The following is a 57,671-nucleotide window of genomic DNA, read 5'->3' as shown; positions in this document are numbered from 1 at the left end:
TCATAGACACCGCCGCCAGGAGAGTTAACGCGCAGCAGTACGCCTTTTACAGAAGCATCCTCTTTCGCTTTATCTAGTTCCTTGAGGAATGCACGATGATCATAACCTTCTCCGCCTAATAGGCTCGATGCGCCGCCATTATCTTGAATGGTTCCATTAATCTCAAGAACAGCAATCTTGCCTGCACCGCTGCCATTCTCTAGTACCTTCTCTTCTATTTCATCCCCGAATTGATAGCTCATTTTATTGTCATTGAAGCTATCGAACAAGGCCATCGTGACACTAATCACAATTGAAAATCCGAAAACACCAAGTGCAATAATTAGCGCTACCCATCTTTTCGCATTCATCTTTTTCTCCTCCTTTTTATCTCACTTCATTCATACGAATGCCCACATGAAATGTTTCACAGGAATTGTGGTTTTTTTACATTTCATGTAGGCATATGATAGCACCTCTCTTAAATAACGATCAACTTTACGTCGTCTACATAGACAAGGGCATGACGGAAAATTGGCTTTTTTATCCTCTCCCTGCACCTAATAGGCTAGATCTTCACCGCAACGAAACACCTAAACCATTCTTTCATGAGAAAACGGCTATTCAATTATGCTCAGGATTCAGCCATTTCAAATCACTCACATCGACTCATTTCTCATAAAGCAATCCGATCATCAGAAGGTTCTTTCTAAAGTTTTTACTTTCATATGAAAAAAGTGTAAAATGTGAGCAAGGGTTTTCATGTAAGCCCTTTATCATTGAAAATTATTTTTGACAGCAAAGGGGAGAACGTCAATGACAGACAATCGTCGCAATGTATTTTTCTTTTACAAAAAAGATCATGAATTGGATGGACACATTTCTTCTCTCGAGAAGCTCGCTACCGATCAGGGCTTTCACGTCGTCAAGCGTGCAGAGGATGCCCATATTATTGCTTCAATTGGCGGGGATGGCACATTTCTTCAAGCAGTACGTAAAACAAACTTCCGGGATGACTGCTTGTATGTAGGGGTATCAAAATCAGAAAATACGCACCTATACTGCGATTTCTCGTTAGAGCATTTTGATAAAATGATTGATGCCATGAATACTGAACAGCTTGAAGTGAGAAAATATCCGATCATCGATGTAAGCGTTGACAGCACAAACCAGTTCCATTGCTTAAATGAACTGTCAATCCGCTCCAGCATTATTAAAACATTTGTGATCGATGTGTATATAGATGATTTCCACTTTGAAACTTTTAGAGGCGACGGCATGATTATTTCCACTCCGACTGGTTCAACGGCTTACAATAAATCCGTGAGTGGCGCCGTGGTTGATCCGATGCTTCCTTGTATGCAAGTCACAGAGCTTGCATCGCTGAACAACAACTCATACCGTACATTAGGCGCTCCTTTTATCTTGAGCAGTGACCGCAAGCTGACGCTGAAGGTAGTGCAAGATGGAAACGACCATCCAATTATCGGGCTTGATAACGAAGCGCTTGGCACAAAACACGTCAAACAAATTGACATTGGCCTTTCAGGAAAAGTGATTAAAACGGTGAAATTAAAAGACAACTCTTACTGGGAAAAAGTAAAACGCAGATTCCTTTGAGAATTTGTCCGCGCGCTGAAAGCTCCTTTACGGGGCTTTTTTTATGTCTTTTCATTCACGGTCATGGTTATGGTATGATGTCACAAGTATGAATGTACGAAAAGGAGAACACGATGACATTAGAACATTTTGATCAATATCCATTAAGTAATGAATTGAAACAAGCGTTAGAAGCGCTTCACTTCCATACACCTACACCCGTTCAGCACGAGACATTATCTGTTGCTTTTTCAAAGCAGGATTTAATCGTCAAATCTCAGACTGGGAGCGGCAAGACTGCAGCCTATGGTCTGCCGATTTGTGAAATGGTTGATTGGGCTGAAAATAAACCTCAAGCCCTTATCCTCGTTCCGACACGTGAACTCGCCATGCAGGTCAAACAAGACCTCACAAGCCTTGGGCGATTCAAACGGATCAAAGCCGCAGCCATTTATGGAAAAGCCTCTTTTCAAGCGCAAAAAGTAGAGCTTTCACAGAAAAACCATATTGTGTGCGGGACACCAGGCCGCATTTTGGATCACCTTGAGAAAGGCACCCTTTCTTTAGAAAACCTCAAATTTTTCGTGTTAGATGAAGCGGATGAAATGCTGAACATGGGATTTATCGATCAAGTCTCTTCTATTATTCAATATCTGCCGCCAAAGCGCATGTCGATGCTGTTTTCAGCGACAATGTCAGATGATATGAAGAAATTGAGCGAACAGTTTTTACAATCACCGAAAGTCATTGAGATCACACGTGAAGAAGCTTCTGTACAGCAAATCTCCCACACCGTGATTGAGACAGAAGAAGAATCGAAATTCTCCCTTCTTCAGCGTACGATCGTTATTGAAAATCCAGATAGCTGCATTATTTTCTGTAATACACAGGACCGGGTGAATGAACTCACGATGAAGCTGGATGAATGGGATGTGCCCTGTGACAAAATTCACGGCGGCATGAGACAGGAAGACCGCTTTGATGTGATGGATGAATTTAAAAAAGGTGAATTCCGTTATCTGATCGCAACAGATATAGCAGCCCGGGGAATTGATGTCAGTGATATGACACATGTCATTCATTATGATCTTCCTTATGAAAAAGAGCGCTATATTCACCGAACTGGTAGAACAGGCAGAGCGGGAAAAAGCGGAAAAACGATTGCGTTTATGACAAAGAATGCTAAGCCGCTTATTGATGAATTAAAGCAGGATGCCGGCATAGATTTTCAAACTCAGCCTTATCCAACGAAGGAAGAAGCAGAAAAGCATGTAGAAAGCTTTGAAGAGAAAATTGAAACGCCTATTCAAAAGGAAAATAAACAGGCAGGCGTTGAGAAGGATATTATGAAGCTTTATTTTAACGGCGGAAAGAAAAAGAAGCTGCGAGCTGTTGATTTCGTTGGGACCATTGCCAAAATAGATGGCGTTGCATTCGATGACATTGGGATTATTACAATTCAAGACACGAAAACATATGTAGATATTTTAAACGGCAAAGGTCCTCTTGTGCTGAATGCCATGCGACACACAACCATTAAAGGCAAGCAGTTAAAAGTACATGAAGCACGTTCATAAAAAGTAAAGGCCCAGCGCCTTTACTTTTTTATTGATGATGAAATAAACGCACAAACCGTGATCCAATCAGTCTTTTTGATGACAAACATGACAAATGTCATATTGAATACATGATGGGTGCTACTATGAGCATGACACCTTTCCTTCTATACTTGGAAGTAGAAAGAAACGGAAAGGACTTGAACGTTCATGACGACTTCAACAAACACAAAGCAGCAAGCCACTTTAAGAAAACAAGTGGGTCAATTCTCTGGTGCTGATTCGAAAAAAAGTATCATTCAACTCTTTAATACATTCATTCCATTTTTAGGGCTTTGGTTTCTTGCCTATTATAGCCTGAATATCTCCTACCTTTTAACCCTCTTCTTTGCGGTTATTGCAGCTGGGTTTTTAGTACGTGTCTTTATTATTTTTCACGACTGCTGCCATCAATCCTTTTTTAAACAGAAGCCGCTAAATCACCTGTTCGGCTTTTTAACGGGCGTACTCACCCTTTTCCCTTATCTTCAATGGCAACGAGATCATTCAATTCACCATGCCACAAGCAGTAATTTAGACAAACGAGGTACTGGCGACATTTGGCTCCTAACAGTCAAAGAATATCAAGAAGCATCAGCATGGACGAAATTTCGCTACAGATTTTATCGTAACCCTTTTGTGATGTTTATTTTAGGACCGATCTTTGTCTTTCTCTTAAAAAACCGTTTCAACGTCAAAAATGCTCGTAAAAAAGAGCGTTGGAACACGTATTTCACAAACGTGAGCATCATTGCGTTAGCTGCCGCAACATGTCTTCTTTTTGGCTGGCAGGAATTCCTGCTTGTCCAAGGTCCGATCTTCCTGATCTCAGGATCTATCGGTGTATGGTTGTTTTACGTACAGCATACGTTTGAGGATTCTTACTTTGAAGCAGATGAACATTGGAACTATGTGCAGGCAGCTGTTGAAGGAAGCTCTTTTTACAAATTACCAAAGCTTCTTCAATGGTTAACAGGTAATATTGGTTACCATCATGTCCATCATTTAAGCCCAAGAGTACCGAATTATCATTTAGAGCATGCCCATGAGCAAAGTGAACCGCTGCAAAATGTCCCAACCATTACATTGAAAACAAGTATTGAATCCATGAAATTTAGATTGTGGGATGAAGAAACGAAAGCATTCGTTACCTTCAAAGAGGCAAGGCAATCTAAGAAGATGAACGTCCCTGTTATCAAAGGAGACATTCTGAAGAAAAATGCATAATTGGTTCAAGCTCTTTCTTACACTAGAAGGAGCTTGTTATCATTTACAGGATGCAGCCGCATGTTGAATTTGATAAAGTAAGGAAAAAGAATGAAAAAGGTGGCACACGGATGAAAAAACAGTTTAAAATTCAAAAATTGCATGGGATTTCCCCTTATATTTGGGCCATTTTTTTCATCCTGCCCTTCTATTTTATCTTTAAGACGCCTTCGACTTTAGGCATTGTGATCGGGATTATTTTGAACGTCGTCTTTTTCGCTGTGTATCGTTTTGCCTTTGTCGCAAAAGGCTGGTCATTATATGTCTTCGGCCTTTTATTGATCGGTATTTCAACTGGTTATGTGATGCTCTACAGCTATATTTATTTCGCTTTTTGCATCGCCTATTTTAACGGACATATCAAACGAAAAGTCCCCTTTTATATCTTGTACTATATCCATCTGGCGAGTGCCGCCGTGGCAGTGAACTTTAGTTTGATCTTAAAAAAGGGCTGGTTTCTCACACAAATTCCTTTTGTTGTCATCACCCTGATTAGTGCCATTCTTCTTCCTCTCAGCATTCGGAGCAGGAAGGAACGTGAACGGCTTGAGGAGAAATTAGAATATGCCAATGAACGAATTGCTGATCTTGTGAAGCTTGAAGAAAGGCAGCGCATTGCACGCGACCTGCATGACACCCTTGGACAAAAGCTTTCTTTGATCGGTTTAAAAAGTGATCTTGCCCGTAAACTCGTGTATAAAGATCCTGAACAGGCTCGTGCCGAACTCAAAAGCGTTCAGCAGACCGCCAGAACGTCTCTCAATGAAGTGCGGAAGATTGTTTCCTCCATGAAGGGCATTCGAATCAAAGATGAAATATCAAACATTGAGCAAATTCTCGAAGCAGCTGGAATTGAATTGATCTATGATGAAAAAGAAGCACCGAAACACATCTCACTTCTGAACGAAAATATTGTGAGCATGTGCATCAAAGAGGCGGTGACGAATGTCGTCAAACATAGTGGCGCAACGGTTTGTAAAATCACCATTCACCAAAAATCAAAGGAAGCGATCATCACCGTTGAGGATGACGGAACATTTAAAGAAGACTATCCATCCTCTCAAACGAAGGGACACGGCCTTTTAGGAATAAGAGAAAGATTGGAATTTGCAAATGGCCGTCTGCGTATTGAGACAAAGGATGGGACAAAGCTCATTATGACCATTCCAAATGACTCAGCAGCAAAAGAAAAGGAGGTAATGAAATGATCAACATCTTTATCGCAGAAGATCAGCAAATGCTGCTTGGTGCACTCGGTTCACTTCTCGATTTAGAAGACGATATGACGGTTGTTGGGAAAGGGACGAATGGCCAAGATGCCATCAATTTTGCCAAAACACACCCTGTTGATATTTGCTTAATGGATATTGAAATGCCGGGAAAATCCGGACTGGATGCAGCGGAAGAGCTCAAAGGATCTGATGTGAAAATCATCATTTTGACGACCTTTGCCCGCTCTGGTTATTTCCAAAGAGCGTTAAAAGCTGGCGTCAGCGGCTATATGCTGAAAGACAGCCCCAGCGAGGAACTCGCAAGTGCGATTCGCAGTGTGATGAAAGGGAAAAAGGTGTATGCCCCTGAATTGATGGAAGACTTATATAGTGACGAAAACCCTTTAACAGAGCGAGAGAAATCGGTTCTTGAACTCGTCGCAGACGGTAAAAACACAAAAGAAATTGCAAAAGAACTCAGCATTAAAAGCGGCACTGTCCGGAACTACATTTCCATTATTTTAGATAAGCTAGAAGTGAAAAACCGCATCGAGGCCATTACCCGCTCAAAAGAAAAAGGCTGGTTTAAATAAGAAAAAAGATCAGGACACATGCTGCCTTGATCTTTTTTTTATCGAAAATCCCCCTTTATTTTTTATTACCAGCTATCAAAATGTCATTGACAACAGCCCACAGTCCTATGATATGATATCCAAGTGATAATAATTATCATTATCACTAATACAACCAATATCCGGCTTATGTGCCGATTTCAAAGGAGTCTACATTCATGAAGAAAATATTGTTTCCTCTGATGCTCATCTTCGTACTTGCATTGAGCGCATGTGGCAATAGCAGCAGCTCTTCCTCAAATAAAGGAAATCAATCAACATCATCAGACAAAATTACATATCAATCTGAAAATGGCCCTGTAAAGCTGCCAGCGCATCCAAAACGTGTTGTTGTTCTTGGTTCTTACACAGGGAATGTCATGTCACTTGGTGTGAACCTTGTCGGCGTTGACTCTTGGTCCAAAAAGAATCCGCGCTTCCAAAAGGAATTAAAAGATGTGGAAGAAGTATCGGATGCGAATGTAGAGAAAATCATGAAGCTAAAGCCTGATGTCATCATTGGCTTAAGCAATACTAAAAATGTAGAAAAACTCAAAAAAATCGCACCAACCGTTTTGTTTACGTATAACAAAGTGGATTACCTTCAGCAGCACATTGAAATTGGAAAAGTTTTAAACAAAGAAAAAGAAGCAAAAGCTTGGGTAAAAGATTTCAAAAAACGTGCAGATGAAGCTGGAAAAGAAATCAAAGCAAAAATCGGTAAAGACGCAACAGTTTCTGTCTTTGAAAGTGGCACAAAAGAGCTCTACGTCTTTGGAGATGCATGGGGCCGTGGAACAGAAATTCTCTATCAAGCAATGAAACTGAAAATGCCTGAGAAAGTGAAAGAAAAAGCATTAAAAGCCGGCTACTACGCGGTTTCGCAGGAGGTCATCCCTGAATTTGCTGGTGACTATATGATCATTAGTAAAAACAGCGAAATGGACAATTCTTATCAAAACAGTGAAATTTACAAGTCCATCCCAGCTGTCAAAAAACATCGTGTGTATGAGGCCAATGCAGAAGAATTCTATTTTAATGACCCGATCACACTTGAATACCAACTCTCATTCTTTAAAAAGCACTTTTTAGGTAAATAAGCTGAAGCAAGGGATCTCTTCCCTTGCTTTTTTCTTGTCTACTTCTAGCGGCAGCGCTTTTTTTCCGCTACAATGACATACAAGCGAATACAAAAAGTGTGGTGCTGATTTTGTTTAAAATTTTACTGATTGAAGATGATACAACCCTCTTCCAAGAAATCAAAGAACGTCTAGTCAACTGGTCCTATGATGTCTATGGGATTCACGATTTTAACCAGGTTCTGCAGGAATTTACATCTGTCCAGCCTGATCTCGTCATTATTGATATACAGCTGCCAAAATACGATGGCTTTCACTGGTGTCGGATGATTCGGCATCATTCAAATGTTCCAATCATCTTCCTTTCCTCAAGAGATCACCCTGCTGATATGGTCATGTCGATGCAGCTCGGAGCCGATGATTTTGTACAAAAGCCCTTCCACTTTGACGTGCTCATTGCCAAAATTAGTGCTGTTCTTCGCCGCGTGCATGATTATAATGCAGAGCCGGCCAGCCTAAAGGTGTGGTGCGGTGCTGCCATCGACCTAGAAAAAAACACCGTAACAAATGATCACGGCGAGGTTGAATTAACAAAAAATGAATTATTTATTCTCAAGGAATTGATTCAGCATAAAAATCATATCGTCAGCCGGGAATCACTCATTCAAGCATTGTGGGAGGATGAACGATTTGTCAGTGACAATACACTGACTGTAAACGTCAACCGGCTCAGAAAAAAACTAGACGAGATCTCCCTTGGCGCATTCATTGAGACAAAAGTGGGTCAAGGCTATCTTGCAAAAGAAAAGGATGATCAATGATGCTGCAAGCATTTTTAAAAGAACGAAGAAGCTGGATTCTTTTCTTTCTTAGTTTGCAGCTCCTCATTCTATTTGTTGCTTATTTGGATACGACTATTCCAATCGCTTCTCTTTTTTATATTGTGCTATTGTCTACGTTTCTCATGATTGTCTTTCTCTTTTTCCGATACCGAAAAGAAACGGCTTATTACGAGAGGCTGAAAGAATGGGATGATGACATTGAGCATCAAATGAGGCTAACCCCCTCTTCCCCATTTGAGCAGCTCATACATGATGCGACGTCAGAGCAAATTGCACGCTACCGGCAGATGGCAGCAGAGCAGAAAATCGCTCTTGAAGAAGAAAAAGATGAATTGCTCTCTTGGATACACGAGGTCAAAACACCGCTTACAGCGATGCGCTTAATGATTGACCGATTAACAGATCAGCCGCTGAAATCAAATATGACGTACGAGTGGCTCAGAATACATTTATTACTTGATGCCCAGCTGCACCAAAGCAGAGTACGTCATATCGAAAATGATTTATTTATTGAAAAGCTGGACCTGCAAAGCATCATCGCAAAGGAAATCAAAGCGCTCCAATCATGGTGCATGCAAAAAGGAATCGGCTTTGAGCTGGCGCTGGAGGAACGTACCGTATTAAGTGATATAAAATGGTTATCCTTTATGATCAGACAGGTACTCACAAATGCAGTCAAATACAGCCACTCATCTGATATTGTCATTGAAAGCATGCAAATAAATGACCAAGTCATGCTGATGATCACAGATCAAGGCAGAGGCATTGATCCAAGAGACATCTCTCGTATTTTTGAAAAGGGCTTTACCTCGACAAGACATCACAATGACACCGCCTCTACAGGAATGGGACTCTATTTAACGAAAAAAGGAGCTGACGCTCTTCATATCACGATCGAGGTCAACTCCACGATAGATCAAGGTACAACCTTCACCTTCACCTTTCCGAAAAAAAATGATTTTGTTCATATTGCGAGCATGTGACAACAATGTCACATGCTCGTCTGTTTTGTTCGCCAAATCGAAGGACGTCTGGCAGGCTTCTTTTTATACTAGAGTTATCAATTAAAAGAAAAAGGGGTTCAGCAAATGAACATTTTAGAAGCTCGTAAAATTTATAAAAGCTACGGAAATAAATTCAATAAACAAGAGGTGTTGAGCGGTATTGATTTGACCATTGAAGCCGGGGAATTTGTCAGTATCATGGGCCCATCAGGCTCGGGGAAAACAACTCTTCTGAACGTATTGTCGTCTATCGATCATGTGTCCAGCGGATCTATTCGTATTGCAGATGCTGAGATGACGCAAATGAAGGATCAGCAGCTTGCGGAATTTAGAAAAAAGCAGCTTGGCTTTGTTTTTCAAGATTATAATTTACTTGATACACTCACAGTCAAAGAAAACATCCTTTTGCCTTTATCCATCTCCAAAACGCCAAAAAAAGAAGCTTTTGAACGTTTTCAACAGCTTGCAGAAGACATGGGGATTTATGAACTAAGAGACAAATACCCGAACGAACTCTCTGGCGGACAAAAGCAGCGGACATCGGCGGTTCGTGCCTTCATTCATGAACCAAGTCTTATTTTCGCTGATGAACCTACAGGGGCACTTGATTCCAAATCGGCATCTGACCTGCTCAACAAACTGCAAGATTTCAATCGCAAACGAAAAGCGACCATTGTGATGGTGACACATGATCCTGTCGCAGCCAGCTATTCAAGCCGCGTCATTTTTATCAAGGATGGACAGATTTATACACAGTTGAATAAAGGCGCTTTAGAAAGAAAAATGTTTTTCGAGGATATTATGAAAACGCAAGGTGTCTTAGGCGGTGTGAAGCATGAACATTAATCAGCTCATCTTCCGTAACCTGAAGAAAAATTTGAAGAATTACTATTTATATGTGTTTGCTCTCGTGTTTAGTGTGGCGCTCTATTTTTCCTTTGTCACCTTGCAGTACTCACCAGCACTTGATGATGTAAAAGGCTCCATTAAAGGCGGTGCTTCGATTAAAGCCGCTTCAGTTCTGCTTATAGCCATCGTCGGTATTTTCCTGCTATATGCGAATAGCATTTTTATTAAGCGCAGAGGAAAAGAAATAGGTCTCCTGCAGCTCATTGGTATGACGAAACAAAAAATTTCCAGACTGCTCAATGCAGAGAACTTTATTCTATACATGACAGCCATGACTATCGGCATCATTGCCGGCTTTATCGGTTCAAAGCTGATGCTGATGGTGTTATTTAAAGTGACTGGTGTTAATGCCATCGCCAATCTGCATTTTTCAGGCATGGCCCTTCTGCAAACACTCATTGTCTTTTTCATCATCTATGGATTGATTATGCTGAGAAATAGACGCTTTATTAATAAACAGACGATTTTATCTTTGTTTAGAACAACGTCTTCGACAGAACAGCGTGTGAAAAAAATCTCTGTGTTTGAAATCATCATTGGAGTTTTCGGTATTGTCTTGATCAGTTCAGGCTATTATATTTCTTCTAAGCTTTTTACCGGCTCATATACATCCATGCTTGAGTTACTTTTAGCCATGATTTATATTCTAGCCTCTGTCATCATCGGTACCTTTCTTTTTTATAAGGGCTCTGTTTCTTTCATTGCCAATATCGTACGTAAAAGAAAAAATGGCTATCTCGCCATTCATGAAGTCCTGTCTCTGTCATCCATTATGTTCCGGCTAAAATCAAATGCACTGCTTTTAACGATTATTACAACCGTATCTGCACTTGCCATCGGTTTGCTGGCCCTTAGCTACATTTCCTATTACTCAGCAGAAAAAACCGCTGAACAGCAAATTCCAGCTCATTTCGTCATAGGCTCAGAAAAAGAAGCAGCAACCTTCACTCGTGCACTTTCTGACAAACATATTGCTTATGATCAAAAGCAGGTCAAAGTGATTCAAGCGAAATTTGATGCGAAAAAAATAGTGGATTCAGAGTTGAAAAATATGAAGAATGATCCAGGCGTATTGACACTGCCTGTGATCAGTGAGAAAAACGCACCAAATATTCATGTGGAGAACAACGAAGTTATTTTAAGCGGCTACAGTGATCTATTAAAAAAATTCATGCCGATTCAAAGCTCAGGCGATGTGAAGCTTCTCATTAAGAAACAGCTTGATTTGAAAGTCATAGATATGAAGAAAGATTACCTCATTTCTTACAACTTCACTTTTGGCGGTCTGCCTGTTGCCGTCGTGAGTCAAAATGTTTTTGAGCAGCTCGATCAACAGAAAGATCCAAAGCTACAGCTTGAGAATAACCAATATATCGCAGTCAATATAAAAGATGATAAAAATCTTGAACAAGCAAATAGCGTGTTTACATCTTTAAAACTAGGTGACAACAGCATGTCTCAACTAGCTTCAGCTCAGCAGCAAAAACAAACAATAGGACTAATGATGTTTGTGGTCGGGTTTTTAGGCCTTAGCTTCCTTGTCACATCTGGCTGTATTTTATACTTTAAACAAATGAATGAAAGTGAAGAGGAACAAAGCTCCTACACGATCTTGCGCAAGCTTGGTTTTACTGAGAAGGACCTATTAAAAGGTATCAGGCTTAAACAGCTGTTTAACTTTGGGATTCCGCTCATCGTCGGATTGCTGCACAGCTACTTTGCTGTACAATCAGGCTGGTTTTTATTCGGCGGAGAATTGTGGACTCCAATGCTTATCGTTATGTCGATTTACACTGCCCTCTATTCTATCTTCGGATTCCTATCTGTCCAATATTATAAAAAAGTCATTAAAGAATCCTTGTAATCAATTCCCCATAGGCATCGCCTATGGGGTTATTTTATTTACGAAGGTGTCGATTCAAACTTGTGTGATAAAATATGGTCTCTTGCCGCATAAGCTTTTCGTTTGACCTCTTCTAGGTTCACACCGACAAGCTTTCCGTTCTGTTTCACTGCTTTTCCAGCCACATAAACAGAATCAACATTTGAAGGATGTGCCGTTTGGACAATCGCTCCAGCTGGATCTGTCATCGGAAGAAGATTCATGCTTGTCCGATCGATCAGAATAAAATCAGCTTCTTTCCCAGGTGTAAGCGACCCAATTTTATGATCAAGCTGTAATGCACAAGCACCATTGATCGTCGCAGCCTCAAGCATTTGATGAGCTGACAGCCCAAGTTCAGGTCCCGGCATGATCCCATCCATTAACAACGATTGATTTTGGATCGCGCGCTCTGCCTGAAGCCCGAATTTCATTTGAGCAAACAAATCTCCACCTGTCGCTGTCACTACGTCTACACCGAGCGTTGGAAGAACACCTTGTTCAATCGCAAGTCCTGTGACAGGATAACCGTGACCCATCATCATTTCAATTTCAGGGGTAATGGAGATGGAGCTTCCGCTGTCTGCCAGCATCTTCATTTGATCCGCATCGATTGCGTTAATATGCACCATGTTCAAATCCGGTCCGAGCAGCCCTGCTTTGTGAAGCCGCTCAATCGATCGATCCTCCGCTCCCCAATTTCCAAAGCCGATGTGCATACTACATAGAGCATCTAGAGACCGGGCTGTTTCAATTTCAAATACCGACGTCTCCCATGAAGAAAACTCTGGACCACGAATCGCAAGTCCCATTGTTAAAAGCTGATCTGATGATTGAAAATGCGCTTTTTTCACACGTGCTGCGTCCTCCATATTGGTGAGCGTACTCTCTCTATCCCAATATTCAGCATCTCCAGAGGAACCAAAAGCAAAAACAGCTCGTATACCCGCATCTTTTAATCCTCCAATGAGCTCTTCTGTATGATCCATTGAATTGATCATCGTCCAATCTAAAAACGTGGTCACACCTGCATCTAAAGCCTCTAATGCCCCTAAATAATTGGCGATTCGATCGTCGGATGGGCGTCTCATTGCTCCATAGTTGCCATAATAGATTTTGCTTAAATATGTCTGCAAAGACCAATCTGTCCCTATGCCTCGGATGACAGACTGCCACACATGCCGATGTGTATCTACAAGACCTGGCATGATGACCATATCAGATGCATCCACAATGTCTGCATCACTTACTTCAATTGAAGGTCCAACTTCTAAAATGTGTTTCCCTTCAATTAATAAATCTCCCTTTTCAAGAAAACCTAAAGATGGATCCAGTGTTAAGAGTGCTGCATCTTTAAACAATGTTTTCTTCATCCATATCCCCCTTTCAAATGACGAGGATAAGTGACCCCGCCTCAATGTCATTTTAAAACAGAACAGGATCAAATTAGAAGAAAAGTGACTTATCAAAATATATTAAGAGCTGATGTTTCTGAAATAGTTGTATGTGCGCTTTAATTTGATGTCATGCTTCCCTTTTGGACTTTCCATCATCCCAAACTCAAAGAACTTCACAGGTTTGATTCCGACATATTGCAAGAGAGCTCGTTTCATTAACATCTTGTGCGCATTTTGTAAAAAGAACAAAGGGTAGTTGGTTGGTCCTTGCATTGTCGATACACAAACGGCACTTTTCCCTTTTAATAATCCTTCTGGCAGCAGACCACCTGCTTGACGATAAGCGAAATTCGCAGCAAACATGCGGTCAATAAAGCCAAGCAGCATAGCTGGCGGTCGCCCCCACCAAATGGGATAAACGAACACGATTTTATCCGCCCACTTGATCTTATCCTGATACTCGCGAATGTCAGGATCTTTATGCATATCACGTCTCTTTTTCTCTTCATTAAAAACAAGTACAGGATCAAATTTTTCTTGATATAAATCGATGATTTTCACTTCTTCAACGATTGGATTTTCTTCGCTGCGTCTAACAATTTCTTTAATAAAAGCACCATTTAAACTATTGTGATGAGGGTGAGTATAAATAATGAGTACATTCATATTTTTCTCCTTTAGTTATCATTTGATAACAAAATGATACACCGCACCCAATTGGTTGTCAAATGATAATTGTTTTTTGATAATAAATTTGATATGTTACGTAGGAGGTGATCATCATGCAACATCCACATTTCTTCAAGGAATTCGTCTCATTTGCTTCTACTTTTTCAGAGTTAAAACATAATACGATGAGCAAAGTCAAACCACCAGAATTAACACCCTTACAATATTTAATTTTAGAGCAGCTAGCGGTCAGCGAACCGCTTACCCCTAGTGACATCGCAGACTGCCAGCATATGTCTCTTCCAAATGTCAGCAGAGAACTGAAAAAGCTGCAAGAAAAACAATTCATTGCTAGAGAAGAAGACCGTAATGACAAACGAAAGCATGTCATTATACTTTCTGACAAAGGCCGGGCCTGTATGAACGAAGCCTTCCAGCATATCGAAAGGATGCTAATAGATAGCCTATCTCCCTCAGATATAGAACAAATGGATGATATCGTACAAGCTCTCCGTCTATTAAATCAAACGATTTTTAAAAAATGACCTAAAAAAAGCATGAGCACTATGCTCATGCAGGATTGGGTTATTGTACTTCCAACACACAAAAAAGCGCTGGATCATTTCGTCCAAACTCTTCTTGTACCTTTACACAATCAATTGATATGCAATGTATAACGCAACCAGCCAGATCATGACCGCCGAAGCCTTATTGATACGGTTCATCCATTTGCCGTTTGTATCTAACTTCCCTAACATCTTCCCTAAAAGGGCAAGCCCAATAAACCATAACCAGGACACGATGATACAGGCAAGTGTGAACGCCAGCTTTTCTGCGCCGCTATATTGCAGCGAATTTGTCCCAATGACACCAATCGTATCGAGAATCGCGTGGGGATTTAAAAGAGAAACGGAACAAGCAAATACAATTTGTTTTCTTGCAGGCATTAATTTCTGCTTCTCTTGATCACCTGATGATGAGCTTGTGTTCCATACGGACCATCCCATATAAACTAAAAAACAAAAACCAACGATATAAAGACCAATTTGCAGCACTGGAATGGTAAACACCACAACAGAAACACCTACGACAGCTAAAATAATTAAAAGTGTGTCACAAAGAGCAGCCGTGATGACAACAGGCATTGCTCGATATAAACGAGGCTGCAGCGCCCCTTGTTGAAATACAAATACATTTTGTGCGCCCAAAGGTAAAATGAGACCAAAGGCAAGCACAATTCCATGAATGATCGCAATGGACATCTACTAACATTCTCCTTTTTCAGAAATTCCTACATATTTTAACATAAAGCACCTTGCCTGCTTTCAACAAATTTAATTTTCCGTACAAAAAAAGCGCTGGATGCTTCCATCCAAACGCTTCTCATTTTTTCATTATTTACTTTTTCGTGCAAGCTCTCTTTCTCTCAGCTCTACACGGCGAATTTTCGCTGACGGTGTTTTTGGCAGTTCGTCAATGAATTCGATTTCTCTTGGGTATTTGTACGGTGCTGTTGTGTTTTTCACATGTGTTTGCAGCTCTTTGATCAGTTCATCACTTTGCGCAGTTCCATCACGAAGGACGACGTATGCTTTCACGATTGATCCTCTGATTTCATCTGGGCTCGCCACAACTGCACATTCCTTCACTGCTGGATGCTTGATCAGCGCATCCTCTACTTCAAACGGTCCAATCGTATAGCCTGAGCTGACAATGATGTCATCTCTGCGGCTTTCAAACCAGAAGTACCCATCTTCGTCTTTTTTCGCGCGGTCACCCGTAATAAAGTAATTGCCTCGGCGCTGCGCCTTTGTACGCTCTTCGTCTTTATAGTATTCCTTAAATAGAGCCGGTGTTTCGAGATGAACCGCAATGTCACCAATCTCTCCAGGTGGGCAGACGTTTCCGTCCTCATCAATGATATCTACTTCATTTCCAGGAGTTGGTTTCCCCATACTTCCTGGCTTGATATCCATTCCTTTTAGCACCCCTACAAGCAGTGTGCTTTCAGTTTGGCCATAGCCGTCTCGTACTTCTATATCAAAATGCTTTTTGAATGTATCAATGACTTCACGGTTCAGCGGTTCTCCCGCAGAAACAGCACTATGCAGCTTCGGCAGCGCGTACTGACTCAAATCATCTACTTTTGCCATAAAGCGATATTCTGTCGGTGTACAGCATAGGACATTGATTTCATTTTTTTGAAGCAGCTCTAAGTATGTATTTGGATTGAATTTTCCTCCATATACAAAGCCTTCTGCTCCACTTCCTAACACAGATAAGAGGGGACTCCACACCCATTTTTGCCAGCCTGGTCCTGCTGTCGCCCATACTTTATCTCCTTCATTAATGGAGAGCCATGCTTTGGCAGCTGTGCGTAAATGTGCATACGCCCATCCGTGTGTATGAACAACCCCTTTTGGGTTCCCTGTTGTACCTGATGTATAGGATAAAAACGCCATGTCTGTGCGTTTTGTATCTGCCAATTCAAGTTCGTTTGATTGCTCTTCCTTTTTCGCTAGAATGTTTGTCCAGCCATGATCGTTTTCACCGATTGAGAATGTTTTAAAATCGTTCGGCTGTTTGGTTCCGTCGAACGATTGAATGAATGAAGAATAAACGATCGCTCCCTTTGCTTCTGCGTGTTCAATTCGGTAATCTAAATCTTTCGCACGCAGCATTTCAGAACAAGGAATCACGACCATTCCTGTTTTCAAAATCGCTAAATAAATGCTGTATGCCTCGAGCATGCGCGGCACCATCACAATGATTTTATCGCCTTTTTTGAAGCCTGCATTTAATAAAACATGTCCAATTTTATTTGCCTCTTCCACTAATGCTGCATATGTCACATGCGCTTCGTAGCCATTTCCGTCCTGCCAGTGCAGGGCCATTTTCTCCTGATCATGACTGAACGCTTCAATCTCACTGACTAAGTTATATTGTTCTGGTGCAATTAAGTCTTCTCTTTTCATGGTACAGCTCCTTTTAGCCTCTTTCTTATGAAACGAAACATGTTTCAATTTACCTATTCTAACACTCATAACTGAAAAATGCTTGAATTAGGACCTACTCCTAGTATTATGCCATAATTTTTTAAATCCGTCTCCTTTTTTAAAAATATTCTAACTATTTATATGTACAAAAAGAAAAGAGCGGGAATCATCCCGCTCATAAGCCATAGCTTTTAAATTGTGTGTCTTAGAAAGAACCGCCACCCATATGTTGTTGAGCGTAAGATACAAGACGCTTAGTGATTTCTCCACCAACTGATCCGTTAGCGCGAGATGTTGTTTCTGCACCAAGGTTTACACCAAATTCAGAAGCGATTTCGTACTTCATTTGGTCGATAGCTTGTGCAGCGCCTGGTACTAGTAATTGGTTAGAACTGCTTTGTCTGTTTTGTTGAGCCATGTGTTCTCACCTCCTTGTGAATATAGAATGTGTAGAAACACATGACTTCATGCGATTGATTTTATGGTAATTATTATGAAATTTTCGTTTTAGAATAAATCAGCGAATTCATCTGCCGTTTTCTTTTCATTTGTCACAATAATCGTTTCAATTTGCTCTACTGCCTCGTCCAGCATCGGCTCGAAATCAGCAAAGCTTTCGTAGCGTTCTACCTTCTCAAGCTTTGGTTTTGTTTTAGGGGACGGCGGCGTAAAGATCGTACAGCAATCCTCGAAAGGCTGAATGCTTGTATCGTATGTGCCAATTCTTCTTGCTTCATCAATAATGTCATTTTTATCGACAGCTATGAGCGGGCGGATGATTGGTGTATTAGTCACATGATTAATGGCATACATGCTTTCAAGTGTCTGACTTGCCACTTGCCCAAGGCTTTCACCAGTAATAATCGCAAGGGCATCACGCTTTTCTCTTATTTTGTCAGCTATTTTCAGCATCATTCGTCTTGTTGATGTCATCGTATAGTTTTCAGGTACTTGTTTGTGGATCAGCTCTTGAATTTTTGTAAAAGGCACGATGTGAAGCTTCACTTCGCCTCCATATGCTGCTAGGCATTCTGCAAGATCAATGACCTTTTGTTTGGCACGTTCACTTGTATACGGCGGGCTAAAGAAATGCACAGCTTCAATTTCAATTCCGCGTTTCATTGCTTGATAGCCGGCAACTGGGCTGTCAAAGCCGCCTGAAAGCATGAGCATTGCTCTTCCGCTAGAACCAACCGGCAGGCCGCCTGCGCCTTTGACATCTTTAAATGTAATATACGTGGCTTGCTCTCTGATTTCGATGCGTAAATGCACATCCGGCTGTTTCACATTGACCGTTAAATTTTCCGTATTCCTTAGAACATGTCCGCCAATTTCGCGGTTCATTTCATTTGAATCAAGTTCAAATTGTTTATAAGAACGTTTCGTTGAGACTTTAAATGAATTCCCTTGTTCATACACTTCCTGTACCGCTGTTAGTGCCGCATCTTTAATCGCATCTAGATTCGTCTCACATTTAACCGCAAGACTAAAGCTCTGAATGCCAAATACACTTTTGAGCTGTTCAGAAATCGGTTCAGGGTCTTCTCCGTTCAGCATAATCGTGATACGGTCTCTATCAGATGCATACTTCAATGCTTCAAAATCCTTTAAGACGAACCGAATGTGCTGTCTTAGTTTTTCAATGAATTTCTTTCTATTCTTCCCTTTTGTTGAGATCTCACCAAAACGGACTAAAATATGATCATATTTCATGCTGTTATCTCATTCCTTTTAATTTTTTCACACTTTGTGTGATCGATGTGATGATTTGCGATGCAAGCTCTGGTCCTTGTCCATACGTCAAGCTGATTCTCATACTGCTTTTGGCCACTTCCTCTGGTTTTCCCATCGCCAGCAGTACACGGCTTGGCTCTTTTTTCTTTGCTGAGCAGGCAGAGGTTGTAGAAACATATATGCCTTCTTTTTCAAGCATATGGAGAAGGACTTCAATTTGAATACCCGGCACTGAAAAATTCACAATGTGCGGCGCACTTTGCACCCTCGGTGTGTTCATCACAATACCTTCTATGTCTCCAAGCTGTTTTTGCAGCTGCGTTTTTAAGTTCAGCATCTCATCATGATGCTTGTCAAGCTGTTCAAATGATTGTTTCATGGCTTTTGCCAAGCTGACAGCTCCAGCAGGGTTTTCAGTACCTGAACGAAGCCCTAATTCCTGCTCTCCGCCTGTAATGAAAGGGGTGAGAATGACATCTTTCTTTAAAAAGAGTGCTCCTGTGCCTTTTAATCCATGAATTTTATGACCTGACATCGTCAAAAGATCTACATCCAGCTGTTTATTAAGTGCTACTTTGCACATTCCCTGCACCCCGTCGACATGAAAAAGCGCGTTTTCGGCATGCTCACGAATGATGCCAGCAGCTTCTTCAATTGGCTGGATGGCACCCGTTTCGTTATTGACGTGCATCATGCTGACAAGCACTGTATCAGGGCGAAGCACTTCTTTTAAATGCGTCATATCTGCATGGCCATGCTCATTTACTTGAATATAGGAGATGTCAAAGCCAAATAACACCTTCAGCTGTTCAAACGATTCAATGACAGAAGGATGCTCAATTGCTGTCGTCACAATGTGCTTGCCACGATTCATTTTGGCAAGTGCTGCTCCTTTAATGGCAATGTTATTCGCTTCTGTAGCACCAGAAGTAAAAATAATCTCATATTGTTTTAAGCCCGTGTAGTGAAGCATTTGTTTTCTCGTTTCATTTAACAGCCGGCTTGCATCTATTCCGAGCTGATGAAGCGAAGATGGATTTCCAAAATAACGCTCACTCACTTGCTGATATACTTGTAAAACCTCAGGATAAGGCTTGGTTGTTGCACTATTATCAAGATAGATCATAAATGTAACTCCTTACAAAAAGCTTAAAAATAAATGCAATTATATGTTACCATAATAAAGTCAGACAGAGAATTTTCTGAAAATGGCAGTTGACAACTTTTCATTTTCACTATATCATCCATAGTGCAATTGTCACATAAACATTTAAATTGTCAGAATATTTTAACTTGACACACTACACTGTTGAGATTGAGGAGGGACTATTTTGAAAAATAGTTTAAGTATAAAAGAGACGATAGCCATTGGTCTAATGCTTTTTGCATTATTCTTTGGCGCAGGAAATATGATTTTCCCACCTGTTCTTGGACAATATGCAGGTGAGAATGTATGGCTCGCCATCGGTGGATTTTTACTCACAGGAGTAGGTCTTCCGCTTCTAGGGGTAATTGCAGTCGCACTGACAGGTACCGGTGCAAAAGGCCTTGCTGATAAAGCTCATCCTAAATTTGGCACCATTTTCACCGTCATTCTGTATTTGTCCATTGGACCTTTTTTCGCTATTCCGAGAACAGGTACGGTTTCGTATGAGATAGGATTAGCTCCTTTCCTGTCAAGTGCACAATCTACTTCATGGGTACCGCTATTCATCTTTACCGTTGTGTTTTTCGCCATTTCATATCTGCTCGCGTTAAATCCTTCAAAGCTGGTTGATCGAATTGGTAAAATTTTAACTCCGATCTTATTAACAGTTATTGCCATTATTGTCATTAAAGCCATTGCTACGCCAATGGGAATGATCGGTGCTCCTGATGCAACATATAAAGCAAACCCGCTCTTCACTGGCTTTTTAGAAGGCTATAAAACAATGGATGCTCTTGCTTCTATCGTTTTTGGGATCGTCGTGGTAACAGCTGTTAAAGACAGAGGCATTACGGAGCGTAAATCTCTTGCTGCAGCTTGTATTAAAGCAGGAGTCGTGGCTGCTATTGGACTGGCACTCGTGTACATTTCACTTGCCTATGTGGGTGCTTCAAGTACCGATGCAACGGGAATGGTTGGAGCAAATGACGGCGGCAAGCTTCTTTCACTTTCTGCCAACTTTTTATTCGGTTCTGCTGGTAATATTGTACTTGGCGCAGCCATTTTATTTGCTTGTTTAACGACGAGTGTTGGACTTATTTCTTCTTGTGGGGAATATTTTTCAAAGCTTTTCCCTAGCTTTTCTTATCGTACAGTCGTTCTAATTGTTTCTTTATTTAGTACACTGGTTGCAAACCTTGGATTGGCACAAATTATTTCTCTATCTGTTCCAGTACTTGTGACCATCTATCCATTGGCCATTGTCATTATTTTATTGTCATTCCTTGACCGCTGGATTAACGGTAGAAGACTCATTTATATCGTATCTCTCATCTTTACTGGTTTCTTTGCCATCATTGATGGATTATTAGCAGCCGAAGTCAATCTAGGCGGCTTACCTAAGATCTTAGGTTCAATCGTTCCGTTTTACGATTTAGGGATTGGCTGGATTGTACCAGCTATTCTCGGTGCTGTGATTGGTTTACTTATTTCGATGTTTACCAGTCCGACGAAAGAGCTCGCCTCCTAGTTATCGTGAACCAAAACATCCTCTTCTTCTGTGGAAGGGGATGTTTTTTTATTGTTCTTCATATACTAAAATAGAAAAATTCATGACTTTTGTACGAAAACACATGTTGACATCAGGCGTACATCCTTTATAATTAGTGAATGTTAATGATGAACGGTTACTTAGCAACTAATTAACAGAATATTTCAACATAACAATGGAGGCTTTAAATGCAATGAAGGCAACTTTGTCGACGAAAGATACGATTATCATAGGTTTTATGCTGTTTGCTCTATTTTTCGGCGCCGGTAATATGATTTATCCACCAGAACTTGGGCAATATGCTGGGCAAAATGTGTGGAAAGCAATGGGCGGATTTTTATTAACAGGCGTCGGTTTACCTCTTCTAGGGATTATTGCGATCGCTTTAACAGGTCGAGATGCGAAAGGATTAGCTGATAAAGCCCACCCGGCTTTTGGAACAGCGTTTACTGTCATTTTATATTTATCTATCGGGCCTCTTTTCGCTATTCCTCGTACAGGAACGGTTTCATATGAAATTGGTGCATTACCCTTTTTAGCAGGTGTACCAGCTTGGCTTTCACTTCTTGTATTCACACTTGTCTTTTTTGGTATAACTTATTATCTTGCTCTAAATCCAACGAAGATTGTGGATCGTGTAGGAAAAGTGTTAACACCGATTAAATTTACGATTATTTTTATTATTATTGTCAAAGCCATTCTAACGCCGATGGGCGTCATTGGCACACCTGATGTCTCTTACAGCAACGGGTCATTTTTCAAAGGATTTCTAGAGGGCTATAAAACAATGGACGCTCTTGCTTCTATTGTGTTTGGAGTCGTTGTCATCAACGCCATTAAAGGACGCGGTGTGACAAGTAAAAAGGCGCTGACTTCTGCTTGTATCAAAGCGGGTCTGATTGCAGCTTGCGGATTAACATTTGTTTATCTATCACTTGCTTATTTAGGCGCTTCAAGTACTCACGCCATTGGGTTTGTTGGAGATGGCAGTAAAATCTTGGCGCAGTCTTCTCAATTCTTATTTGGCAGCTTAGGAAATATCGTGTTAGGCGCTGCAATTACGGTGGCTTGTTTAACGACAAGTATCGGTCTTGTTACATCATGTGGAGAGTATTTCTCGAATTTATTACCTAAACTTTCTTATAAAATGGTCGTTACACTCGTGACATTATTCAGTTTTATCATTTCAAATTTTGGACTTGCTCATATTATCGCTTTCTCTGTACCAGTGTTAACTGCCATCTATCCGCTAGCGATTGTCATCATTGTTTTGTCGCTGGCAGATAAATGGCTTGGTCAAAGAAGACCTGTTTATGTCCTTACTTTGATTTTAACTGGTTGCGTCAGTTTGTTTGACGGCTTAGTAGCAGCGAAACTCCCGATTGGTCCAATAGAGAATCTCTTTCAAACAATCTTACCTTTATATGACCTCGGCATTGGCTGGGTTGTTCCTGCTATTTTCGGAGTAGTCATTGGGTTTGTTCTTTCTCTTTTCACTTCTTCTGCCTCCCAAAAGCGGGAGAAACAAGCATCTTAACAGAAAAAGCTGAAGTCCATTTACAGGACTTCAGCTTTTTTTATTGGTGCTGATATTGTTTGTCTTGCTGAGCTAAAAGCTTTTGGACAGATCCAGGTGATGCTTTTTCAACAGCTGCTGCTGCTACATCAAATGAACCGTTATAGTCATACGCATAAAATCTTCGCTCTGCCTCTTTTAATTGTTCTGAAAGAATATGATTTTGGCTTCTAAAACGATTACCGTATTGAATGATTCGTTCAATTTGATCCACTTTAGTGAGCATTTCTTCCGTCTCATTCACAACATGTCTCACTGTGTCAGAGGCTTCTTTTAATTGCTCATTCACGGCTGGCATGTTGAGCGGCAGGTTTTCAAGCTGCTCGTGCACTTGCTGAATCATCTCCTGCGCTTTTTCAGCCTGCTCTTTCATGTCAGCAGGTACACCTGGAATATTGCTTTTTTGCAGCTGACGCACTGTATCTGTCAGCATCGTTTTGAGCTCAGCCAGTGTTTCTCTCGCTTGCAGCTCTTCTTTTCTTAATGATTGAAGGTGATCTTTAAACGTATCATGCAATGCTTTTGCATCATCGATAAAGGTCTCAAGCTGATTGATTTCATCCATTAATAATGAATATGCGACATGGTCACGATCAAGCTTCTCTCGAATTTGTTTCATGAGCTTTTCAATTTCTTCTAAGCGTTTTTCGAACGCCTTCTGTTGATCAAGCTCTCCGGCTGTCAGTTTGTAGCTTTCTTTTACAAGAGCTGTTTCTGCCTTTGTTTGGGTATGATCCTGCTCGAGCTTTTCAAATGCTTCCGTCAGCTCAGGCATTTTGCTTTTGATTTCCTGCCCTGCTTCTACTTCCGCTTCCAGCTGATCATACAGCGTCTGAATTGCATCATCAATCATTTGGAGAATACTTGATGCTTCATCCAGATTGAGTTCATCAATCAGCAGTTTTTCCGCACGGGTCAGCTGTTTGTTTAAGCTCTCAAGCTCTTTAGTGATCTGGATGTGCTCGAGCTTGTAGCCTTTGTCTGTCATTTCTTTATATCCGTCTTTCAGCTTCGTCAGCTGGCCTGGTACGGTTTGTTTGCAGTCTGCAATGAGCTTCGGTACATCATTGATATACAGTTGAAGCTGATCGAGTCTGCGGTCTTGCTCAAGCAAAATCTTTCTTGCTTTCATGTAGTTTCCGTTTTCTGTCTCTTCCTCGTACTGCTTGATCCCTTCCCAGGCCTCATCTAAGTCCTGCTCCATTTTGTCATAAAGGGTGCCGTATAAATGGCTGTACGCAAGCAGATTTTTTCGAACTGTTTGATATTGTTCTTTGACCTTTTCAATGTCCTTGCGATTTTGCTCCTCGCTTGTGACAAGGTCTGCAATCTCTTTTAAAATGTCTTCAATGTTCGAATCAGCAGCACTCAGCAAGTCCTCAATGTGCGTAAGAACCTGCTTGGCTTTGGAGAATCGATATTTATCAGAATACTCTTCTGCATCATATAATAGCTCCTCTACCTTTGGAAGATGGGCTGTGACGATATCGTCCCACTCTGCACGCCATCTTTCAAAAAATTGCTCTGTTTCTCCGGTCATTTTTAAATGTTTGATTTTTGAAATTTCTTCTACAATTGATCTGTTTAAAATTTCAATTTTCCATGCTTCCAATCGGTCAATCTCTTTATATATATTTTTTCGCAGGAAATAACCGACTGAAAACAAAGCAAGCAAAATGACAATTAAACCGATGATTAACTCCATAATGAGCCCCCTTGTTGTGATCTAAGTGATGTCAGGGTAAAAGTGTCCCGAGTAGACCTGAGAACCCTTTCGTGTCCGCTTTGCATTTGTTTTTTATAAGCAGGATCGTAAGTTTTCCAATACCATCCATTCACGGTTTTATGTATGTTTTTTCAAGAAAGTATTTGTGCGCTTTCTATCATTTGATCACACGTATCAATGTGACCTGCTTTTATGTATGCGGAAGCTGTCGTTTTCATTGTTATTATGATACCATGTAACCAGCATTTTTGGTCATGATTTTTCATTATTTTCGCTGATAAACATCACGTTTTTCAAAATATCGACAAGAGGTGACGACATGCTGAAACAAGATGCACATCTACATACACCGTTTTGCCCGCACGGTTCGCTTGATTCTTTTCATTCTTATATTGAAAAAGCCATCAAAAAGGGATTTGATTCCATAACCTTTACCGAGCATGCCCCGCTGCCTCCATCGTTCCAAGATCCAACACCTGAGCAGGATAGTGCCATGAAGCTCCAAGACCTTGAAGCGTATATAACAAAACTGGCTCAGCTGAAACAAGAATACAAAGGGCAATTAATAGTAAAAACTGGGCTTGAGGTTGACTATATCAAAGAGTATGAAGAGGAAACAAGAACCTTTTTAGACTGCTACGGTCCAGAGCTAGACGACGCCATTTTATCTGTTCACTTTCTTCCTGCTGGCGATGATTATATTTGCCTTGATTTTGACGAGCATGCCTTTCAGCAGCTAATAAGCATCTATGGCAGCATCGAACAGGTCTACCAAAGCTACTATGACCAAATTCATTCTTCTATTCTATCATCTTTAGGCCAATATAAGCCAAAGAGAATCGGTCATATCACCCTTGTCCAGAAATTCAAACAGCTTTTTCCATATGAAATGTCACCTGAACTTTGTCAAAAGGTCACCCTTTGCCTTGAAGAAACGGCAAAAAAAGGCATGTCCTTAGATTTTAATACATCAGGACTTCGTAAAACATATGCCAGAAGTATCTATTTAGATCCATGGATGATTGACCTTGCCAAAAAGAAAAAAATTCCGCTCATATTCGGCTCTGATGCCCATCAAGCGGAAGATCTCGGATATGCGTATGATCAATTCGAGGACATCATGAGGTTCAGATGAGAATCTAATGCCGGCTCTTTTGGTTCTAACAAATAATGAAGCGAGCGGCTTAGCTCCTTAAAGTACATTTGATAGAAATACGGCTCACTTGGGTTCAAATAAAGCACCTCTGTTAAATATTGCGGCTGTAAATATGGCATCATGAGAAGTGATTTCAGCTGAATCATAAAGGATGCGAGTGAAAGCTGCTCACAAATAACATGAGTGCTTTTTCCTTTTTCAATGATAAGCTGAAACAAATACTTTTCTTTTGTTAAATATGTCGACATGATTTCTCTGATGAGTGTCGAATCAATCGTCACCTCCCGATAAACAAAACGGGTTAATTGACGGTGCTTGTGCTGATAAGATAAAATATCAAAAACCACATGTAGTAAGCATTCTTTTGCGTGACGGGTTTCCATGTGATGGAGATGTGATTCAATCATGTGAATGTAGCCTTCATAAAAATCGGATACGAGCTGCTCAAGCAGCCCTCCTTTTCCTTGAAAGTAATAAGAAATGTGGGCAACGTTGACGTTTGCTTCCTTCGCAATCTCACGGACAGAGGTTCCAGAAAATCCTTTTTGGTTAAAAAGTCTGATGGCAGCATCCATAATACGGTCTTTTGTTTGCACGGTTGTTGATGTTTTCATCCGCTCACCCCTCTTCATGTGTACATACTTCAAGATGAAGGGAGAAGTTCCTTTTACAATTGCTCGACAAATCCCACATGCGAGACGCAAGTTATGTATTTTTAAGATAGAAAGTAGGAGATTTTCATGTTTCATGTCGAAAAACAGTCTGGCGATCCTTCAAAAGACTATCAATTGCTTGTCAAACAGGTAGAAGCCATTACAGATGGTGAACCTGATTTGATCGCCAACTTGGCAAATGCAGCTGCGCTGCTCTATCACTCACTTCCTGAAGTCAATTGGGCAGGGTTTTATTTAGCAAAGGACGGCGAGCTTGTGCTTGGACCATTTAACGGACTGCCTGCATGTGTGCGCATCCCTTCTGGAAAAGGCGTTTGCGGTACAGCGTTTGCGACAGGTGAAGTGCAGCGTATCGCTGATGTCCATGCATTCCCTGGACATATTGCCTGTGACGCCGCATCGCAATCTGAAATAGTCATTCCGCTCAAGGTCAATGGACAGATCATTGGGGTGCTCGATATTGACAGTCCTGTGAAAGACCGCTTCAGTGAAATAGATGAGACGTACCTTATTCAATTTACAGACATTCTCCAACAGGCGTTATCCGTCTCTACGGATGCGTAATCATGCAGTAAAAGCAGGCACATTGTCTGCTTTTTTATGTTTCTTTATAATATGGAGAACGTCTCCTTTGCCTCTAAATAGGTTGACTTCTCATACCCAGAGTCATATAATAGAGTTTGTGTGAAATATGGCAGCCTTTTTGTTCGGCTTTTTTGTATCATTTTGTTCCTTCTATATGAAGGTGCATCTTGTAACTCCCTGCTGCTGGAGCGAGGATGCATGAAAACATAATGACGAAAAAGAGGAAGAACAGACGGTTTTTATTTTTCACAAATAAAAACAATAAGGAGGAGTCACATTATGGCTCGCTATACAGGTCCAAGTTGGAAGATTTCCCGCCGTTTAGGCATTTCATTAAGCGGAACAGGTAAGGAACTTGAAAAACGCCCTTACGCTCCAGGCCCACATGGTCCAGGACAACGCAAAAAACTTTCTGAATACGGTTTACAATTACAAGAGAAGCAAAAGCTTCGTCACATGTACGGTGTCAACGAACGTCAATTCCGTACACTATATGACAAAGCTGCTAAACTTCCTGGTAAACAAGGTGAAAACTTCATGATCCTTCTTGAAACTCGCCTTGACAACCTAGTATACCGTCTTGGCCTTGCTCGTACTCGCCGCCAAGCTCGTCAGCTAGTAAACCATGGTCACATCCTTGTTGATGGAAGCCGTGTAGACATCCCATCTTTCTCTGTGAAACCAGGTCAAACGATTGCTCTTCGTGAGAAATCTCAAAACCTTGCAGTAGTGAAAGAATCAGTTGAAGTAAACAACTTCGTTCCTGAATACCTTTCTTTCGATGCTGAAAAGCTTGAAGGAACTTTCACTCGTCTTCCAGAGCGTTCTGAATTAGCTCCTGAAATCAGCGAACAACTAATCGTTGAGTTCTACTCTCGTTAATTTCATTACTTCTCTAAGAGAGAGCAAACAAATCCTAGATCCCTTGATTGTTCAAGGTTTTCTAGGGTTTTTTGTTTCGGGTCAAACATAAGATCATTGGAAGAAACCTCCCATTTCCAATCACCTCTTTTCCTCGACCGTCCCCTCTATTCTTACTTCAATCAAACCTGTCTCATTTTTATATACAAATATAGGAAACAATTCATTGAATTGCCTTTTTTCTATTGGTACAATAATGATGGATGACATATCAGTCGTATGGTCTTCTATAGTAATGGAGGAGTTCCATGTTTAGTATCACAATCATTCTATTCTTACTTTTAATCTTATCAGTGATCGCCTATTCTCTTTTAAGAAAAAAACAAATCATAGATGAACCGCCAAATAGATTTGCTGCAAGTCTGTTTATCTTCCTGCTCTTTTTTTCTATCTGCTTTGTGATCGCGATTCCTAGTGTATTGCTATACATCACCGTTTTAGGCGTGAATTATCTTTTTGGAGAAACCATCACATATGATTCATTTTTTTCTTTAATCTCTTTCTCTTTGTTCGTGAGTGTTATCGTTGTTTTTTGGTCACCTATCCTTCTATTCATAGGAAAAGGACTATCTTATCTCCTTAAACTTCCTGTATGGCTCACTTATGTTTTGGAATGGGCAAGTTCTTGGATCGTTTTACATCTCTCCATCAAGTATGTCCTTTACTTAAATTTAATGAATGTATCGATAGGGGATTCCGGTGTATTAATTTTATCATTCTTTGTCAGTTTTTTATTTATTGAGATTGATCTCTTTTACTCACGTAAGAAACAACGAAAACAATCACTGGACACATATCATTAGCATGATAAAAGCTCCTAAATCTCTTTCTAGGAGCTTTCAAACGTTCATTCTGGACTTGTCCATTTTGCGATGAGCTGCTCTGTTGTCAGGACAGTCGCAAATTCATCATGCAGGGTTGCAAGTGAGAGCCGGTGGATCGTTTCTGGGTCAAAATATGTACCATTTTGATCTGTTAATCCAAAGGCGGCTGTTGCATCTGAGATCAAGTACGTATCAAAGCCAAGATTTCCGCTCATTCTTGTGGTCGTTGATACGCAATGAGGGGTTGTTAATCCTGCGATGACGACCGTGTCAATCTGGTTTGATCTTAGTTGTTCCTCTAAGTTAGTGCCAATAAAGCTGCTGTTGACTTTCTTTTGTATCACTGTTTCTTCCTCTAGCGGTTTAGCCATATCTTTGAAAAGGTGCCCTTCATTTGCTGGATGAAATACAGAGTCCGGATTGTCGGATGTATGCTGAATATGAATCACTTTCCAGCCTTTCTCTCTCCAAAACGTCAATAGCCGGCTAATATTTCCCTCTGCCTCTAGGTTATTGCGTTCTCCCCATTTTTCATGCTCAAACGCTTTTTGTACATCTACAATGATGAAAGCCTTTTGATTCGTTTTCACAAATGCCCACCTCCGAATATTCACATACACTACATGTAGTGTAAGGAATGGTGAACGTTTTGTACATGTTTTTATTAAATTGAAAAAAGAACCTAGAAGTCATCTGCAGACTTACCAGCTTCTTTTTCAATGAATTTAATTTATTCTATTAGCATCTTTAAATTTGGACTGAAGTAAAAAAACAAAAAACACACTGACAATTATATAATATATTCCAATGATTGATGTACTGTTAGAAAAAACATCAAATAGTTTATCTGATTTGATCATAAACATCCATATGAAATAGATGATGAAAAAAGATAAAGGGAAATAAAGGAAATAACCCAAGAAATATAACTTTAGTCTTTGCATCATTATCTTCCTCCTATTATATTAAGTCGGTTAATTATGCCCATGGGCCTCTTCCCTCCATGCATTTAGCTGAATACCAAGTAAGGAAGGCTACTAAACCGATAACATTTCCCCCAATGCCAATCTTCAATAAAAGCTTAGCAGCTTCTTTATAAGCCTTCTTTTCAAGATAGCTCCAAAGACCACCAGTTAAAGCCACTTCTATCATTGCCACCCCAAAATGATCCTTTAATGAATCAATCATACAATCGCCCCAAGTTCCTTTAGCATCCTGAGTTTTTAAATCTAAAGACTTTTCTAATTGTATTCCACTTTGTTTTATTTCATTTTCTAAAATTGTAAATTCTTTTGTATCTCCAAATCTCTCTCTTAATTTTTCAAAATTAAAGCCAACCAACTGATTATTTTGATCATATATACTAGCTGTCTCCATTAAAAATTTTAAATCTTTAGCCAGTAAATTCACACTTGCTTCATTAGAGTTTGTTTTGGCAGCTGCGATTGGTGAAGCAATAACGGAAAAGCCCAAAAATAATGCTATCATAATAAAAGTTGTTTTTTTAAAGAATAATTTGTTCCTCATTATATCCCCCTTGAAATGCAATATTTAAACTTTCATATGTAATCTAAAGAGCGAACTTCTTCGATGAAACATTCGCTTCCCCCTTAACATCTACATACTATAACATCCTTTTCCATTCATTTATTGAGATAAAAGTTTTATTCTATATTGTATTATTTTCATATTTATATGCTCATACTAAAATTAAACCAATCAGCAAGTATAGAGCACCTCGTACATATTATTTTTTAAACCTACTAGTTATTAATCAATAGTCAAAACAACTACTATTATAATGATATTGTTATTACAAAACGGGACTTTAATCTCTCTCTAGATTCATATTAAATATAAAAAACAATCTTTTCTCACCGATAACAAAAAAAAGACAGCATATGCCGCTGTCTTTTTCGTTTTTTAATTCGTATTCTGTCCTCCGCCGTTCAGTCCTTCTTTAATATAGCCTTTCACTTGGCTTGAGGTTAATAGACCGATATGGCCAACGCCGTGAATCAGGACGTTTTTTGCACCAATTAAACGAGAGAGGCTGTTGACGACGATGAGATCGGCTGAACTATAAACGGATGTGTAAAGAATTTTTTGAGTTGGATCTGTGCCTGGTAATGCTCTGCTTGAAACGAGTCCGTTTGCTCCACCAATCGTGACAACGTTTTCAATTTTATCTCCGCCATCTAGATTCTTAATATAGTATAATGTGTTCGCTCCGCCCATACTATGAGCCACAATATCTACTTTTTTGGCACCTGTTTTGTCTAACACATCTTTGACGAATCTGGATAGACGCGGACCATTGTTGCGGTTATTTCCTGTTTTGTCTATGAAATCGATAGCATATAATTGGTTTCGATCCCAGCCTTGTCCAACCAAGTAACTTTTAATCGAAGCAAAGTTATAAGAGGCACCACCAATACCATGTACCATCACAACCGGATTATGCTCAGCCGCCTTCACCTCTTTCGGCTGGATAAAAGCCATTGAACCAATCACCAATGCAATTGCAACGAGAATTTGCAAACTTCTTTTCTTAAATAGAATCACTTTCATTCCCCCTTATTCATCTTATTCCCCTCTATTTTATATAAGAAAAATATGTCAGAAAAGTGAACAAGGTAATGTTTATGAGATGATTTTACAGAAATATAAATAATCAAAAAGCACCTTGGACTTTTTTAAATTAAAACAAAAAGACTACGAGACCTTCTTTCTTTCATATATAATATCAATAGATAAAGGAGGTTCTACTAGGTGCTATTTACTCAAACCCCTGCTCCACCCTACTATGCCGTGATTTTCACATCAAAACGAACAAATGTTGAGCAGAAAGAATACGCTGCTGCTGCTCAAAAAATGGAAGAATTAGCGAAAGATCTAGATGGGTTTCTTGGAATAGAAAGTGTACGAGATGAACATGGTGTTGGGATCACTGTCTCTTACTGGGATTCATTAGCAGCCATCAAAGAATGGAAAGCAGATACAGCACATCAGCGTGTTCAAAAAAAGGGGGAAAAGGACTGGTATGAATCCTATACTACCCGAATTTGTAAGGTAGAACATGCTTATACAAACAAAGATTCACTCCTTAAACAAGAAGCTGACGAATGAGCTACTTCTACATAAAAAAGAAAAGCACCTCAATGTACACGAACATTTGAGGTGCTTTTCCATGATGTTTACTGTTTCATAAAGATTTATTTATATGTCACGAGGAAGTATTTCTTTTTCCCTCTTCTTAAAACGGTAAATTGGTTTTCAATTCGGTCGTCAGCTGAGAGAACGTAGTCTTTATCTGTTTGTCTCTCTCCGTTGATGGAGACAGCACCATTTGTGATATCTTCACGTGCTTGACGCTTTGATGGAGACAGCTTTGATTCCACAAGGATATCAACTAGTGTTAATTCTTCTGTGCTGCTTTTCTCCATTGATGGAACATCCTTAAAGCCTACTTTCACTTCTTCAGCTGTAAGAGATTTGATCTCGCCTTTAAATAGTGCATTTGAGATGTTGACTGCCTGTTCTAGTGATTCACGGCCATGTACAAGTGTTGTCACTTCCTCTGCTAGACGGCGCTGCGCTTCACGCTTTTCAGGTGCTGTTTGCACTTTTTCTTCGTACGATGCGATCTCTTCTTTTGATAAAAACGTAAAGTATTTTAAGTATTTCACGACATCACGGTCATCTGTGTTGATCCAGAATTGGTAGAACTCATAAGGAGACGTTTTTTCTTTATCTAACCAGATAGCACCGCCTTCTGTTTTACCAAACTTTGTGCCGTCTGCTTTTGTGACAAGCGGCATCGTCAGACCGAATGCTTTTGCCCCTTCTGCTTCAGACTTACGGATCAGCTCAAGTCCAGATGTGATATTTCCCCACTGGTCACTTCCGCCGATTTGCAGCTTACAATTTTCATTTCTGTAAAGGTTTAAGAAGTCTAAAGACTGCAGGATGACATAGCTGAACTCTGTGTAAGAAATCCCTGTTTCGATACGTGAGCTCACGATATCTTTTGCCAGCATAAAGTTTACACCGAAGTTCTTTCCAATATCACGAAGGAACGTGATGACATTCATTTGGCTGATCCAGTCGTAGTTATTCACGATGACGGCTGGATTCTCGCCTGCTTCAAAATCAAGAAATTGAGACAGCTGTCCTTTGATTTTTTCTGACCACTGTTCGACGATTTCTGCTGGGTTGAGTGAACGTTCTGCTTTTTTGAAGCTAGGGTCGCCAATGAGTCCAGTCGCACCGCCAACAAGAGCAATCGGGTGATGACCTGCTTCTTGGAATCTGCGTAATGTTAAAATTGGCAATAGATGACCAATGTGTAAGCTGTCAGCTGTCGGATCAAAGCCGGAGTATAGCTTGATTTTCTCTTCTGCTAATAATTTTGTTAAACCTTCTTCATCTGTTTGCTGCTGAATTAATCCTCTGAACGATAGCTCTTCCATCAATTGACTCATTTCCAAATCTCCTTTGTTTAAAATGAAACATAAAAAACGCCCCTTCGAATGAACGAAGGGACGATATATATCGCGGTACCACCCTGCTTAAAAGACAAAAAATCTTGTCTTTTCACTTACACTGATAACGGACAGATCCGTTCTTTCACTAATCAGGGCATGCTCCTTTTCGTAAAAGCGGTTCGTGAGGGTAATTCGAATATCTCTTTGTACTGACTTGCACCAGCCGTCAGCTCTCTTAAACAGGGAAAGATCATTCTACTGAATCTCAGTCAAAACCTTTTCATATTCAACTAATGTCATTTTTAACACACTTTTGATATCAAGTCAACTGATGAAAAAATTAATCTTCCATTGTCGAAAGGTCACCAGCAGGTAAATTCAGCTCCCACGCCTTTAGCACACGTCTCATAATTTTTCCGCTTCTCGTTTTTGGCAGTTTGTCTTTAAACTCAATTTCTCTCGGTGCCGCATGTGCTGCGAGTCCTTTTTTCACAAACGTACGAATCTCTTCTTTCAGCTCATCTGTCGGCTCATATCCGCTTCTGAGCGCAATAAATGCTTTAATAATTTCGCCACGGACCGGATCTGGCTTTCCAATGACACCAGCCTCCGCAATGGCTGGATGTTCGACCAGTTTACTTTCCACCTCAAATGGACCGACCCGCTCTCCTGACGTCATGATGACATCATCGACACGTCCCTGGAACCAAAAGTATCCGTCTTCGTCCATATAAGCTGAATCTCCTGAAACATACCAATCTCCCGGCATAAAGTAAGATTCATATTTTTCAGGATTGTTCCAGATCGTATGCATCATAGAAGGCCAGCCTTTTTTAATCGCAAGGTTGCCCATCCGGTATGGCGGAAGTTCATTTCCTGCATTATCCACAATCGCCGCTTCTACCCCTGGAATTGGTTTTCCCATCGAGCCTGGCTTGATGTCCATGCATGGATAATTACAAATCAGCTGTGCACCCGTTTCTGTCATCCACCAAGTGTCGTGAATTCGTTTGCCAAAAACAGCATCTCCCCAGCGGATGACTTCTGGATTAAGAGGCTCTCCCACACTTAAGACATGACGGAGCGAGCTGAGGTCATATTTTTGAATGAGGTCATCCCCTGCCCCCATGAGCATTCTAAAGGCTGTCGGGGCACTGTACCAAACGGTTACACCGAGTGATTCAATGGTTTCATACCACGTATCAGGATTAAACCGGCCGCCTAAAATCACATTCGTCGCCCCATTAAACCACGGTGAAAAAATACCGTACACTGTGCCTGTAACCCAGCCTGGATCAGCTGTACACCAGTAAACGTCATCTTCTTTCAAGTCAAGCACCCATTTACCAGTCTGACCTTGCTGCACCATTGCACCATGGACATGAAGCACACCCTTCGGCGTACCGGTAGATCCTGATGTGTAATGAAGCAGGAAGCCGTCTTTTTCATCCATCCATTCAATTTCAAGCTCCTTTGCTGCCTCCTCAAACGCCTCTTCATAGTGAATTGTCCGAACGCCATCGACGTCTTCATTTTCACCGCCGACAATGATGACAGATTCAAGCTTTGGAAGCTCTGCAAATGGAATTCGTTCAAGTAGATCAGGTGTTGTAACGATCACCTTTGCTTCACTATTTTCTAAACGGTCTTTGACGGCACCTTCCATAAATGCCTCAAATAACGGGCCAATGATCGCCCCAATTTTCACTGCACCTAGCAAAAGAAAATAGAGCTCAGGTGATCTTGGCATAAAGATAAACACGCGATCCCCTTTTTCCACATGTGCCTTTTCTTTGAATAGATTTCCCGCTTTGTTTGTGTTGATTTTCATATCCCTGAACGTATACTTTTCATCCCGCTCTGAATCTTTGTAGTGAAGCGCCACCTTGTTCTGACGAAACGAGTCCGCATGTCTGTCAATCGCTTCATAGGCTGCATTTATTTTTCCTGTTTCATACCAGGAGAAGTTTTTTCTAGCTTCCTCCCATGAAAAATCTTTGTATGCCTGCTCATAATCATTTAAATGATAATCCCCTTTTACTGATGGTAGCGTTTCCAATTTCATCAAACAGTCCCCCTTTGCATACGTTTACAATGACCATTATAGTATAGATGACTTTTTTTCTCAATTTTTAAAAAACTTCTGATGAAACCGTTTTAATTCTTACAAGATTTAAGATAGAATAGAGACGACTCACTAGAATTAGGGGCGGTGGATACGTGGAGCATCCTAAAACTTATTATTCAAAAACCATTGAGCGAGAAACAGGTTCCATCCTGATTGAAGGACCGGTACCTGCATCAGAGCTTGCGAACTATACGTTTCATGAAGGACTAACGGCATTTCGCACGCCTGAGGAACAGAAACAAGCACTTGTTGAAATAGCAGATCTTCCAGAAGGACGTATTATCATTGCAAGAGTGAATGAGCTTGTCGTAGGCTATGTCACGTATTTGTATCCTGATCCACTTGAGCGCTGGTCAGAGGGCAAAATGGAGAATTTAATTGAGCTTGGCGCAATTGAGGTGGCTCCTCCATTTAGAGGATGCTCACTTGGCAAGCATTTGCTTGATGTGAGCATGATGGATGAGCAAATGGAGAATTACATCATCATTACAACTGAATATTACTGGCATTGGGATTTAAAGGGGACAAAGAAAAACGTTTGGGAGTACCGCAAAATGATGGAGAAAATGATGAACGCAGGCGGTCTTGTCTGGTTTGCAACAGACGAGCCAGAGATTAGCTCACATCCAGCCAATTGTTTAATGGCCAGAATTGGAAAACATGTGAGTCCTGATTCGATCGAGCGTTTCGATCGTCTTCGCTTCCATCAGCGCTTTATGTATTAACGTTCAATTCGTTTTTTTGGCAAAGGGGATTGGTAAACAATGATGATTGAACAAATTATGGAGCGTGATGTGATCACGCTGCGAAAAACCGATACGATTGAAGAAGCCATTCAAAAAATGAGTGCACACCACATCCGGCATATTCCGATCGTATCTGATCAAGGATCTGTCATTGGGATGGTGACAGATCGAGATATTAAAAATGCCAGTCCAAGTATTTTTGAAACAGAGAAAAGAAAGCTCTTTATTCAGCGGCCAGTCGAAGAGATCATGGTATTAGAGACGATCACTGCTCACCCGCTTGATTTCGTTGAGGAGATATCAAGTGTCTTTTTTGAGCACGGAATTGGCTGTCTTCCAGTGGTGAGACGCGGCAAGCTTGTAGGCATTATCACAAAAACAGATCTGCTTCGTACGTTTGTAAGACTGACAGGTGCAGATCAGCCTGGATCGCACTTAGAGGTTGAAGTGGAGCAGATGACTGAAGGCCTCGCAGACATTACGTCCATTTTAAAGGAGCAGCATATTCAATTGCTAAGTGTACTTGTGTACCCTCATGCCAATGAGGCTTCTAAAGTGCTCGTATTCCGCCTTCAAACCATTCATGCAGATCATGTGACGAAGCTGATTCGCGCAAAAGGCTATAAGGTGCTCTGGCCTATGGAGCAGACGATCAAATGAAGGAAGCGACCTTTGTTTTTTCACCATCTTTTCAAACGTACCAATTTAACCAAGATCATCCCTTCAATCAGCTTCGTGTCTACTTAACTTATGATCTTCTTCAAAAAATGAAGGCTTTAACAGAGGATGAAATCGTCGCACCGCGTATGGCTACTCTGGAGGAATTAAAGCTCGTCCATACAGCAGATTATATCCAGGCTGTGCAGCGAGCAAGTGAAGGAAAGCTGTCTACAGAAGAGGGTGAACGCTACGGTCTTGGCACTGAGGATACACCGATGTTCGCAGGCATGCATGAGGCGGCATCTCTCCTTGTTGGCGGAACATTAACAGCGGTTGATCAAGTGATGCTCGGTCATTCGCAGCATGCACTCAATCTTGGCGGCGGGCTTCACCACGGATTCAAAGGGCGTGCATCTGGCTTTTGTATTTATAATGACAGCTCTGTGGCGATTCAATATATTCAAAAGACATATGGCGCTAGAATTTTATATATTGATACGGATGCTCATCACGGCGATGGTGTCCAGTTCAGCTTCTATGACGACCCAGAGGTATGTACAGTCTCCATTCATGAAACGGGACGCTACTTGTTCCCTGGAACCGGACAAGTACAGGAAAGAGGCCACGATAAAGGCTATGGCTACGCCTATAATATTCCGCTAGATGCATTTACGGAAGATGAATCCTTCCTCGAAGCATACCGAACAGCAGTGACTGAGATTGCTGCTTTTTTTAAACCAGATGTGATTTTGACGCAAAACGGGGCTGATGCACACTACTATGATCCGTTAACTCATTTATCTGCCACCATGAAAATATATGAGGAAATTCCTAGACTTGCCCATGAGCTTGCGCATCAATATTGTGATGGCAAATGGATCGCTGTTGGCGGAGGGGGATATGATATTTGGCGCGTCGTTCCAAGAGCCTGGAGCCGTATTTGGCTTGAGATGAAAGGCATTACACCGCCAGATGAGCTGCCTCAGGACTGGATTCGGGCATGGAATAAGCAATCGCCTGTTACCCTTCCACCTACATGGAAAGATCCTGACGATTTATATCCACCGATCCCAAGAAAAGCAGAAATCACAGAAAAAAATGCTCAAACAGTAGAAAAAGCACTCATGCCTGTTAGAAGAGAAAAGAAAAAGGCATAAGAAAAGCAGGCTTTCCCTCATAAGGTAAGCCTGCTTTTTTGTTTTATTTTGTTGATTGTCTTTCTTCAATTCTGTGCGGAAGCTCAACAATTTGATCGTCCACTTGTTCTTTGTTCATCAGCTTTGTGAGCAGTCTCATGGCAACAGCACCAATATCATATGTCGGCTGAACAACTGTTGTCAGCTGAGGACGCACCATGAGAGAAAGTCTTGTGTTATCGAAGCCAATCACTTCTAAATCTTCAGGAATGGATACCCCTCTGTCTTGTGCTCCATGAATGACACCTAGCGCCATTTCATCTGTAGCTGCGATAACAGCTGTCGGCTTGTCAGACTGCTCAAGCAGATGAGCAAGTGCTTCAATTCCAGAATCGTAAGAGTAATCGCCCTCAGCAACGAGTGCATCGTCAAACGCGATGCCCGCTTCTTCAAGCGCACGCTTATAACCTGCAAGTTTTCTCACGGAATTAATTGGTTCTGACATTGGACCAGAAACAAACGCAATACGTTTATGTCCTTTTTCAACTAACAGCTGAACTGAATCATAAATGGCCTGCTCATAGTTGATGTTGACAGATGGTGTTTGAGCCTGCTCTTCAACAGATGCTGCAAGAACAATCGGAACAGGAGAGCGCTTAAATTCTTCCACATGCACGTCTGTGATGTTTCCGCCCATAAAGACAATTCCGTCTACTTGTTTACCGAGCATCGTATTTAACAAATGAAGCTCTTTATCTGTATTTTGATCTGAATTGCTCAAAATGATGTTGTATTTATACATCGTGGCGATATCTTCAATACCGCGTGCTAATTCCGAATAGAAGATACTAGAAATATCAGGGATGATGACCCCAACTGTCGTTGTTTTTTTACTTGCAAGGCCTCGTGCCACTGCATTCGGACGATACCCAAGGCGATCAATCGCTTCAAGCACCTTTTTTCTTGTTGTTGGTTTTACGTTTGGATTACCATTTACTACGCGTGATACCGTTGCCATACTTACATTTGCTTCTCTTGCTACATCATATATTGTAACATTATTCACATAAATCACTCCTTCAAATACACTTCATATCTATAGCATTCACCAATTGGATAGAGACATGTCAGATACGAGGAAAATAATATCCTATTTGTCATTAAAACGATGAAAAGAGACACATAATTTTTCAATCTACATCAAAATGACATTCTTTTATGAAATTATACACGTTTTTTTGTCATATGAAAACGTTCCCTTTCTTTTTATAACTAAATTAAACAAACTTTAAACAGCTTGTTACCTGTAATTTGAATCATATTTCATAAAAAACCATCGAGAACGCCAGCTATGACAATGATCTTAACAGATTCTATCGATTTTTAAAAATGAAAACATTGTGAACAAGCTCTTTTTGAGCTTGCAATGTGCTTTCTTCCTTTCATTCCCAAACTTCATCGTATTTTCTCCAAAAAAAAACCGCCGGTCAGTCATCCGGCGGCTATTTCTATTTATGATTACGCGTGAATGTTGACAAGTGGTCTTAGCGCATCTAACCATTTTTCGAATTGTGGAATGTCCATTTGCTGCGCTGAATCAGATAGAGCAACAGATGGATCTGGATGTACTTCTGCCATAACACCGTCAGCTCCAATCGCAAGAGCTGCTTTTGCTGTTGGAAGGAGAAGATCTCTACGTCCAGTTGAATGCGTCACATCAACGAAGACTGGTAAATGTGTCTCTTGTTTCAAGATTGGCACTGCCGAGATATCTAGTGTATTTCTTGTCGCTGTTTCATATGTGCGGATACCGCGCTCGCAAAGGATGATTTGATCATTTCCTTGGGCGATGATGTATTCAGCTGCATTGATGAATTCAGAAATGGTCGCTGCAAGACCGCGTTTTAAAAGAACTGGTTTCTTCACGGAACCTGCTTCTTTTAACAGTTCGAAGTTTTGCATGTTACGCGCCCCAATTTGGATGACATCAATATGCTCAATCGCTTCTTCAATATGAGCAGGATTAACAATTTCACTAATGACAGCAAGACCGTATTCATCCGCTACACGCTTTAGAATCTTGAGACCGTCTACACCAAGTCCTTGGAAATCGTATGGACTTGTACGAGGTTTAAATGCGCCTCCACGAAGTAGTTTTAACCCTTGCTGTTTCGCTGCTGCAGCTACTTCTGCAACTTGCTCGTAGCTTTCAACGGCACATGGTCCAACGATGAAGCGCTGCTTTCCATCACCGATCGCTTCCCCATTGATGTTCACGATTGTGTTTTCTGGTTTTTTCTTACGAGAAACAAGAAGTGCTTTGCTGTGGTCATCTTCTTGAAGCTCTAGACCTGCTTTGAAAATCTCTTTGAAAATATGCTGAATCGTTGAGTTTTCAAATGGTCCATCATTTTCTTCAAGAATTTGGTTCAGCATTGTGCGCTCTCTGACAGGATCATAACGGTTGACACCTTGCGCTTCTTTCGCTTTTCCAATTTCTTTTACAATGTTTCCTCTTTCATTGATCAGTTTTAAGATTTGAAGATTTAGTTCATCTGCTTGCTGCCTCAATTTTTCTAGTTCATTGTTGCTCATTTTTGTCATCCTTTCCTCTGCCTGTTCTCGCTTTTTATTTTTTCATTCTTGCATGATAGGGTTTATTATAAACAAAGATTTCGGAATTGTCACGAAAATTTTCTTTATTACCCAAACGCTTTTAAGCGGTAAAGTATTGTATGTAAGATTATAGCATACTTTTCGTTCAAGTAAACCTTTTTTTATAAAAAAAACGTCAGCCGCTGCTGACGTTTCTTTCTTTTACAGATTATGTTCAAGCGCTTCTTTTGTAATGCTTGAGTGAGATGCATGCCATTTTACTTTTCCACCGCTAAAGATGAGTGCCTGCGGACTTTCATGCTTTACTCCAGACTTTTCCGTCACATAGGATGAAAGCTCTCTCGTATTTTGAATTTGTAAGAAATACGCTGGCACGTCTTCATGTGCAGACGCGAATGCTTCAAACTCTTGAAAAGCCGCTTGGCTGATCGGACATGTCAAACTGTGCTTAAAAAAGACAAAGGTCCCATCTTGATTCGTTAGTTGATCAAACTGTTCTTCTGTTTCAATGAGTTGTTTTGACATGATGTTCTCCTTCTTCACTTCGACAGTGAGAGTTAGCCTTTAGTCGATTGTTCTACTTTTTCTTTGACATCCTTGATGCCGTCTTCAATTTCTGATTTCGCTTCTTGTGCTCGTACTTTTGCTTCATCTGCTACATCAGATGCTTCGCTTGCCAAATCCGCTGCCGCATCTTCAGCTTCACTTTTCACTTTATTAGCTTTTCCAGCTGCACGCTCTTTTATGTCTTTCACTTTGTCTAAAATCTGGTTTGACTGCTCTGCTACAAGCTGAGACAATTCAGACGTTTTATCTTTCGCAATCGTCACATATTCAGTGCCTCTTTCTTTTGCATCCGTTGTGAGCCGGTCTGTTTTTTCTTTTAACGCATTCGCTTGGGTGTTCAAATCATCGCGAAGCTCTTTCCCTGACTTCGGTGCTAAAAATAATGCTGTTGTTGCACCAACAATTCCACCAATAAGTGTTCCGATCAAAAAGTCTTTGCTATTGATTCCGTCTTTGCTCATGATTATTCCTCCTATGCGAATATGGTTTATTTTTGTTGTTTACGCTGTTTCCATTTTTTATAAATTTCAAGTGCTGCGTTACTCCAGCTCACCACATCCGTCACTTTTTCTTGATTTCTTTCAACGGATGAAGAAACCGCACCAGCTGCCTGCTTTATGCTTGTATTAAATTGGTTGATCGAGCCGCCAATTCCCTGCACCGCATCCACAACTGTATTGAGTTTTGCTGATTTGTCTTGAATATCTTCAGCAAGCTGATTCGTCTTATGTAGCAACTGCGCTGTCTCTGTGGTGATGCCTTGCATCTGACCTTCAAGACCTTCTAAAGTTGATGCAACATTCTTTAATGTCAGCTGTAAGGATTTTAATGTTTTGGACAAATAGATGACAAGAATGAGGAAAGCAATTGCGATCAGTGCAACGCTTAGATATAGAATAATAATCATCTGATACCTCCTTTGCTGCGGGCATATTCAATTCATTACCCTCTCGTTGTATCATTCAAACATCGCCTAGAATGACCGATTGAATAATAATTCTACACTTATTCGCTAATTCCTGTCCACAGTGAACGAAAAAAAGCGGCACATGTTGACACATTTAGCTCTTTTGTCACATTTTATTCAAAATAAAAAAGTGCCGCGTGAAACGGCACTTTTTTTAAGCATTTATACAGCGACTTTTTCATAAGCACGCAAATATTTTTGAATGTCTCCTGCTCCCATAAAGATCAGAATCGCATCTTCGTGCGCTTTCAGCACAGATGTATCTTCTTCCTCAATCAATTGGGCCTGCGGGATTTTTTCTCTTAAATCTTCAATGCTCAGCTTCCCAATGTTTTCACGAGCTGAACCGAAAATATCACAAAGGTAGACATAGTCGGCTTTCTTTAGACTGTCAGCAAATTCACTTAAGAATTGCTGTGTACGTGTGAACGTATGCGGCTGGAAGACAGCTACAATATCACGGTCCGGATATTTTTGGCGAGCTGCTTCAATCGTGACCTCAATTTCAGTTGGGTGATGTGCATAATCGTCAATTAAGACCTGCTCACCGACCACTTTTTCATTAAAGCGTCGTTTTACACCGCCAAATGTCTTTAATGCGCCTTTGATAAGCTCTACATCAATGGACTCATAGTGACATAATGCGATAACAGCTAACGAGTTGAGGACATTATGATTTCCGTAGGCAGGAATGTAGAAGGTATCATAAAACGTATTGCGTACAAATACATCAAATGTAGTGCCTTCCGTATTTTTCACAACATTGCGAGCTTGGAAATCATTTTCTTCGTTGAAACCGTAGTACACAACAGGTACCTTCGCTTGAATTTTTGGCAAGTGCTCATCATCACCACAGGCAATAATCGCTTTTTTCACTTGAAGCGCCATGTTTTGAAACGCATCAAATACGTCATCAATATCTGAGAAATAATCAGGGTGATCAAAATCAATATTGGTCATGATCGCATAATCTGGATGATAGCTGAGGAAGTGTCTTCGGTATTCGCAAGCTTCAAAGACAAAATACTCACTGTTTTCTTTCCCCATTCCAGATCCATCACCGATTAAGTACGAAGTAGGTTTTGCTGCCTGCATGACATGAGCAAGCAGTCCTGTTGTCGATGTTTTGCCATGAGCACCAGTAATCGCAACGTTTGTGAATGAATCCATGTATTCTCCAAGGAATTTATGGTAACGAATGACAGGAATCCCTTCAGAAAGGGCACGTTCAATCTCAGGGTGTGTATCAGGGAATGCATTTCCTGCGATGACCGTCATCCCTGGCTGAATATTATCTGGGTCAAATGGTAGAATTTTAATATTTCGTTCTTCTAATGCTTTTTGTGTAAAGATATGTTTTTCGATATCCGATCCTTGGACAGTATACCCAGTATCATGAAGAATTTGGGCCAGTGGACTCATACCTGTCCCTTTTATTCCAACAAAATGATAAACAGTCATAATTGTACCTCCAACAAACGTCTATCTGACTTACAGTATATGACGCTCATTTCAATTTGCAACTTGTGATTTTTGCCTCTAGCTGATCACAGATCGCAGCTCCAAATAAAGATTTTTTTCCGATCTTCCTATTCTAATCAATATTAACTATGATTAGTATCCGACAACTTTCCCATTTCTAACACCTGTTTCCGCTTATTTTACATAAAAAAGCGTTCTGGCAGACATGCGAAAAGCGTCCAATTACAAAATTGCACCTATGTGCTATCATACCATGTTTATTAAAAAAATGAAGTGGTTTGTTTAGATCAACTGTTCTAAGTCACTCAGCGTCATGAGCACTTCTCTTGGCTTACTGCCTTTCGCACCAGAGATCATACCCTCGCGCTCCATCATATCAATCAGTCTGGCTGCACGATTGTAGCCAATCCTAAATCTTCGCTGCAAACTTGATGTACTAGCGCTATTCTGCTCGATGGCAAAACGGCAGGCATCCATAAACAATTCATCTTCGTCTGTAATCGCGGAGCCTTGAAGCATTAGTTCCTCTTGTTCAAAAAGGAACACTGGCTTGTGCTGCTTTCTCACATGTGCCACCACTTGATCAATCTCACGGTCTGATACAAAGTTTCCTTGCAGCCTTGTCGGCTTGCCGGAGCCATTTTCTAAGAAGAGCATGTCTCCTTTTCCGAGAAGTTTTTCTGCACCGGCCATGTCAATGATCGTTCTTGAATCAACCTGACTTGAAACAGAAAACGCAATTCTTGTTGGGATATTGGCTTTAATGAGACCTGTGATGACATCAACAGAAGGTCTTTGTGTCGCAATCAATAAGTGAATGCCGCATGCTCTTGCTTTTTGGGCAATTCGGCAGATGCTTTCTTCGACTTCATTTGGGGCGACCATCATTAAATCAGCCAGCTCATCGATCACCACGACGAGATAAGGTAGTTTTTCACCCATTTGTTTTTCTTTTACAAGCTCATTGAATCGTTTAATTTCTCTCACGCCAGAGTGTGCAAATAGTTCATAGCGTCTTTCCATTTCATCCACTACCCATTTCAGAGCAGCAGTTGCTGTCTTGGCATCGGTAATGACAGGACTCACAAGATGCGGAATGTGATTATACGGTGCTAATTCAACCATTTTAGGGTCAATTAAGAGCATTTTCACTTCATCTGGTGATGCTTTAAACATGAGGCTCACTAAAATAGTATTAATGCAGACACTTTTTCCTGAACCAGTTGCTCCAGCAATTAAGCCATGCGGCATTTTTTGCAGATCAACCACGACAGGCTGGCCTGAGATATCTAATCCGAGTGCCGCTGTTAAAGGAGATGGATTGTCTCTAAACGCACTGCTTCTGATCATTTCTCTTAAGAACACCATTTTACTGTGCAGGTTTGGCACTTCGATCCCGATTGTGTTCTTTCCTGGAATCGGTGCTTCAATTCGAATATCCTTTGCGGACAAACTAAGTTTAATATCATCTGACAGGTTCGTGATTTTGTTCACTTTGACACCTGGTTCTGGATGTACTTCAAACCTTGTCACAGAAGGGCCCTGCGTGACATGAACAACACTTGCTCTTACATTGAAATTTTTAAGCGTCGCATTAAGCAGCTCTGCCCGCTCTTTCACCCATGTCCCGTCCTCTTCTTTTTGAGCTGGCGGTACATCTAATAGGGCGAGACTTGGAAAAACATACCCTTGTGTGTCGGCTGCTTTCTTTTGCCCTTGCACGCGCTGATCGCTTTTTAACATCATGACATTAAACGGAACCGTAGAGGTTTGACCGCTTGCGCGTGGTGGCTGCGGAGATGTCTGTTTTGGTTCTTCTTTCTTGACTTCGTGCGTTTGTTCTTGCTGCTCTGTCTGTTCTATGACTGTTTCTGCCGGTTCAGATGCAGTTTGTTCCTCTCTTACTTGTTCTACTGGCATCAAGTTTTCTTCTTCAATTTCAGCTTCTTGAACCAGCTGCTCTTTCTGCAGGTTGACTGGCTCAGCTTCTTCAAATGCTGTCGCGGGCGCTTCTTCTTGTTTGTCTTCTATTGGATCAGCTTCTTCTGCTGGAATGTCTACTTCCATTTCAACCGCTGGATGCGAAGGTTCCGGTGTTTCGAAGACCAACATGTCTAGTTCCTCAGTATGATCTTCAAACTGATTAACATGCTCGTCTTTTATTTCTTCTTCATCGCTGGTGGCAGCCTGTTCCGGCTCGGACTGTACCGGCTGCTCCTGATAGACTTCGGCTTGCTGCTTATGTAAATCAGCTTCATGATGATCTTCTGGCTGGAAAGGCTCGTCTGTTAAACGTTCCATCGTCGATTGAACATGGTCTTGATAAGCGAGTTCCTCTTGCAATGTATGCGGGGTTACTTCTGGCTCCTTATCCGCTCTCTCTTTTGCTGACGCTGAAACCATTTCCTCGATACGTTTTTCTTTCTGAATAGATGGGATGTTCATTTGCTGCCTGACATTCCGTTCACGCTCTGCCTCTTCTGATAACAGTGTGACACGCTGCGCCGTTTCTTCTGCTGCTTTCCTTTGAACTGAACCTACTTCCTCTTTTGCTTCTGCCTTTTTTGGACGCATATCCTGATGATAGCCATAAATCGGTGATGGAATTTGCTCTGGCTTGAATGGCTTTTTATTCATATCAGGCTGAAGCGTTTGTTTAGGCTGATATGTTGTTTGTCTAGTCTTTGACTGTCTTGGTTTGGCGTGTTTTCTCTCCGGCTTCTCTCCATCACGCAGAGGTTCATCTGGAACGAGCGGAAACCGAAAGTTGCCTTTTGGATATTCATAATACACTTTCGTATCTTCGATTTTTTTATATTCTTTATGCTGTTCAAAAGCTGGCTGCTTCGGTGCAGCTAGACCTTCTTCAGGCCTCTCAAGCTTTTCTTCTTTCTTTTCTTCTCCTAAAAATACACTAAAAAATTTATCTAACCAACTCATCATTTATCACTCACTTTAACTCCCCTTACGTTTTCTTGGGCGATTTTTAGTATACCATTGCTTTTTCATGCAGAAAAGCGAGAAAAGTGCCGGTTTATGCTGTTCATGCTGTCTGTAGATGAAAAAAAGTCACTAAGTACGTACTTAGTGACTTTTGGTATAACACATTCTTCGCTCCTATGTGCCCGTTTATGGGAGGTTAAGCTTTAAAGGGTTCGCCAGCTTGATGGCTTCCATCTAAAACAAGAATCCCTTTTTCAGCAGGTGCATCTGGAAGATCTAACTCTTTTGCTGAACAAATCATGCCGCTTGATGGAACCCCTCTTAGCTCAGCATCTTTGATGACCATACCGCTTGGCATTACTGCGCCGACTTTCGCCACCACGACATATTGGCCTTGGTCAACGTTTGGTGCACCGCACACGATTTGTAAGGTTTCATCGCCCACATCAACTTGGCAAATGTTTAATTTATCTGCATTCGGATGCTTTTCTTTTTCCTTCACATAGCCGACAACAAATTTTGGTGATAGATCCACAGTCAACGTTTCACTGACACCGTTGCGGTTTAAAATTTCATTGATATCTTGAACAATGGTTTCAGAAAGCGGGACAGATCCGTTTTCTTCAATTTTCATGTAAGTGGATGCATTGAAGATATTAAAGCCTGTTGTTTCTTTTGTTTCTTGATTGAAGATTCGTACAACATCTCCAAACGTCTCATGACCTACTTCTTCTCTCGTCACATCTTTCAATGAAATAAGGAGTGTGTCGCCTACACCTTCTGCATTATAAAAAACATTCATTCTTCAAAATTCCCTTCTACTGCTGTTTTGGTCTGCTTTTTGCAAGTATAAAGATCGGTTCAAGCTTACCCTCGTCATATAAAAATGACAATGCGGTAATCGGAACCGTGCCGCTGGCGAAGAAGCTCATCGACATCTGTCCTAAAATATCATAGCCTGAATCATTGCGAACATCTGCAATAATGAATACATCCTGATGAGGAACAGAAATCGCCATTTGTCCTTCTATTTTTTGCGCGTATTCTTGTAATAGCGACTCATTTAAAAGTCTGCTGGCGTCATATCCGTCATTTGCGCGGAAGAAATAAAACCGGTTGCCTGCCACTTCATCCATTTTCACTACAGTTTCTAGTGAACGAACGTTGAAGCTTGCAGTTTCTCTGATTCGCTCTTTTGTCCAGTTTTCCTTTTGAAGCATCTTTTCATCAATTAATCGGTAGGTGCTTCCAAGGTCAAGTGCATAGTATATTCTCGTTTCAGCTGTATGCTCATCAAATACGAGCGGAATTCCATCACTTGATGCCTCAGGAAAGGAAGTAGAACGAATGACCGGATAGATCTGCTTTTCTTTTCCTGAAATGTGCTGCGCTTCGCCTTTCATGGCACTCAGCGCTTCTTTCACATAATAAACAATCTCATCAATTGCTTCATCAGGCTTTACTTCCCACTTTGCAATAATTGGCGGGAGCTCTAGTGTGATGCCTTTGCCTGTTTGTTTATCTTCAATACGAAGCGTATCTTTTTCACGGTCAAACTGGTGTGACCAGTTATCGTTCGTTAGACGGCTTTTGAGTTCATTCGCAAGCTGCCTTGATGTCATTTTTGCCATCGTTTTAGACTCTCCTTTCGTTATTTAGAAAGAGAATCTGTTAAAAATGCTTCAATCTCTTCCTTTGTCTTACGATCTTTGCTGACAAATCGGTTAATCTCTTGTCCGTTTTTAAAGACTAAAAAGCTTGGAATGCCGTAAATTTCCCACTCTGCACAAGTGTCAATGAACTTGTCTCTATCGACATAGAAGTACTCAAATTCTGGGTAGTTTGCTTCAAGCTCTGGCAAGAATGGTTCAATAAATGTGCAGTCCGGGCACCAGTCAGCTGAAAATAGCAATACCGTTAAGTCTTCTTGAATCACTTTTTGTAATTCTTCGTTAGATTCAATTTTTTTCATGTTTCATTCCTCCAGTTTGTATAGTTAAATCTCCGAATTGTATATAGCCTTTCTTTCTCATCCATTCTGATACTACCAAACTAATCACTGCCGGGCCAACGATATGCAAAAGAGCTATCGCCAGAAATACAGATGGATGAAACCCCATGACGGTCAGGGTCATGAGCTGTCCCACAAGGCCGCTCGTTCCCATTCCCGCTCCTGCCGCATTATTGACCATCCCAAAGCCAATAATACCAATTGGCGCGAGAATCAGACCAGCAATCGTCGGCGGAATCAGGATGAGGGGATTTTTCACAATGTTTGAAAGCTGCAATTTTGACGTCCCAATGCCGACAGCCGCAAGACCGCCAAAGCGATTTTCTCTAAAGCCTGCAGCGGCAAAGCCGACCATTTGAGCACAGCAGCCAATCGTTGCAGCACCAGCAGCGGTTCCGCTTAAGTCAAGCATAAGCGCAAGTGCAGCACTTGAGATCGGAGAACTGAGGGCAAGTCCAACAATAGTCGCTACCAGCATGCCCATAATCAGCGGGCTTTGGTCTGTCCCCCACATGATGAGCCTGCCGAGCCCTGTCATCATGGCTTCAATCCCAGGTCCGATTAGAGCAGCGGTGAAAAAGCCAGTGATAATAGTGACAAGCGGCGTTAAAATAATATCAATTCTTGTCTCACCACTGACCAGCTTTCCGAGTTCCACACCAATTAATGCTGCGGCAAAGCTTCCAGCAGGCCCCCCAAGCTCTGCTCCTGCAGCGCCTGAGACAACACTTGCAAAAATGATCAAAGGAGATGCATGTAAACGGTACGCAACCGCTACGCCGATCGCCGGTCCCATGAGCCCCATGGCGAGGGTTCCCATTTTAATGATGAGCGGAAGTGATAACAGACCGCCTGCTGTTTTTAAAATCAGACCTACCACTAATGTAGCAAATAGACCTAAAGCCATATAAGAAAGTGCATCAATGAAATACACCTTTGGCGAAAGGGAGATCCCCTTTCTTTTCAAATAAGTCATCAACGTCGTCTTCCTGCTTTCTCATAGGAAAGACGACGAGGCCTGTCTTTCCCATTATATGTAGTATTCTTACGATGAAAAATAGTCTCTACCATGAATATCATAATCATATTTTTTTTGCTTTATCAAGCACTTCTTGTGTAACATGAAAAGAAACAGGACAAACCTTTACTAAGTTTGTACAAAAGGAGGAGATCGTTATGCAATTAACTGTCTATTTAGCTGGAGAAATTCATAGCCAGTGGCGTGATGAAATCAAGGAAAAAAGCCAATCTTTGAAGCTGCCGGTGACATTTGTCGGTCCAATGGAAAATCATGACCGCTCAGATAACATCGGTGTGGATATTTTAGGTGAGCAGCCGAATGCCATTTTCAAAGATGATGCAGCTTCTGATTTGAATAATTTTCGTACTGAAATTTTGTTAAACAAAGCAGATGTCGTCATTGCGCGCTTTGGTGAGAAATATAAACAGTGGAACACAGCCATGGATGCATCTGCTGCGATTGCAAAAGGGAAACCTCTTATTTTAATCCGTCCAAAAGAACTGCACCATCCGTTAAAAGAACTCTCAAACAAAGCAAATATCACTGTGGAAACCGTGAACCAAGCGATCAAGGCGTTATCTTATGTGTTTGAACAGCAATAGAAAGAAGGCTGCTCTCATTGAAGAGGCAGCCTTTTTCTATTCTATTTATACTTGTTGATAAATAGAATCCACTGTACTTTGATCACAATTTTTCACAAGACGGACAATTAACTCTTTTGCCGCTGCGTAATCATCCACATGTAACACAGAATGACTTGTATGAATGTAGCGTGCGCAAACCCCAATTACAGCAGAAGGCACACCTTGGTTTGAAATATGAACACGTCCAGCGTCCGTCCCCCCCGGTGATACGAAATATTGATATGGAATGTTGTTTGTCTCAGCAGTGTCGAGTACAAAGTCTCTCATTCCTCGGTGCGTAATCATTGTCCGGTCGAAAATACGCAGTAGTGCACCTTTTCCAAGCTGGCCGAACTGTGTTTTGTCACCTGTCACATCGTTTGCAGGACTCGCATCTAAAGCGAAGAAAAGATCCGGCTGAATCATATTTGCAGCTACCTCAGCTCCTCTAAGCCCTACTTCTTCTTGAACAGTTGCTCCTGAATACAGCTGACATGAAAGTGATTCGTCTTTTAATTCTTTTAATAATTCGATTGCAAGGCCGCAGCCATAGCGGTTATCCCAAGCCTTCGCTAAAATCTTTTTTGGATTCGCCATTGGAGTAAATACCGTTGCAGGAACGATTTGCTGCCCTGGGCGAACGCCAAGCTCTTTAGCCTCTTCTTCACTGTCTGCACCAATATCGATGAGCATATCTGTCGGCTTCACAGGCTTGCTTTTTTGTTCTGGCGTGAGAAGGTGAGGAGGTGTACTAGAGACAACACCAGGAATTGGCCCGTGATCGGTATGGACGTCCACACGCTGCGCCAGCATGACTTGACTCCACCAGCCACCAAGTGTTTGAAAACGAATCATACCGTTTTTCGTAATCGATGAGACCATGAATCCGACTTCATCCATATGACCCGCTACCATAATTTTCGGTGCGTTTTCCGGCCCCTTGCGTACGCCAAACACTCCGCCAAGGCGGTCTTGAATGAGTTCATCAGAATATTTTTCAAGTTCCTTTTTCATAAAAGCACGCACATGGTGCTCATTACCTGGAGTTCCCTGTAATTCTGTTAAATTTCGGAAAAGCGACAATGTTTCTTCGTTCATTCTACAGCTTACCTCGTTTCTATGTAATGACCATATTTATTCCTATAAAAATAACACTCACTTTATACTATAAGAATTCTTTCGGTTTTCCAAGTATCTCTCCAGAAATTTTGAATATGCTTTCAAGTATTCGGATTCCTTAACATCAATGGACAAGTTTTGTATAATGGAAAAAACAGCAATACGGAGGTGCAGCACGTTGAAGTTAAAACATGTTCTGATTGGTGCGAGTATTGGCGTAGCCGCTGCAATTGTTGCAAAGAAAGTATTTTTCCCTACGTATATCTCGTCTGAAAAAGCATTAAAAATTGTGAAATCTGCTTTTAAACAGCGCGGCCCAATTGATGGCTCTTGGATTTATACTGTACCAGAACCGTATACCGTAAATGGTGAAACGATTGATGTGTACAAATCTGGCATTACCCGCTCTGCCTTTGGCGAGCTTGAACAGTATGAAGTGATGATTGATGCCAAAACAGGCATGATCGTTGATGTGATTGATTCTGTTGCTTAATCAAGAAAGCTTCGCAAAGACATGTCCTTGCGAAGCTTTTTTTATATGGCTTTGATTTTTTTGTACACAGGATGCCACATAGCGTCCTGCACAGCCTGAATGAGGTCATCAGGCGTTTCTTCTGCTATTCCTTCATCAATTGCTGCCTGCGCCACACGGACGGCCACTGTCGCTGAAACGGTTCGAAGCTGATCGACACTTGGCAGCATCGCTGCACCCGGCTTCCCCACATTGACCATGCTTGCAATGGCTTCAGCACTCGCAACAAACATACTGTCTGTCATCAACCTAGCTTTTGACACAATCGTGCCTAGACCAAGACCTGGGAAGACAAGGGCATTATTCGCTTGTCCAATTTCATATGTGACGCCTCCATATTCAACAGGATCAAATGGGCTTCCTGTTGTCACAAGCGCGCGTCCTTCAGTCCACTCGATCAGGTCTTGCGGCTTTGCTTCTGAAAGAGGTGTCGGATTCGACATCGGTAAAATCGCAGGGCGCTCCACGTGTGACGCCATTTCTTTTACAATTTCCTCTGTAAATGCTCCTCCTACCGTCGAGGTGCCAATTAAGATCGTTGGTTTCGCCTGCTTGACAACCTCTAATAAATCAATTGAATGCTTTGGACCATTACGTGCATAATCCTTTACTTCGTTAGAACGTCTTGCATACGGCTTTTGAAATGGCAGAATGTCAGGTGAATCATCAGTGAGCAGCCCTGTTTTATCAATACACCAGAAATGATCATAGGACTCCTCTTCTTTGACTCCGTCTCTGACGATCGCATCACGGATTTGCTCGGCTATGCCAATACCTGCCGTACCCGCTCCAAAAATGACGATACGGTGATCTTTCAGCGGAACCTTCGAAGCTTTTGCACATGCCAGAACTGCAGCAAGTGAAACGGCGCCAGTTCCTTGAATGTCATCGTTAAATGTACAAATGCGGTCCTTATATTTTTCCAATATCGCACGGGCATTCTTTGTACCAAAATCTTCCCAGTGAAGGAGTGCATTTGGAAAAGTAGCACGGGCAAGCTCGACATATTGATCAATGAACTGATCATAGCGCTCTCCTCGAACGCGGGAGTGCTGATTGCCAACATAAAGCGGATCATTCAAGAGACTTTCCTGGTTCGTCCCGGCATCAAGCACTACTGCCAGCACTCGGCTAGGATCAATGCCTGCTGCAGCTGTATAAACAGCAAGTTTTCCGACTGAAATGGCAATCCCGCCAACGCCCCAGTCTCCAATGCCTAAAATGCCTTCTGCATCAGTTGCAACGATTAAGTCAATTGATTCATCAACACCATAGGATGCAAAAATTTCTTCCATGCCATCTAGATCATCAATCGATAAATACAGCCCTCTTGGCTTTCGATACTCATGGCTATATCGCTGAATAGCCGTTCCTACAGTGGGCGTGTAGACAATCGGAAGCATTTCCGCCAAGTGCTCATTTAGAAGTTTATAAAAAAGCACTTCGTTTCTGTCATGAAGCGCTGTTAAATACACATTTTTCCCCAGTTCATCCGGCTGTGCCTTGAACTGCTCATATGCACGCTTTGCTTGATCCTCTAAAGTTAAGACCTTAGGCGGAAGAAATCCCTTTAAACCGAGCTCCTCCCGCTCTTCCTTTGTAAATGCAACCCCTTTATTTAAGTAAGGGACTGACATGACTTCCATCCCTCTTAATGGTGTTTCGATCACATCACCATGTACACGATAAAATTGGTTCACCTGCACTCTTCCTTTCACAAGTTCATTTTGTCGTTATTTTGTGTGAAAGGCGAAAAAAACATACAGAGGATCTTTTATCTTCCTGTTTCTCTTTTGATTTCGTGTGTGATCTGTCCATCATCGTCCCATTTTACAGCCCGATAAATGGCATCATGATAAAACAAGTACCATGCATTTTTTTCTTCTGCAAATGCCTGCCACTTTTGCTTGGCTGGAATCGAAGTCATTGGGTAATCATCATATGCCAAAACCCAAAGTGGATTTTTATGAGCGTGTGTTGGCATGATATCAGCTAAATGAATCGCTGTTTCGCCCTCACTTGTGAGCGTTAAAATGCTATGACCATTGCTGTGGCCGCCCGTATGATGCAGCTCAATACCTTCTGTCACTTCAATGCTTTCTTCAAATGTGACCACTTGATCTGCCACAGGCTCCCAGTTTTCTTTCCAATATGTATTTCTTGAGCGAATGTTTGGCGCTCTCATTTCATCCCATTCGATTTTCGATGTGATGATTTTTGCCTGCTGAAAAACAGACACGAGGTTATCGCCTTCACGTTTTGTTAATCCGCTGGCATGATCAAAGTGCAGGTGTGTCATTAATACGTAATCAATGTCTGATGGGCGCAGGCCAAGAGCCGCTAAAGATTCTTCCAATTTGGTTTCCTCTGTCACGCCGTAATTGCGCTTTTGTTTATCTGTCAGCTTCCCTGATCCGATGCCGGAATCCACTAACAGATGCAGTCCCTTCCACCGAATGAGAATTGGATCACATCGTAATTCAATTTGATTGCGTTCATTAACCGGGTATTTTTTTGACCATAATGGCTTTGGCACGACACCGAACATTGCACCGCCATCCATGTGCGTATCTCCCCCGTTTAACCAAAAAAGTTCCATTTCACCTATTTTCATTGTCTCCATTGCTGTCATCCCTCCTTTTTCTATCGTAGCAAATACAGCCAAAAATCGCATGCACCAATCTTTTCATAAAAAAAGCTGACTGCAATTTTTTTGCAGCCAGCTTGATGTCACTTGTTATTCTGGGAATTTGACTTCTGATCGATAGATGGGTTGTCCCATAGATGAGAATTTCTCTTCATATTCAGTCATCACGTTTCCTTCTAAGCCGTCCTCATGTAAATCTAGGCTGACATACGTTAAAAGAAGGCCATAGGCAGAAAAACTTTTTAAGGAATATTCAAATAACCCGCGGTTATCAGTTTTGAAATGTAATTCACCGCCTGGACGAAGAATATGTTCATATCGCTCTAAAAAGGTTTTAAACGTCAATCTGCGCTTTTCGTGTCTTGCTTTTGGCCACGGATCAGAGAAATTCAAATACACCCGGTCAATCTCATTTTCCGCAAACACATCTGTCAGCGTCTCAGCATTAATGTTCAAAAGCTTTACATTTTCAACATCTGTCTCTTTGATTTTATCTACTGCCGTCACAATGACACTTTTAAATAATTCAATGCCAATATAGTTGATATCAGGATGAAGCTTGCCCATTCCAGCAATAAAGCTCCCTTTTCCTGTCCCAACTTCGATATGGATTGGATGATCATTTCCAAACAGCTCATGCCATTTCCCTTTATATTGCTCGGGACTTGCTAAAGCAATATGAGCATTCTCAGCTAAGTAATCATCAGCCCATGGTTTATGTCGCATTCTCAATTTGATACACCTCTATTTTCTTTACATTTTATCAAGATACCATGAAACATAAAGACCCGCAAGACAGCATCTTCTATGTCCATATAAAAAGACCAGCCCTTCACTTGAGCTGGTCTGCCGCATGTATAAATTGGGCGCTGATTGCACAGTTTAACCTCATAAATGACACGCAGGAAAGGAGCATTTATATGGGTTTAAACCGTCAACATCAGCTTCAATTAATCAAAGATATTTTAACCGATCACCAGCTGGATTGCTGCGGGACTGTTGCAGAATATGAACAGGTGGGACGCGTAATTCAATTAATGCTGGCAAAAGAAGATCTGGATCCCGACATTCGTCAGCTGTTAACAGATATTTATGATTACAGCCAAAAGGGCACCTCTGTCAGTTCAATTGATGCACATATCGAGGAGCATCAATCACATCTGTCTGAGTGGGTCGAAAACATTCCACTGTCTTAATGGATGTTTAACCTTTTTAAGAGTGCATTTAGCTCCGCTTGCACTTCTTTTTGGGCCTTTTCATTCCCTTTTCGTTTATGCCAAACGACAAACGATACGGTTTCAGCGAGCACGTACCACGCCATGCGCTTTCGCAAATTGTCCGTCAGCGGGGCGCCGTACATAGAGAGCCAGCTTTCCCAGTTCTCTTCCTCAACATAATGGTATAAAAGCGGTCCAAGATCAATCGCTGGGTCTGCAATCATCGCCCCATCCCAATCGATCAAATAGAGCTGGTTTTCGTCTGTCAGCAGCCAATTATTATGATTGAGATCACAATGACAGACGACCTTGTCCTCAAAATGGACAGCCTCCACATGCTTCTCTAAATACTGGATGGCACGCGTGATGTCTTGTGAAACAATTTGCTCGTTTAATATGGACTGTTTTAGATGCATCAGAATGGATTCTGGATCTAGAGAGTGCTTCTCTAATCGTTTCAGCATATCGAGCAATTCTTTTGATGTATGAATTTTTCTTAGCTGCTCTGCTACAGGACGATCATTCATGTCCTTTGGCTTCAGCTCTCTGCCGCTCAGCCAGTGCTGTGCAGTAATTACATCTCCATTTTCCATCCGTTTTGTCCAGACAAGCTTCGGCACAATGCCTTCAGCTGACAAAACCGCAAGAAACGGTGACGTATTGCGTTTTAAAAATAGCTTTTGGTCATTGTGTGTTGCGAAGTACGCATCTCCCGTAGCGCCTCCAGCCGGAGAGATGTGCCATTCGCTACCTAATATTTGTCCCAACCAGTTCATATCAATTTTCAACCCATCATTTCTTAAAATATTTTAAATCTTGCTTTTTTAGTCGACAAAATTCAGCCGATTGAGGATCAATTGGCTGTTTCTTTTTTTATTTATATGATCATAAAAACAAAAAGGACAGCTATTGAGAATGAGATGCTAAACAATAGCCGTCCTTTAGATTTTATCGTTACCTTCTTATACTCGTCAAGCAAAACTAAAAAATCAGGACAAGAACCTTACGAAAAAGAAGCCTTTTTTCATGGTTCTTTGACTGCGGACATACCGCAAGTTATTTAAGCACGTAATTTTAAGGATCGTTCACTTGCCTTCACAAAGACAGGCGTTGCACCGATCACTTCTCCATCTGCGTGAAATAAGATTTTTTCATCTGCTTCTAAGTACGCTTCCTCATGCTGAAACAGGGTAACCCCCTTCATCCCAAGGTGCTTTCGAAACACCATTGCACTTAGAAACAAGAGGACTTTGAATGGATTCAAATCTGTGACAACCATCGTTTGAAAACCTGGCTGCCTTGCACTCACTTCTGGTGCTGCTTCCAGCCCTCCTCCGTAATAAGGGTGATTGCATACGATCACAAACCACACTTGTCGAAAGACTTTCTTCTCATTTTCAATAAATAACGCAAGATCAAATGGCTTAAACGACCATAGAGAATGGAGAAATGACAGCGGGTAGATGATAAAGCCAAGCCCCAGCCGTTTCAGCCACTTTTTCCCTCTAAAATGCACCGTTTTCCTCAGCACATGTGCGTCAAAACCAACACCGATATGATTGAGAAAAAGAACAGATTGCGGACTTTCGGCATGATCTTGAAAGGAGCCGAGAGAAAATGTTTTGGTGAGCATTCTCTTTTGCTTTCTCACTTCTTTTAGGACATCATGACGATGGATACCGAGACCCTTCGCAGCATCATTCCAATGACCAGCAGGGACAAAACTAAGCTGTAAATGATCGATTTCCTTTAAGCCATTCAGTACTTCATGAATCGTGCCGTCACCGCCAATAACAATCAATCGCTGCAGCCTGTCATCCTGAATGGCACTGATTTGT

General features: G+C 41.3%; 56 protein-coding genes and 1 other annotated feature (1 of these 57 cut by a window edge). Of the genes, 24 read left to right on the top strand and 32 right to left on the bottom strand.

The window, feature by feature from the left end; translation table 11 throughout:
- On the bottom strand, positions 1-350 hold the 5' portion of the coding sequence (gene sppA / locus V6Z54_RS12965; protein ID WP_024424813.1) for a signal peptide peptidase SppA. 652 nt of this gene lie to the left of the window's left edge; only the first 350 of its 1,002 coding nucleotides appear in the window; it begins with the start codon at positions 348-350; its stop codon lies off the left edge, out of view.
- Positions 351-795: 445 nt separating this feature from the next.
- On the opposite strand from sppA, the gene V6Z54_RS12960 reads away from it, so the two are divergent.
- The 10 genes from V6Z54_RS12960 (at position 796) to V6Z54_RS12915 (ending at position 11,959) form a co-directional block, all read left to right on the top strand.
- Positions 796-1,599: an NAD kinase gene (locus tag V6Z54_RS12960; protein ID WP_024424814.1), complete on the top strand. Its 804-nt coding sequence runs from the start codon at positions 796-798 to the stop codon at positions 1,597-1,599.
- 113 nt (positions 1,600-1,712) lie between these two features.
- A complete protein-coding gene (locus V6Z54_RS12955) occupies positions 1,713-3,155 on the top strand; it encodes a DEAD/DEAH box helicase (protein ID WP_338527398.1) in 1,443 nt (480 codons plus the stop codon).
- Positions 3,156-3,344: 189 nt separating this feature from the next.
- Positions 3,345-4,400, top strand: coding sequence for a fatty acid desaturase (locus V6Z54_RS12950; protein ID WP_041086616.1), 1,056 nt, complete (start codon positions 3,345-3,347; stop codon positions 4,398-4,400).
- 110 nt (positions 4,401-4,510) lie between these two features.
- Positions 4,511-5,647, top strand: a complete 1,137-nt coding sequence (locus V6Z54_RS12945) for a sensor histidine kinase (protein ID WP_338527397.1) — start codon at positions 4,511-4,513, stop codon at positions 5,645-5,647.
- Positions 5,644-6,243, top strand: a complete 600-nt coding sequence (locus V6Z54_RS12940; protein WP_041086618.1) for a response regulator transcription factor — start codon at positions 5,644-5,646, stop codon at positions 6,241-6,243. Before V6Z54_RS12945 ends, V6Z54_RS12940 begins: the two co-directional genes overlap by 4 nt.
- Before the next feature lie 197 nt (positions 6,244-6,440).
- A complete protein-coding gene (locus tag V6Z54_RS12935; RefSeq protein ID WP_041086620.1) occupies positions 6,441-7,361 on the top strand; it encodes an iron-hydroxamate ABC transporter substrate-binding protein in 921 nt (306 codons plus the stop codon).
- 110 nt (positions 7,362-7,471) lie between these two features.
- A complete protein-coding gene (locus V6Z54_RS12930; protein WP_041086891.1) occupies positions 7,472-8,161 on the top strand; it encodes a response regulator transcription factor in 690 nt (229 codons plus the stop codon).
- The gene (locus V6Z54_RS12925) at positions 8,161-9,165 is read left to right on the top strand and encodes a sensor histidine kinase (protein ID WP_041086622.1); all 1,005 of its coding nucleotides are present in this window, start codon (positions 8,161-8,163) and stop codon (positions 9,163-9,165) included. Before V6Z54_RS12930 ends, V6Z54_RS12925 begins: the two co-directional genes overlap by 1 nt.
- 105 nt (positions 9,166-9,270) lie before the next feature.
- Positions 9,271-10,032: an ABC transporter ATP-binding protein gene (locus V6Z54_RS12920; protein WP_024426158.1), complete on the top strand. Its 762-nt coding sequence runs from the start codon at positions 9,271-9,273 to the stop codon at positions 10,030-10,032.
- The gene (locus V6Z54_RS12915; protein ID WP_269103181.1) at positions 10,022-11,959 is read left to right on the top strand and encodes an ABC transporter permease; all 1,938 of its coding nucleotides are present in this window, start codon (positions 10,022-10,024) and stop codon (positions 11,957-11,959) included. Before V6Z54_RS12920 ends, V6Z54_RS12915 begins: the two co-directional genes overlap by 11 nt.
- Positions 11,960-11,997: 38 nt before the next feature.
- Here the strand turns inward: V6Z54_RS12915 and V6Z54_RS12910 are convergent, their stop codons facing one another.
- Entirely contained in the window at positions 11,998-13,350 is a 1,353-nt protein-coding gene (locus V6Z54_RS12910) for an amidohydrolase family protein (RefSeq protein WP_269103180.1), read from the bottom strand.
- A 102-nt stretch (positions 13,351-13,452) separates the two neighbouring features.
- Positions 13,453-14,040: an NAD(P)H-dependent oxidoreductase gene (locus tag V6Z54_RS12905; RefSeq protein WP_338527396.1), complete on the bottom strand. Its 588-nt coding sequence runs from the start codon at positions 14,038-14,040 to the stop codon at positions 13,453-13,455.
- 116 nt (positions 14,041-14,156) lie between these two features.
- Between V6Z54_RS12905 and V6Z54_RS12900 the strand changes: the two genes are divergently transcribed.
- Positions 14,157-14,588 carry a MarR family transcriptional regulator gene (locus V6Z54_RS12900; RefSeq protein WP_338527395.1) on the top strand — a complete coding sequence of 144 codons (432 nt, stop codon included), beginning with the start codon at positions 14,157-14,159 and terminating at the stop codon, positions 14,586-14,588.
- A gap of 102 nt (positions 14,589-14,690) precedes the next feature.
- Here V6Z54_RS12900 and V6Z54_RS12895 read toward each other — a convergent pair whose 3' ends face one another.
- The 5 genes from V6Z54_RS12895 to V6Z54_RS12875 all read right to left on the bottom strand — a co-directional run bounded on the left by V6Z54_RS12895 (position 14,691) and on the right by V6Z54_RS12875 (position 19,899).
- Positions 14,691-15,305 (bottom strand): LysE/ArgO family amino acid transporter, encoded by a 615-nt coding sequence (locus tag V6Z54_RS12895; RefSeq protein ID WP_041086634.1) that lies wholly within the window; start codon positions 15,303-15,305, stop codon positions 14,691-14,693.
- A 132-nt stretch (positions 15,306-15,437) separates the two neighbouring features.
- Complete coding sequence (locus tag V6Z54_RS12890; protein WP_338527394.1) at positions 15,438-17,018, bottom strand: acyl--CoA ligase; 1,581 nt, start codon at positions 17,016-17,018, stop codon at positions 15,438-15,440.
- Between the two features lie 226 nt (positions 17,019-17,244).
- Complete coding sequence (locus V6Z54_RS12885) at positions 17,245-17,457, bottom strand: alpha/beta-type small acid-soluble spore protein (protein ID WP_024424829.1); 213 nt, start codon at positions 17,455-17,457, stop codon at positions 17,245-17,247.
- Between the two features lie 89 nt (positions 17,458-17,546).
- Entirely contained in the window at positions 17,547-18,752 is a 1,206-nt protein-coding gene (thiI, locus tag V6Z54_RS12880; RefSeq protein WP_338527393.1) for a tRNA uracil 4-sulfurtransferase ThiI, read from the bottom strand.
- Positions 18,753-18,756: 4 nt separating this feature from the next.
- Positions 18,757-19,899: a cysteine desulfurase family protein gene (locus V6Z54_RS12875; protein WP_338527392.1), complete on the bottom strand. Its 1,143-nt coding sequence runs from the start codon at positions 19,897-19,899 to the stop codon at positions 18,757-18,759.
- A gap of 205 nt (positions 19,900-20,104) precedes the next feature.
- Between V6Z54_RS12875 and brnQ (V6Z54_RS12870) the strand changes: the two genes are divergently transcribed.
- Both brnQ (V6Z54_RS12870) and brnQ (V6Z54_RS12865) read left to right on the top strand, forming a co-directional pair.
- The gene (gene brnQ / locus V6Z54_RS12870) at positions 20,105-21,448 is read left to right on the top strand and encodes a branched-chain amino acid transport system II carrier protein (RefSeq protein WP_338527391.1); all 1,344 of its coding nucleotides are present in this window, start codon (positions 20,105-20,107) and stop codon (positions 21,446-21,448) included.
- 214 nt (positions 21,449-21,662) lie between these two features.
- Positions 21,663-23,006, top strand: coding sequence for a branched-chain amino acid transport system II carrier protein (gene brnQ / locus V6Z54_RS12865; RefSeq protein WP_041086644.1), 1,344 nt, complete (start codon positions 21,663-21,665; stop codon positions 23,004-23,006).
- 40 nt (positions 23,007-23,046) lie between these two features.
- Here brnQ (V6Z54_RS12865) and ezrA read toward each other — a convergent pair whose 3' ends face one another.
- Positions 23,047-24,750 carry a septation ring formation regulator EzrA gene (gene ezrA, locus V6Z54_RS12860; protein ID WP_041086646.1) on the bottom strand — a complete coding sequence of 568 codons (1,704 nt, stop codon included), beginning with the start codon at positions 24,748-24,750 and terminating at the stop codon, positions 23,047-23,049.
- Between the two features lie 340 nt (positions 24,751-25,090).
- On the opposite strand from ezrA, the gene hisJ reads away from it, so the two are divergent.
- A complete protein-coding gene (gene hisJ, locus V6Z54_RS12855) occupies positions 25,091-25,906 on the top strand; it encodes a histidinol-phosphatase HisJ (RefSeq protein WP_338527390.1) in 816 nt (271 codons plus the stop codon).
- Here the strand turns inward: hisJ and refZ are convergent.
- The gene (refZ, locus tag V6Z54_RS12850) at positions 25,876-26,541 is read right to left on the bottom strand and encodes a forespore capture DNA-binding protein RefZ (protein ID WP_024426169.1); all 666 of its coding nucleotides are present in this window, start codon (positions 26,539-26,541) and stop codon (positions 25,876-25,878) included. The genes hisJ and refZ overlap by 31 nt on opposite strands.
- Before the next feature lie 126 nt (positions 26,542-26,667).
- Here refZ and V6Z54_RS12845 point away from each other — a divergent pair, with 126 nt between their 5' ends.
- The 3 genes from V6Z54_RS12845 (at position 26,668) to V6Z54_RS12835 (ending at position 28,910) form a co-directional block, all read left to right on the top strand.
- Positions 26,668-27,165, top strand: coding sequence for a GAF domain-containing protein (locus V6Z54_RS12845; protein WP_338527389.1), 498 nt, complete (start codon positions 26,668-26,670; stop codon positions 27,163-27,165).
- Between the two features lie 300 nt (positions 27,166-27,465).
- A complete protein-coding gene (gene rpsD, locus V6Z54_RS12840; RefSeq protein ID WP_024424838.1) occupies positions 27,466-28,068 on the top strand; it encodes a 30S ribosomal protein S4 in 603 nt (200 codons plus the stop codon).
- Between the two features lie 287 nt (positions 28,069-28,355).
- Positions 28,356-28,910 (top strand): hypothetical protein, encoded by a 555-nt coding sequence (locus tag V6Z54_RS12835; RefSeq protein WP_041086653.1) that lies wholly within the window; start codon positions 28,356-28,358, stop codon positions 28,908-28,910.
- Between the two features lie 44 nt (positions 28,911-28,954).
- Here the strand turns inward: V6Z54_RS12835 and V6Z54_RS12830 are convergent, their stop codons facing one another.
- The 3 genes from V6Z54_RS12830 to V6Z54_RS12820 form a co-directional block, all read right to left on the bottom strand.
- Positions 28,955-29,521, bottom strand: a complete 567-nt coding sequence (locus V6Z54_RS12830; protein WP_338527388.1) for a cysteine hydrolase family protein — start codon at positions 29,519-29,521, stop codon at positions 28,955-28,957.
- Between the two features lie 388 nt (positions 29,522-29,909).
- Positions 29,910-30,458, bottom strand: coding sequence for a hypothetical protein (locus tag V6Z54_RS12825; RefSeq protein WP_338527387.1), 549 nt, complete (start codon positions 30,456-30,458; stop codon positions 29,910-29,912).
- A 396-nt stretch (positions 30,459-30,854) separates the two neighbouring features.
- Positions 30,855-31,502, bottom strand: coding sequence for a triacylglycerol lipase (locus V6Z54_RS12820; protein ID WP_338527386.1), 648 nt, complete (start codon positions 31,500-31,502; stop codon positions 30,855-30,857).
- Positions 31,503-31,703: 201 nt separating this feature from the next.
- Here V6Z54_RS12820 and V6Z54_RS12815 point away from each other — a divergent pair, with 201 nt between their 5' ends.
- Positions 31,704-32,060: an antibiotic biosynthesis monooxygenase gene (locus V6Z54_RS12815; protein ID WP_041086658.1), complete on the top strand. Its 357-nt coding sequence runs from the start codon at positions 31,704-31,706 to the stop codon at positions 32,058-32,060.
- An 86-nt stretch (positions 32,061-32,146) separates the two neighbouring features.
- Here the strand turns inward: V6Z54_RS12815 and tyrS are convergent, their stop codons facing one another.
- Positions 32,147-33,415: a tyrosine--tRNA ligase gene (gene tyrS, locus V6Z54_RS12810; protein WP_024424846.1), complete on the bottom strand. Its 1,269-nt coding sequence runs from the start codon at positions 33,413-33,415 to the stop codon at positions 32,147-32,149.
- A 53-nt stretch (positions 33,416-33,468) separates the two neighbouring features.
- Positions 33,469-33,700 (bottom strand) — a binding site (T-box leader).
- 58 nt (positions 33,701-33,758) lie between these two features.
- A complete protein-coding gene (gene acsA, locus V6Z54_RS12805; RefSeq protein WP_268464427.1) occupies positions 33,759-35,483 on the bottom strand; it encodes an acetate--CoA ligase in 1,725 nt (574 codons plus the stop codon).
- Between the two features lie 155 nt (positions 35,484-35,638).
- Here acsA and V6Z54_RS12800 point away from each other — a divergent pair, with 155 nt between their 5' ends.
- From V6Z54_RS12800 to V6Z54_RS12790, 3 genes are read left to right on the top strand one after another with little or no spacing between them, the layout of a single operon-like run.
- Entirely contained in the window at positions 35,639-36,271 is a 633-nt protein-coding gene (locus tag V6Z54_RS12800; protein WP_269103170.1) for a GNAT family N-acetyltransferase, read from the top strand.
- A 39-nt stretch (positions 36,272-36,310) separates the two neighbouring features.
- Positions 36,311-36,952: a CBS and ACT domain-containing protein gene (locus tag V6Z54_RS12795; RefSeq protein WP_041086661.1), complete on the top strand. Its 642-nt coding sequence runs from the start codon at positions 36,311-36,313 to the stop codon at positions 36,950-36,952.
- Positions 36,949-38,109 (top strand): acetoin utilization protein AcuC, encoded by a 1,161-nt coding sequence (locus V6Z54_RS12790; protein WP_041086662.1) that lies wholly within the window; start codon positions 36,949-36,951, stop codon positions 38,107-38,109. Before V6Z54_RS12795 ends, V6Z54_RS12790 begins: the two co-directional genes overlap by 4 nt.
- A gap of 43 nt (positions 38,110-38,152) precedes the next feature.
- On the opposite strand, the gene ccpA is transcribed toward V6Z54_RS12790, so the two are convergent.
- The 11 genes from ccpA to V6Z54_RS12735 form a co-directional block, all read right to left on the bottom strand.
- Positions 38,153-39,154, bottom strand: a complete 1,002-nt coding sequence (gene ccpA, locus V6Z54_RS12785) for a catabolite control protein A (RefSeq protein ID WP_024424851.1) — start codon at positions 39,152-39,154, stop codon at positions 38,153-38,155.
- A 452-nt stretch (positions 39,155-39,606) separates the two neighbouring features.
- Positions 39,607-40,683, bottom strand: coding sequence for a bifunctional 3-deoxy-7-phosphoheptulonate synthase/chorismate mutase (locus V6Z54_RS12780; RefSeq protein ID WP_034279528.1), 1,077 nt, complete (start codon positions 40,681-40,683; stop codon positions 39,607-39,609).
- A gap of 222 nt (positions 40,684-40,905) precedes the next feature.
- A complete protein-coding gene (ytxJ, locus tag V6Z54_RS12775; RefSeq protein ID WP_024426177.1) occupies positions 40,906-41,229 on the bottom strand; it encodes a bacillithiol system redox-active protein YtxJ in 324 nt (107 codons plus the stop codon).
- 32 nt (positions 41,230-41,261) lie between these two features.
- Positions 41,262-41,732: a YtxH domain-containing protein gene (locus V6Z54_RS12770; protein WP_024426178.1), complete on the bottom strand. Its 471-nt coding sequence runs from the start codon at positions 41,730-41,732 to the stop codon at positions 41,262-41,264.
- 26 nt (positions 41,733-41,758) lie between these two features.
- Complete coding sequence (locus tag V6Z54_RS12765; RefSeq protein ID WP_041086664.1) at positions 41,759-42,178, bottom strand: DUF948 domain-containing protein; 420 nt, start codon at positions 42,176-42,178, stop codon at positions 41,759-41,761.
- Between the two features lie 222 nt (positions 42,179-42,400).
- On the bottom strand, positions 42,401-43,699 hold the full coding sequence (gene murC, locus V6Z54_RS12760) for a UDP-N-acetylmuramate--L-alanine ligase (protein WP_039180691.1): 1,299 nt from the start codon (positions 43,697-43,699) through the stop codon (positions 42,401-42,403).
- A 303-nt stretch (positions 43,700-44,002) separates the two neighbouring features.
- Entirely contained in the window at positions 44,003-46,663 is a 2,661-nt protein-coding gene (locus V6Z54_RS12755) for a DNA translocase FtsK (protein ID WP_338527385.1), read from the bottom strand.
- A gap of 196 nt (positions 46,664-46,859) precedes the next feature.
- Entirely contained in the window at positions 46,860-47,465 is a 606-nt protein-coding gene (ytpR, locus tag V6Z54_RS12750) for a YtpR family tRNA-binding protein (protein ID WP_024424858.1), read from the bottom strand.
- A 16-nt stretch (positions 47,466-47,481) separates the two neighbouring features.
- A complete protein-coding gene (locus tag V6Z54_RS12745; protein WP_338527384.1) occupies positions 47,482-48,294 on the bottom strand; it encodes a DUF1444 domain-containing protein in 813 nt (270 codons plus the stop codon).
- 20 nt (positions 48,295-48,314) lie between these two features.
- A complete protein-coding gene (locus V6Z54_RS12740) occupies positions 48,315-48,635 on the bottom strand; it encodes a thioredoxin family protein (protein ID WP_024424860.1) in 321 nt (106 codons plus the stop codon).
- Positions 48,622-49,650, bottom strand: coding sequence for a PTS sugar transporter subunit IIC (locus V6Z54_RS12735; RefSeq protein ID WP_041086667.1), 1,029 nt, complete (start codon positions 49,648-49,650; stop codon positions 48,622-48,624). The genes V6Z54_RS12740 and V6Z54_RS12735 overlap by 14 nt, the downstream gene beginning before the upstream one ends.
- A gap of 200 nt (positions 49,651-49,850) precedes the next feature.
- On the opposite strand from V6Z54_RS12735, the gene V6Z54_RS12730 reads away from it, so the two are divergent.
- Positions 49,851-50,297 carry a YtoQ family protein gene (locus V6Z54_RS12730; RefSeq protein ID WP_041086668.1) on the top strand — a complete coding sequence of 149 codons (447 nt, stop codon included), beginning with the start codon at positions 49,851-49,853 and terminating at the stop codon, positions 50,295-50,297.
- A 45-nt stretch (positions 50,298-50,342) separates the two neighbouring features.
- Here V6Z54_RS12730 and V6Z54_RS12725 read toward each other — a convergent pair whose 3' ends face one another.
- Positions 50,343-51,416 (bottom strand): M42 family metallopeptidase, encoded by a 1,074-nt coding sequence (locus V6Z54_RS12725; protein ID WP_041086669.1) that lies wholly within the window; start codon positions 51,414-51,416, stop codon positions 50,343-50,345.
- A 199-nt stretch (positions 51,417-51,615) separates the two neighbouring features.
- Between V6Z54_RS12725 and V6Z54_RS12720 the strand changes: the two genes are divergently transcribed.
- On the top strand, positions 51,616-51,930 hold the full coding sequence (locus V6Z54_RS12720) for a PepSY domain-containing protein (RefSeq protein WP_003217759.1): 315 nt from the start codon (positions 51,616-51,618) through the stop codon (positions 51,928-51,930).
- A gap of 41 nt (positions 51,931-51,971) precedes the next feature.
- Here the strand turns inward: V6Z54_RS12720 and V6Z54_RS12715 are convergent, their stop codons facing one another.
- The 3 genes from V6Z54_RS12715 to trmB all read right to left on the bottom strand — a co-directional run bounded on the left by V6Z54_RS12715 (position 51,972) and on the right by trmB (position 55,348).
- On the bottom strand, positions 51,972-53,669 hold the full coding sequence (locus tag V6Z54_RS12715; protein WP_041086672.1) for an NAD-dependent malic enzyme: 1,698 nt from the start codon (positions 53,667-53,669) through the stop codon (positions 51,972-51,974).
- A gap of 74 nt (positions 53,670-53,743) precedes the next feature.
- Complete coding sequence (locus V6Z54_RS12710) at positions 53,744-54,592, bottom strand: MBL fold metallo-hydrolase (protein ID WP_041086674.1); 849 nt, start codon at positions 54,590-54,592, stop codon at positions 53,744-53,746.
- A 114-nt stretch (positions 54,593-54,706) separates the two neighbouring features.
- Positions 54,707-55,348, bottom strand: coding sequence for a tRNA (guanosine(46)-N7)-methyltransferase TrmB (trmB, locus tag V6Z54_RS12705; RefSeq protein ID WP_024424866.1), 642 nt, complete (start codon positions 55,346-55,348; stop codon positions 54,707-54,709).
- Positions 55,349-55,536: 188 nt separating this feature from the next.
- Here trmB and V6Z54_RS12700 point away from each other — a divergent pair, with 188 nt between their 5' ends.
- Positions 55,537-55,812 carry a YtzH-like family protein gene (locus V6Z54_RS12700; RefSeq protein ID WP_025092409.1) on the top strand — a complete coding sequence of 92 codons (276 nt, stop codon included), beginning with the start codon at positions 55,537-55,539 and terminating at the stop codon, positions 55,810-55,812.
- Here V6Z54_RS12700 and V6Z54_RS12695 read toward each other — a convergent pair.
- Positions 55,809-56,609 carry a phosphotransferase family protein gene (locus V6Z54_RS12695; protein WP_186366062.1) on the bottom strand — a complete coding sequence of 267 codons (801 nt, stop codon included), beginning with the start codon at positions 56,607-56,609 and terminating at the stop codon, positions 55,809-55,811. The genes V6Z54_RS12700 and V6Z54_RS12695 overlap by 4 nt on opposite strands.
- A gap of 284 nt (positions 56,610-56,893) precedes the next feature.
- A partial coding sequence (locus V6Z54_RS12690; protein WP_338527383.1) for a YegS/Rv2252/BmrU family lipid kinase occupies positions 56,894-57,671 on the bottom strand: 778 nt, incomplete at its 5' end.

It is taken from the genome of Bacillus sp. MAG717A (genome assembly GCF_036884855.1).
Lineage (GTDB): Bacteria > Bacillota > Bacilli > Bacillales > Bacillaceae > Bacillus > Bacillus safensis.
The sequence above is the reverse complement of the archived record's forward strand: the minus strand, read 5'-3'. Positions and strand labels throughout refer to the sequence as shown.

Coding starts and splice junctions, on each gene's coding strand:
- ezrA (WP_041086646.1), bottom strand. CDS start 24,750: ATGGAGTTAATCATCGGTTTAATTGTCATTTTGCTTGCTTTGTTTTCA.
- V6Z54_RS12920 (WP_024426158.1), top strand. CDS start 9,271: ATGAACATTTTAGAAGCTCGTAAAATTTATAAAAGCTACGGAAATAAA.
- V6Z54_RS12845 (WP_338527389.1), top strand. CDS start 26,668: ATGTTTCATGTCGAAAAACAGTCTGGCGATCCTTCAAAAGACTATCAA.
- V6Z54_RS12765 (WP_041086664.1), bottom strand. CDS start 42,178: ATGATTATTATTCTATATCTAAGCGTTGCACTGATCGCAATTGCTTTC.
- V6Z54_RS12915 (WP_269103181.1), top strand. CDS start 10,022: ATGAACATTAATCAGCTCATCTTCCGTAACCTGAAGAAAAATTTGAAG.
- V6Z54_RS12950 (WP_041086616.1), top strand. CDS start 3,345: ATGACGACTTCAACAAACACAAAGCAGCAAGCCACTTTAAGAAAACAA.
- V6Z54_RS12695 (WP_186366062.1), bottom strand. CDS start 56,609: ATGAACTGGTTGGGACAAATATTAGGTAGCGAATGGCACATCTCTCCG.
- V6Z54_RS12770 (WP_024426178.1), bottom strand. CDS start 41,732: ATGAGCAAAGACGGAATCAATAGCAAAGACTTTTTGATCGGAACACTT.
- V6Z54_RS12895 (WP_041086634.1), bottom strand. CDS start 15,305: ATGTCCATTGCGATCATTCATGGAATTGTGCTTGCCTTTGGTCTCATT.
- V6Z54_RS12790 (WP_041086662.1), top strand. CDS start 36,949: ATGAAGGAAGCGACCTTTGTTTTTTCACCATCTTTTCAAACGTACCAA.
- V6Z54_RS12875 (WP_338527392.1), bottom strand. CDS start 19,899: ATGATCTATCTTGATAATAGTGCAACAACCAAGCCTTATCCTGAGGTT.
- V6Z54_RS12910 (WP_269103180.1), bottom strand. CDS start 13,350: ATGAAGAAAACATTGTTTAAAGATGCAGCACTCTTAACACTGGATCCA.
- V6Z54_RS12730 (WP_041086668.1), top strand. CDS start 49,851: ATGCAATTAACTGTCTATTTAGCTGGAGAAATTCATAGCCAGTGGCGT.
- V6Z54_RS12945 (WP_338527397.1), top strand. CDS start 4,511: ATGAAAAAACAGTTTAAAATTCAAAAATTGCATGGGATTTCCCCTTAT.
- V6Z54_RS12735 (WP_041086667.1), bottom strand. CDS start 49,650: ATGACTTATTTGAAAAGAAAGGGGATCTCCCTTTCGCCAAAGGTGTAT.
- V6Z54_RS12710 (WP_041086674.1), bottom strand. CDS start 54,592: ATGGAGACAATGAAAATAGGTGAAATGGAACTTTTTTGGTTAAACGGG.
- V6Z54_RS12740 (WP_024424860.1), bottom strand. CDS start 48,635: ATGAAAAAAATTGAATCTAACGAAGAATTACAAAAAGTGATTCAAGAA.
- V6Z54_RS12700 (WP_025092409.1), top strand. CDS start 55,537: ATGGGTTTAAACCGTCAACATCAGCTTCAATTAATCAAAGATATTTTA.
- ytpR (WP_024424858.1), bottom strand. CDS start 47,465: ATGAATGTTTTTTATAATGCAGAAGGTGTAGGCGACACACTCCTTATT.
- V6Z54_RS12825 (WP_338527387.1), bottom strand. CDS start 30,458: ATGAGGAACAAATTATTCTTTAAAAAAACAACTTTTATTATGATAGCA.
- V6Z54_RS12935 (WP_041086620.1), top strand. CDS start 6,441: ATGAAGAAAATATTGTTTCCTCTGATGCTCATCTTCGTACTTGCATTG.
- V6Z54_RS12725 (WP_041086669.1), bottom strand. CDS start 51,416: ATGAACGAAGAAACATTGTCGCTTTTCCGAAATTTAACAGAATTACAG.
- V6Z54_RS12795 (WP_041086661.1), top strand. CDS start 36,311: ATGATGATTGAACAAATTATGGAGCGTGATGTGATCACGCTGCGAAAA.
- V6Z54_RS12905 (WP_338527396.1), bottom strand. CDS start 14,040: ATGAATGTACTCATTATTTATACTCACCCTCATCACAATAGTTTAAAT.
- V6Z54_RS12960 (WP_024424814.1), top strand. CDS start 796: ATGACAGACAATCGTCGCAATGTATTTTTCTTTTACAAAAAAGATCAT.
- brnQ (WP_041086644.1), top strand. CDS start 21,663: ATGAAGGCAACTTTGTCGACGAAAGATACGATTATCATAGGTTTTATG.
- V6Z54_RS12925 (WP_041086622.1), top strand. CDS start 8,161: ATGCTGCAAGCATTTTTAAAAGAACGAAGAAGCTGGATTCTTTTCTTT.
- tyrS (WP_024424846.1), bottom strand. CDS start 33,415: ATGAGTCAATTGATGGAAGAGCTATCGTTCAGAGGATTAATTCAGCAG.
- hisJ (WP_338527390.1), top strand. CDS start 25,091: ATGCTGAAACAAGATGCACATCTACATACACCGTTTTGCCCGCACGGT.
- V6Z54_RS12755 (WP_338527385.1), bottom strand. CDS start 46,663: ATGATGAGTTGGTTAGATAAATTTTTTAGTGTATTTTTAGGAGAAGAA.
- V6Z54_RS12890 (WP_338527394.1), bottom strand. CDS start 17,018: ATGAAAAGAGAAGACTTAATTGCACCAGAACAATATAACTTAGTCAGT.
- V6Z54_RS12835 (WP_041086653.1), top strand. CDS start 28,356: ATGTTTAGTATCACAATCATTCTATTCTTACTTTTAATCTTATCAGTG.
- V6Z54_RS12955 (WP_338527398.1), top strand. CDS start 1,713: ATGACATTAGAACATTTTGATCAATATCCATTAAGTAATGAATTGAAA.
- rpsD (WP_024424838.1), top strand. CDS start 27,466: ATGGCTCGCTATACAGGTCCAAGTTGGAAGATTTCCCGCCGTTTAGGC.
- V6Z54_RS12940 (WP_041086618.1), top strand. CDS start 5,644: ATGATCAACATCTTTATCGCAGAAGATCAGCAAATGCTGCTTGGTGCA.
- thiI (WP_338527393.1), bottom strand. CDS start 18,752: ATGAAATATGATCATATTTTAGTCCGTTTTGGTGAGATCTCAACAAAA.
- V6Z54_RS12885 (WP_024424829.1), bottom strand. CDS start 17,457: ATGGCTCAACAAAACAGACAAAGCAGTTCTAACCAATTACTAGTACCA.
- V6Z54_RS12745 (WP_338527384.1), bottom strand. CDS start 48,294: ATGGCAAAAATGACATCAAGGCAGCTTGCGAATGAACTCAAAAGCCGT.
- acsA (WP_268464427.1), bottom strand. CDS start 35,483: ATGAAATTGGAAACGCTACCATCAGTAAAAGGGGATTATCATTTAAAT.
- V6Z54_RS12780 (WP_034279528.1), bottom strand. CDS start 40,683: ATGAGCAACAATGAACTAGAAAAATTGAGGCAGCAAGCAGATGAACTA.
- V6Z54_RS12900 (WP_338527395.1), top strand. CDS start 14,157: ATGCAACATCCACATTTCTTCAAGGAATTCGTCTCATTTGCTTCTACT.
- refZ (WP_024426169.1), bottom strand. CDS start 26,541: ATGAAAACATCAACAACCGTGCAAACAAAAGACCGTATTATGGATGCT.
- murC (WP_039180691.1), bottom strand. CDS start 43,699: ATGACTGTTTATCATTTTGTTGGAATAAAAGGGACAGGTATGAGTCCA.
- ytxJ (WP_024426177.1), bottom strand. CDS start 41,229: ATGTCAAAACAACTCATTGAAACAGAAGAACAGTTTGATCAACTAACG.
- V6Z54_RS12820 (WP_338527386.1), bottom strand. CDS start 31,502: ATGAAAGTGATTCTATTTAAGAAAAGAAGTTTGCAAATTCTCGTTGCA.